This window comes from Streptomyces sp. NPDC026515 (assembly GCF_055567595.1).
Map to the genome: position 1 here is coordinate 1 of NZ_JBVHQD010000034.1, position 57,671 is coordinate 57,671.

General features: G+C 69.1%; 44 protein-coding genes and 7 pseudogenes (1 of these 51 running past the window's edge). 24 read left to right on the top strand and 27 right to left on the bottom strand.

Annotated elements, in window-relative coordinates; genetic code table 11:
• Nucleotides 1-92: 92 nt before the first annotated feature.
• On the bottom strand, nt 93-542 hold the full coding sequence (locus ACZ4O3_RS41190) for a hypothetical protein (protein WP_467727469.1): 450 nt from the start codon (nt 540-542) through the stop codon (nt 93-95).
• Between the two features lie 172 nt (nt 543-714).
• Here ACZ4O3_RS41190 and ACZ4O3_RS41195 point away from each other — a divergent pair.
• Nucleotides 715-2,220: pseudogene (locus ACZ4O3_RS41195) on the top strand (ISL3 family transposase).
• A 69-nt stretch (nt 2,221-2,289) separates the two neighbouring features.
• Here ACZ4O3_RS41195 and ACZ4O3_RS41200 read toward each other — a convergent pair.
• A pseudogene (locus ACZ4O3_RS41200) lies at nt 2,290-2,508 on the bottom strand (transposase); the annotation flags it as partial.
• 173 nt (nt 2,509-2,681) lie between these two features.
• On the bottom strand, nt 2,682-3,308 hold the full coding sequence (locus ACZ4O3_RS41205) for a DinB family protein (RefSeq protein WP_467727471.1): 627 nt from the start codon (nt 3,306-3,308) through the stop codon (nt 2,682-2,684).
• Between the two features lie 244 nt (nt 3,309-3,552).
• Here ACZ4O3_RS41205 and ACZ4O3_RS41210 point away from each other — a divergent pair.
• The 3 genes from ACZ4O3_RS41210 to ACZ4O3_RS41220 all read left to right on the top strand — a co-directional run bounded on the left by ACZ4O3_RS41210 (nt 3,553) and on the right by ACZ4O3_RS41220 (nt 7,918).
• Nucleotides 3,553-4,376 (top strand): IS5 family transposase gene (locus ACZ4O3_RS41210; RefSeq protein WP_467727553.1). Its coding sequence is split into 2 segments (ribosomal slippage): nt 3,553-3,913 and nt 3,913-4,376, totalling 825 coding nucleotides; the frame shifts between segments, so codons are not numbered across the junction.
• A gap of 427 nt (nt 4,377-4,803) precedes the next feature.
• The gene (locus ACZ4O3_RS41215; protein ID WP_467727473.1) at nt 4,804-5,148 is read left to right on the top strand and encodes a hypothetical protein; all 345 of its coding nucleotides are present in this window, start codon (nt 4,804-4,806) and stop codon (nt 5,146-5,148) included.
• Between the two features lie 130 nt (nt 5,149-5,278).
• Nucleotides 5,279-7,918 (top strand): beta propeller repeat protein, encoded by a 2,640-nt coding sequence (locus ACZ4O3_RS41220; protein WP_467727474.1) that lies wholly within the window; start codon nt 5,279-5,281, stop codon nt 7,916-7,918.
• A 42-nt stretch (nt 7,919-7,960) separates the two neighbouring features.
• Here the strand turns inward: ACZ4O3_RS41220 and ACZ4O3_RS41225 are convergent, their stop codons facing one another.
• The 7 genes and pseudogenes from ACZ4O3_RS41225 to ACZ4O3_RS41255 form a co-directional block, all read right to left on the bottom strand.
• A complete protein-coding gene (locus ACZ4O3_RS41225) occupies nt 7,961-8,233 on the bottom strand; it encodes an acetyl-CoA synthetase (protein ID WP_467727476.1) in 273 nt (90 codons plus the stop codon).
• A 989-nt stretch (nt 8,234-9,222) separates the two neighbouring features.
• A complete protein-coding gene (locus tag ACZ4O3_RS41230) occupies nt 9,223-10,962 on the bottom strand; it encodes an amylo-alpha-1,6-glucosidase (RefSeq protein ID WP_467727478.1) in 1,740 nt (579 codons plus the stop codon).
• 77 nt (nt 10,963-11,039) lie between these two features.
• Entirely contained in the window at nt 11,040-11,864 is an 825-nt protein-coding gene (locus ACZ4O3_RS41235; protein WP_467727479.1) for a carbohydrate ABC transporter permease, read from the bottom strand.
• On the bottom strand, nt 11,861-12,847 hold the full coding sequence (locus ACZ4O3_RS41240) for a carbohydrate ABC transporter permease (RefSeq protein WP_467727481.1): 987 nt from the start codon (nt 12,845-12,847) through the stop codon (nt 11,861-11,863). Before ACZ4O3_RS41240 ends, ACZ4O3_RS41235 begins: the two co-directional genes overlap by 4 nt.
• 7 nt (nt 12,848-12,854) lie before the next feature.
• Entirely contained in the window at nt 12,855-14,096 is a 1,242-nt protein-coding gene (locus ACZ4O3_RS41245) for a sugar ABC transporter substrate-binding protein (RefSeq protein ID WP_467727483.1), read from the bottom strand.
• A gap of 141 nt (nt 14,097-14,237) precedes the next feature.
• Complete coding sequence (locus ACZ4O3_RS41250; RefSeq protein WP_467727555.1) at nt 14,238-15,260, bottom strand: LacI family DNA-binding transcriptional regulator; 1,023 nt, start codon at nt 15,258-15,260, stop codon at nt 14,238-14,240.
• 442 nt (nt 15,261-15,702) lie between these two features.
• A pseudogene (locus ACZ4O3_RS41255) lies at nt 15,703-15,944 on the bottom strand (hypothetical protein); the annotation flags it as partial.
• 11 nt (nt 15,945-15,955) lie between these two features.
• Between ACZ4O3_RS41255 and ACZ4O3_RS41260 the strand changes: the two are divergent.
• The 13 genes and pseudogenes from ACZ4O3_RS41260 to ACZ4O3_RS41320 form a co-directional block, all read left to right on the top strand.
• Nucleotides 15,956-16,561: pseudogene (locus ACZ4O3_RS41260) on the top strand (5-methyltetrahydropteroyltriglutamate--homocysteine S-methyltransferase); the annotation flags it as partial.
• Between the two features lie 344 nt (nt 16,562-16,905).
• Nucleotides 16,906-17,970 carry a sugar ABC transporter substrate-binding protein gene (locus tag ACZ4O3_RS41265; RefSeq protein WP_467727484.1) on the top strand — a complete coding sequence of 355 codons (1,065 nt, stop codon included), beginning with the start codon at nt 16,906-16,908 and terminating at the stop codon, nt 17,968-17,970.
• Nucleotides 17,971-18,017: 47 nt separating this feature from the next.
• On the top strand, nt 18,018-19,583 hold the full coding sequence (locus tag ACZ4O3_RS41270) for a sugar ABC transporter ATP-binding protein (RefSeq protein ID WP_467727486.1): 1,566 nt from the start codon (nt 18,018-18,020) through the stop codon (nt 19,581-19,583).
• Between the two features lie 4 nt (nt 19,584-19,587).
• Entirely contained in the window at nt 19,588-20,628 is a 1,041-nt protein-coding gene (locus tag ACZ4O3_RS41275; RefSeq protein ID WP_467727556.1) for an ABC transporter permease, read from the top strand.
• Nucleotides 20,629-20,719: 91 nt separating this feature from the next.
• A complete protein-coding gene (locus ACZ4O3_RS41280; RefSeq protein WP_467727487.1) occupies nt 20,720-22,045 on the top strand; it encodes an L-fuconate dehydratase in 1,326 nt (441 codons plus the stop codon).
• Nucleotides 22,038-22,934: an amidohydrolase family protein gene (locus ACZ4O3_RS41285; protein WP_467727489.1), complete on the top strand. Its 897-nt coding sequence runs from the start codon at nt 22,038-22,040 to the stop codon at nt 22,932-22,934. The genes ACZ4O3_RS41280 and ACZ4O3_RS41285 overlap by 8 nt, the downstream gene beginning before the upstream one ends.
• A gap of 12 nt (nt 22,935-22,946) precedes the next feature.
• On the top strand, nt 22,947-23,384 hold the full coding sequence (locus ACZ4O3_RS41290; RefSeq protein ID WP_467727491.1) for an RbsD/FucU domain-containing protein: 438 nt from the start codon (nt 22,947-22,949) through the stop codon (nt 23,382-23,384).
• Nucleotides 23,381-24,424: a zinc-dependent alcohol dehydrogenase gene (locus ACZ4O3_RS41295; RefSeq protein WP_467727493.1), complete on the top strand. Its 1,044-nt coding sequence runs from the start codon at nt 23,381-23,383 to the stop codon at nt 24,422-24,424. The genes ACZ4O3_RS41290 and ACZ4O3_RS41295 overlap by 4 nt, the downstream gene beginning before the upstream one ends.
• On the top strand, nt 24,421-25,182 hold the full coding sequence (locus ACZ4O3_RS41300) for an SDR family oxidoreductase (RefSeq protein WP_467727495.1): 762 nt from the start codon (nt 24,421-24,423) through the stop codon (nt 25,180-25,182). The genes ACZ4O3_RS41295 and ACZ4O3_RS41300 overlap by 4 nt, the downstream gene beginning before the upstream one ends.
• Nucleotides 25,179-25,796 carry a bifunctional 4-hydroxy-2-oxoglutarate aldolase/2-dehydro-3-deoxy-phosphogluconate aldolase gene (locus tag ACZ4O3_RS41305; RefSeq protein ID WP_467727496.1) on the top strand — a complete coding sequence of 206 codons (618 nt, stop codon included), beginning with the start codon at nt 25,179-25,181 and terminating at the stop codon, nt 25,794-25,796. The genes ACZ4O3_RS41300 and ACZ4O3_RS41305 overlap by 4 nt, the downstream gene beginning before the upstream one ends.
• Nucleotides 25,793-26,830, top strand: a complete 1,038-nt coding sequence (locus ACZ4O3_RS41310; RefSeq protein WP_467727498.1) for a PfkB family carbohydrate kinase — start codon at nt 25,793-25,795, stop codon at nt 26,828-26,830. Before ACZ4O3_RS41305 ends, ACZ4O3_RS41310 begins: the two co-directional genes overlap by 4 nt.
• 22 nt (nt 26,831-26,852) lie before the next feature.
• Nucleotides 26,853-27,872, top strand: a complete 1,020-nt coding sequence (locus ACZ4O3_RS41315; protein WP_467727500.1) for an aldo/keto reductase — start codon at nt 26,853-26,855, stop codon at nt 27,870-27,872.
• 2 nt (nt 27,873-27,874) lie between these two features.
• Nucleotides 27,875-28,582 carry a FadR/GntR family transcriptional regulator gene (locus ACZ4O3_RS41320; protein ID WP_467727502.1) on the top strand — a complete coding sequence of 236 codons (708 nt, stop codon included), beginning with the start codon at nt 27,875-27,877 and terminating at the stop codon, nt 28,580-28,582.
• Nucleotides 28,583-28,690: 108 nt separating this feature from the next.
• On the opposite strand, the pseudogene ACZ4O3_RS41325 reads toward ACZ4O3_RS41320, so the two are convergent.
• Nucleotides 28,691-30,899: pseudogene (locus tag ACZ4O3_RS41325) on the bottom strand (alpha-L-fucosidase).
• Between the two features lie 370 nt (nt 30,900-31,269).
• Between ACZ4O3_RS41325 and ACZ4O3_RS41330 the strand changes: the two are divergent.
• The 3 genes from ACZ4O3_RS41330 to ACZ4O3_RS41340 all read left to right on the top strand — a co-directional run bounded on the left by ACZ4O3_RS41330 (nt 31,270) and on the right by ACZ4O3_RS41340 (nt 34,376).
• Nucleotides 31,270-31,971 carry a FadR/GntR family transcriptional regulator gene (locus ACZ4O3_RS41330; protein ID WP_467727504.1) on the top strand — a complete coding sequence of 234 codons (702 nt, stop codon included), beginning with the start codon at nt 31,270-31,272 and terminating at the stop codon, nt 31,969-31,971.
• 358 nt (nt 31,972-32,329) lie between these two features.
• Nucleotides 32,330-33,301 carry a Gfo/Idh/MocA family protein gene (locus tag ACZ4O3_RS41335; protein WP_467727506.1) on the top strand — a complete coding sequence of 324 codons (972 nt, stop codon included), beginning with the start codon at nt 32,330-32,332 and terminating at the stop codon, nt 33,299-33,301.
• A 646-nt stretch (nt 33,302-33,947) separates the two neighbouring features.
• On the top strand, nt 33,948-34,376 hold the full coding sequence (locus ACZ4O3_RS41340) for a hypothetical protein (protein ID WP_467727508.1): 429 nt from the start codon (nt 33,948-33,950) through the stop codon (nt 34,374-34,376).
• Here ACZ4O3_RS41340 and ACZ4O3_RS41345 read toward each other — a convergent pair.
• The 11 genes from ACZ4O3_RS41345 to ACZ4O3_RS41395 all read right to left on the bottom strand — a co-directional run bounded on the left by ACZ4O3_RS41345 (nt 34,366) and on the right by ACZ4O3_RS41395 (nt 50,686).
• Nucleotides 34,366-35,037, bottom strand: coding sequence for a CE1 family esterase (locus ACZ4O3_RS41345; RefSeq protein ID WP_467727509.1), 672 nt, complete (start codon nt 35,035-35,037; stop codon nt 34,366-34,368). The genes ACZ4O3_RS41340 and ACZ4O3_RS41345 overlap by 11 nt on opposite strands.
• A 120-nt stretch (nt 35,038-35,157) precedes the next feature.
• A complete protein-coding gene (locus tag ACZ4O3_RS41350; protein WP_467727511.1) occupies nt 35,158-37,140 on the bottom strand; it encodes an alpha-L-fucosidase in 1,983 nt (660 codons plus the stop codon).
• A 53-nt stretch (nt 37,141-37,193) separates the two neighbouring features.
• Nucleotides 37,194-39,599 (bottom strand): ricin-type beta-trefoil lectin domain protein, encoded by a 2,406-nt coding sequence (locus tag ACZ4O3_RS41355; RefSeq protein WP_467727512.1) that lies wholly within the window; start codon nt 39,597-39,599, stop codon nt 37,194-37,196.
• A gap of 47 nt (nt 39,600-39,646) precedes the next feature.
• Nucleotides 39,647-41,479, bottom strand: a complete 1,833-nt coding sequence (locus ACZ4O3_RS41360) for an RICIN domain-containing protein (protein WP_467727514.1) — start codon at nt 41,477-41,479, stop codon at nt 39,647-39,649.
• Nucleotides 41,480-41,548: 69 nt separating this feature from the next.
• Nucleotides 41,549-43,018 (bottom strand): arabinofuranosidase catalytic domain-containing protein, encoded by a 1,470-nt coding sequence (locus ACZ4O3_RS41365; protein ID WP_467727516.1) that lies wholly within the window; start codon nt 43,016-43,018, stop codon nt 41,549-41,551.
• Nucleotides 43,019-43,155: 137 nt separating this feature from the next.
• Nucleotides 43,156-44,808, bottom strand: a complete 1,653-nt coding sequence (locus tag ACZ4O3_RS41370; RefSeq protein WP_467727518.1) for a glycoside hydrolase family 27 protein — start codon at nt 44,806-44,808, stop codon at nt 43,156-43,158.
• Between the two features lie 43 nt (nt 44,809-44,851).
• Entirely contained in the window at nt 44,852-46,279 is a 1,428-nt protein-coding gene (locus ACZ4O3_RS41375) for an arabinofuranosidase catalytic domain-containing protein (protein ID WP_467727520.1), read from the bottom strand.
• 390 nt (nt 46,280-46,669) lie between these two features.
• Nucleotides 46,670-46,801 carry a hypothetical protein gene (locus ACZ4O3_RS41380; protein WP_467727522.1) on the bottom strand — a complete coding sequence of 44 codons (132 nt, stop codon included), beginning with the start codon at nt 46,799-46,801 and terminating at the stop codon, nt 46,670-46,672.
• 59 nt (nt 46,802-46,860) lie between these two features.
• Entirely contained in the window at nt 46,861-47,568 is a 708-nt protein-coding gene (locus tag ACZ4O3_RS41385; protein WP_467727523.1) for an RICIN domain-containing protein, read from the bottom strand.
• Nucleotides 47,569-47,660: 92 nt separating this feature from the next.
• Entirely contained in the window at nt 47,661-49,061 is a 1,401-nt protein-coding gene (locus tag ACZ4O3_RS41390; RefSeq protein ID WP_467727524.1) for an arabinofuranosidase catalytic domain-containing protein, read from the bottom strand.
• 1,388 nt (nt 49,062-50,449) lie between these two features.
• On the bottom strand, nt 50,450-50,686 hold the full coding sequence (locus tag ACZ4O3_RS41395; RefSeq protein ID WP_467727526.1) for an integrase core domain-containing protein: 237 nt from the start codon (nt 50,684-50,686) through the stop codon (nt 50,450-50,452).
• Between the two features lie 115 nt (nt 50,687-50,801).
• On the opposite strand from ACZ4O3_RS41395, the pseudogene ACZ4O3_RS41400 reads away from it, so the two are divergent.
• Nucleotides 50,802-50,965: pseudogene (locus tag ACZ4O3_RS41400) on the top strand (IS110 family transposase); the annotation flags it as partial.
• A gap of 61 nt (nt 50,966-51,026) precedes the next feature.
• Here the strand turns inward: ACZ4O3_RS41400 and ACZ4O3_RS41405 are convergent.
• The gene (locus ACZ4O3_RS41405; protein WP_467727528.1) at nt 51,027-51,476 is read right to left on the bottom strand and encodes a hypothetical protein; all 450 of its coding nucleotides are present in this window, start codon (nt 51,474-51,476) and stop codon (nt 51,027-51,029) included.
• A gap of 1,513 nt (nt 51,477-52,989) precedes the next feature.
• Nucleotides 52,990-53,721 (bottom strand): SDR family oxidoreductase, encoded by a 732-nt coding sequence (locus ACZ4O3_RS41410; protein WP_467727529.1) that lies wholly within the window; start codon nt 53,719-53,721, stop codon nt 52,990-52,992.
• Nucleotides 53,722-53,805: 84 nt separating this feature from the next.
• Between ACZ4O3_RS41410 and ACZ4O3_RS41415 the strand changes: the two genes are divergently transcribed.
• The gene (locus ACZ4O3_RS41415) at nt 53,806-54,423 is read left to right on the top strand and encodes a TetR/AcrR family transcriptional regulator (RefSeq protein ID WP_467727531.1); all 618 of its coding nucleotides are present in this window, start codon (nt 53,806-53,808) and stop codon (nt 54,421-54,423) included.
• Nucleotides 54,424-54,442: 19 nt separating this feature from the next.
• Nucleotides 54,443-54,697: an ATP-binding protein gene (locus ACZ4O3_RS41420; protein WP_467727532.1), complete on the top strand. Its 255-nt coding sequence runs from the start codon at nt 54,443-54,445 to the stop codon at nt 54,695-54,697.
• A gap of 172 nt (nt 54,698-54,869) precedes the next feature.
• Here the strand turns inward: ACZ4O3_RS41420 and ACZ4O3_RS41425 are convergent, their stop codons facing one another.
• The gene (locus ACZ4O3_RS41425; protein WP_467727533.1) at nt 54,870-55,358 is read right to left on the bottom strand and encodes a MarR family winged helix-turn-helix transcriptional regulator; all 489 of its coding nucleotides are present in this window, start codon (nt 55,356-55,358) and stop codon (nt 54,870-54,872) included.
• Nucleotides 55,359-55,444: 86 nt separating this feature from the next.
• Between ACZ4O3_RS41425 and ACZ4O3_RS41430 the strand changes: the two genes are divergently transcribed.
• Nucleotides 55,445-56,032 carry an NADPH-dependent FMN reductase gene (locus tag ACZ4O3_RS41430; RefSeq protein ID WP_467727535.1) on the top strand — a complete coding sequence of 196 codons (588 nt, stop codon included), beginning with the start codon at nt 55,445-55,447 and terminating at the stop codon, nt 56,030-56,032.
• Nucleotides 56,033-56,734: 702 nt separating this feature from the next.
• Here the strand turns inward: ACZ4O3_RS41430 and ACZ4O3_RS41435 are convergent.
• Both ACZ4O3_RS41435 and ACZ4O3_RS41440 read right to left on the bottom strand, forming a co-directional pair.
• Nucleotides 56,735-57,133 (bottom strand): annotated as a pseudogene (locus tag ACZ4O3_RS41435) (phosphotransferase-like protein); the annotation flags it as partial.
• Nucleotides 57,134-57,474: 341 nt separating this feature from the next.
• A protein-coding gene (locus tag ACZ4O3_RS41440; protein ID WP_467727537.1) for a CGNR zinc finger domain-containing protein crosses the window boundary here: on the bottom strand, nt 57,475-57,671 show its 3' end. It continues 340 nt past the right edge of the window; only the last 197 of its 537 coding nucleotides appear in the window; its start codon lies beyond the right edge, outside the window; the stop codon is at nt 57,475-57,477.

Sequence of the window (57,671 nt, forward strand, 5' to 3'; positions counted from 1 at the left end):
CAGCAGCCTCGGCTACCGCAGTCCCGCCGAATACGAGACCGCACTCGCAGCCTGACCACCACACCGATGGTGTCCGTCAAAGCGGAACAAGCTCAGAAGGGCCTGATCTCTGGCTCGGTCGCGGTCTGTTCCGAGAGGTTCTGTGCGTCGTCCAGGTCCGACCAGGCGATGAAGCCGGGCTCGCTGTCTGCCAGAAATCCCTCGACGACCGGACCGAGGTCGTCGGAAGCCACATAGGTACGGCTGAACGGCAACGCATCCGGGGGCACAGAACCGGTCGAGCACCGGAGCTGTCCTGCCTGCCTGTCGTGCCACACGTAGAACGTCGCCACCCCGGAGAAGCCCAGATCGCGAATGCGTTCCTGGATGGCAGCAGCAGTCCGCTTGAAGGCAGCCACCACCTCGGCAACGGACAACGAACTCCTGTCCTCGTCAGCCGCACCCAGCGACCAGGAGTTCGTCTCCCACTCCATCCGCCGGTCAAGGGGTTCCAGCACCAGAGGCTCGTCCGCCACCTCAGCAATCCACGTCAACAGCACCACAGCAGTATCCCTGCACAGCTCGGCTCGCGAACCGCCAAAAGAAACGATGCCTACCCAATGCCGTTGCGTTAGGGACTGTCAAACGAGCGGCTCTGGCCCGTAGTCGGTGGTGACGTCGAGTAGCTGCCGTTGATCATGATCTTGTGGTGGATATCAACTCCCTTATGGGACGGTGTTTTCGGGGCTGTCAGTGCTGGTCGTCGAGGACGTGGCGGACGGTGGTGACGCGGTGGTGGTCTCGGCCCGGACCCGGACGTGGCGGTGCCGTGTCCGGTGTGCGGGACGCCGACGGCGAAGGTGCACGGTTATCACCGCCGAACGGTGAGGGACGTGCCGGTCGACGGCCGCCAGGTCGTCGTCCACCTGCGCGTACGGCGGCTGGCCTGTCCGGTCCTGGGCTGTCGGCGGCAGACCTTCCGCGAGCAGATTCCCGGACTGCTGGAGCGCCATCAGCGCCGTACGGTGTGTCTTGCCGGGCAGATATCCCAGGTGGCGCGGGAGTTATGCGGCCGGGCGGCCGCACGCCTGGCCGGCTTGTTGGCCGTGCCCGTTTCCGGGAGTACCGCGCTGCGCCATCGGCGGCGCCTGCCGCTGCCGGAGCAGGCGGTCCCGCGGGTGATCGGCGTGGACGATTTCGCCCTGCGCCGCCGCCACCGCTACGCCACGATCATCACGGATGCCGAGACCGGCCGGCGCGTCGCGGTCCTGCCCGACCGCGAGGCGGCCACTCTGGAGTCCTGGCTGCGCGAACATCCTGGTGTCGAGGTCATGTGCCGGGACGGCTCGGCCACCTATGCCGAGGCCGTCCGCCGCGCCCTGCCCGACGCGGTGCAGGTCAGCGACCGATGGCACCTCTGGCGAAATCTCTGCGACAAAGTCCAGCTCGAGGCTCGCGCCCACGTCGGATGCTGGGCCACCATCAACCCGCCCCGCCCCGGCGGAGTACGCGAGCAGACCACCCGCGAACGCTGGAACAAGATCCACGATCTCCTCGGCCAAGGCGTCGGCCTGCTCGACTGCTCCCGCCGCCTCAACCTGGCCCTGAACACCGTCAAACGCTACGCCCGCATGCTCGAACCCCAGGCCCTGCGCATCGCCCCCGCCTACCGGCCTACCCTCGTCGACCCCTACCGCGAGCACCTGCGTCGACGCCGCGCCGAGGATCCCGCGTCCCGGTCACCCACCTCCTCCAAGAGATCCGGGGGAGTTGGGCTACACCGGCAGCGCCAACCTGCTGGTCCGCTACCTCAACCAGGGCCGCGCCGAAGGTGACCGCCCCGTCACCACCCCACGCCACGCCAGCCGTCGCCTGCTCACCGACCCCGAAAACCTGTACCCGAAAGAAACGACCCTGCTGGAGAAGATCGCCGAGGCCTGCCCGGAGATGACCACACTCGCCGATCTCATACGCGGCTTCGCCACCCTGCTGAAACCGGCCGAGGGCAACGACGTGAAACTCACCGAGTGGATCACGACCGCCCGGGCCATCGACCTGCCTCACCTGCACAGCTTCACCAACGGTCGCGAAATCGACCGGTCCGCCGTGAACGCCGGCCTCACCTTGCCCTACCACAACGGCCGCACCGAAGGCGTCAACACCCGCACCAAGAGGATCATGAGACAGATGCACGGACGCGCCGGCTTCGACCTCCTCCGCCACCGCATCCTCCTGCCCTAACTGCTACTCGACGTCACCACCGACTACGGGGCAGAGCCAAACGAGCGGTGTAACTGGGGTAGTTGAGGGTTACTGTCGGGCGGCTGAGAGACGGCCCTCGAAGGTGATGTCGAAGACGTTCAGTGCGGTCTTCCAGCGCATGGTCCAGCGGGCCTGGCCCTTGCCGGTGGGATCGAGGGACATGATCGCCATGTAGACGCATTTGAGGGCGGCCTGCTCGTTGGGGAAGTGTCCACGGGCCTTGACCGCTCGGCGGATGCGGGCGTTCACCGACTCGATCGCGTTTGTCGGCGTACGCGTCCTGGTCCCCAGATGGGTACTGACGAACGTGCTCAGTTCGCCGGACGCCACAGTAGTCAGGGCAACCGGTGACCCACGACGTCATCGATCTGGACGAGCACCACCGGATCGACGATCTGCCTCCGCACCCCGGCCGCCGGACAAGGTCGCCTACCGCCAAATCAGACGCCTTCGCGCAGGTACAGGTCGCGCAACAGGCCGATCTCGCCCCCGTGATGTGTGACCTCTTTCAGAGCGTGCAGCGCGAGTTTCAGATAGGTCTCATCAGCCCAACCGCCTGGGCCCATGCCTATCGGCGCAAGGAGGCGCTTGTCGCCGAGGGCTGCGATACGGGAGATGAAGTGCTCCCAGTCCTCGGCCAGCGCCTGGACGCCCTCTTTCGCGGTGCCCGGCCACTCGTGGCGGTCGCCGAGCTCGGGAACGTCCTCGAAGAAGTGGGTCACATAGCCGCGCAGGCAGAGGCTGCCGATGTGCCAGATGCGCCAGGCGATCGTCGTGAAGGGGTCCGGTGCCTCCGGACGCGATTCCGGAAACAGCGTGGCGACGCGGAAGACACCGTCATCACCGGGGCTGATGCTGATACAGTCGCGGACCGGCTCCCAGTGGTACTCAGCGTCGGTCAGATCCTCCAGGCGGTCGAACAGCCGGTACCGTACGTTTTCGAAGATCGCGAGAATGTCGCGCGTGATGGGGTCGGCCACAATCACGTCAGCCATGTCAGCTCCAGGGCACGGTGGTTCCGGGGTGGTCGGGATGATCAGGATGGGCGGGTCGGTCGGCTCGGTCAACCGCCGCCTCCTCGGTCTTGCCCCCATGAGGCCACGATCCCCCACCGCTCGACCGCAAGGGAGTCCGCGTCAAGGCCTCCTGTCCCAGTTGACTGGGGGCAGGGCGGGGGTCTGACCTGCGGTGCCTACGGTCGAGCGGGACAGAGTGGGTGGTCGGTGTCCCGTTCAACGGTAGGCACCGCCCTTAGAATTCCTAACAAAGTGGCCTTGGAATGTGGGGAGTTACGGGGCTGTTGACTGGTACATCAGGAAGGGTCAGCAGCCGCCGTGGATCGTTCCGGATGAGCTGTGGGCGCGGATCGAGCCGTTACTGCCGGTCGTGCCGCGCCGACCGGATCACCCGGGCCGCAAACGTCTGGATGACCGAAAGGTGCTGTCCGGCATCCTGTTCGTGCTCTCCACAGGTGTCCCGTGGGAGTTCCTGCCCCAGGAGCTGGGCTTCGGTTCGGGGATGACATGCTGGCGGCGCCTGCGTGACTGGAACGACGCCGAAGTCTGGCAGCGTCTGCACGAGTCGCTGCCGGCCGAGCTCAACGCCGCCGGCGCCCTGGACTGGTCCCGGGCGGTGATGGACGGCTCCCACGTCCGGGCCCTGAAAGGCGGCCCAAAACCGGACCGAGCCCGGTCGACCGTGCCCGAACAGGCTCCAAACACCATCTCATCAAAGCGCACGGCATTCCGCTGGCCGTGTCACTGACCGGCGGCAATCGCAACGACGTCACCCAGCTCATCCCTCTGATCGAGGCCGTCCCGCCGGTGCGCGGGCGACGCGGGCACCCCCGCCGACGGCCGGACACCATCTACGCCGACCGCGGTGACGACCACGACAAGTACCGCAAGCAGGTCCGGGCTGTCGGAATCACCCCGCTCATCGCACGGCGCGGCACCGAACACGGATCAGAGCTGGGCGTGCACCGGTGGGCGGTCGAGCAGCGCTTCGCGCTGCTGCACCGGTTCCGCCGGTTACGCATCCGCTGGGAGATCCGCGACGACATCCACGAAGCCTTCCTCAGCCTGGCCTGCGGAATCATCCACTGGCGCCGACTCAAGAACCTCGCACTTTGTTGAGGAGTTCTTAAGCCCGCGACTTCCGGCGCATCACACCAGCGGGCTGCGTGCAGCAGCCGGCCGTCGCCCCCAGCGCTCGTCGACGCACGCCAGGGCGCCGAGTGGCACAAGGCTTGATCAGGCGGCATCTGCCAGGCAGTTCTCCCGGCCGACGTGCCGCAGTCCGGAGGAACTCCCGCTCCTTCGCGAGATTACTGCTCTGCCCACGCCGTGATGCAGCAGGTGGGCGGATTGCGTCGGCTGACCTCGTAGGCGTAGCAGGGACCACGACGGTCCGCGCGCCCGCTGATCGGCCTGGCCCTGTGCGAGGCGCTCGATCATCGTCCGCGCCCGCTGTTCTGGGTTGCGGTGATCCCAGCCGACGCCTCGACCGCCCGGGTCGCCGCCGTCCGCGACCCCCGCTCCCCCCGGAGCCCTCTCCGACCGGGTGCCCCGCCCGCTCATCCTCGCCGCCGCACTCCTCTTCTTCGCCATCGGATACCTCGGCCCCGCTCTGGTCGACGCTCCCTGGGCGGTGTTCGTGGTGCTGACGCTGTACGGCGGCTTCAACGCCTGCACCGACGGCCTGGGCAAGGCATGGATCTCCAACCTAGTACCCGACCGCCAACAGGGCACCGCCCAGGGCCTCTACCAGGGCGCCACCGGCTCGGCGATCCTCCTCGCCGGCGCGTGGGCGGGGCTCGCCTGGAGAAGCGGCGGCCAGGTCCCGCCGCTGATCTCCGGCAGCACCTCGCCGGCCCTCGCCGCCCTTTCGCTCCAGACCTTCAGATGAGCCGCCGACTCCTGACAGCGGCTTCGTGACAGGTTACGTTCAAAGACTTCTCCAAACGTCGGCCGTTCCCGCCCGCGCGTGATCAGGTCTCCCACGACGGCAGTGCGACCACCCGTTTTCGGAGGATCTGATGTCGGAACCAACCCATAGAAGACGATGGCTCACAATCTGTGCCATCACCGCGTCCGCCGGCCTCATCGCGATACCCGCGAGCGGCGCGTCCGGCGGCAACGGCAGCCCCTTCGGGGTTCGCGCGCTCAAGCAACTGGCCGCGGAACGCGCGCAGTCGGTGGGGGCCCTGAGCCCGAAGGTGAAGGCGGAGGACGGCGACGACGGCAACGAGGCCGATGAGATAGCCGAGGGCGCGGACCAGTACGCCGAGGCCCGCACCTCGCCCGGCATCGTCGCGCCGGGCGCGTACGGCGCCGCCTGGAGCAGCTTGTCCGCCCTTCCCAGAACCGGCGGGAGTTGGCGTAACGTCACCAACCTTCCGTACGACTCCGACGACTCCCGCTACCGCGACATCGACTCCAACTCCAGCGGCGGCTCGGGCAATGTCACCGGCCGGATGGCCGCGATGGCCGCCGACGACGACGGATACGTGTACGCGGGCAGCGCGGGCGGTGGCGTCTGGCGGTCCAAGCGCGGCGGCGGGCACTGGAAACCCATCAGCGACAAGCTGCCCTCACAGTCCACCGGAGCGCTCGCCCTCGATCCCGGAGGCCGGCTGTGGCTGGGTACCGGCGAGGCCAACACCAACGCGGACGCGTACCTCGGCAGCGGCGTCTACGTCCTGTCCGACCCGCACCACGGCACCTTCTCCTCCCGCAGCCGGGTCGGCGGCGATCAGCTGGAGTCCACCACCATCCGCCAGCTGCGGTTCGGCGGCGGCAAGGTGTGGGCGGCGACGAGTGAGGGCGTGTGGAGCCACTCCACCAAGACCCTGAAGGGTGCCTGGAAGCTGGAGTACGCGCCCAACCCCGAGTATCTGCCGGGCGGTTCGAAGGCGGCCGACGACAGCGCCGCGTACAAGAACATCACCAACGACATCGCCATCGACCCCAAGGATCCCTCGAAGGTGATCCTCGCAGTCGGCTGGCGCAGCGGCGACGACTACAACGGCTTCTTCGCCAAGGACTCCAAGGGCACCTGGACACGGATCACCAGCGGCTTCGGCGACCTGCCGACCGACGCGGACAACGTCGGCACGGTCACCTTCGCCCGCTCCGCCGACGGCTCGCGCTACTACGCCATCGACCAGTCACCCGAGCAGCTGGCATCCAACCCGGACAGCGGCCTGGAAGGCATCTACAGCGCCGCCTCCCCGTTCGGGCCCTGGACGAAGGTCGCCGACTACAAGCAACTGGCCGCCGACAACTCGGCACTGACGACCGCCGGTTACATGCCGGGCGTGCAGGCTTGGTACAATCAGTTCCTCACCGTCGACCCGGCGAACCCCAAGCACGTGTACGCGGGCCTGGAGGAGGTCTACGAGTCCAAGGACGGCGGCAGCACCTGGTCGACCGTCGGTCCGTACTGGAACTTCACCTTTCCCTGCTGGAGCATCGACCCGGCCGAGCAGACCGGCGACTGCAACCAGACCACCCACTCCGACCAGCACGGTGTCGCCATCGGCCGCTACCACGGCAAGAGCTTCGTGTACGTCGGTAACGACGGCGGCGCCTACAAGCGCCCCGTCAACGGCTCCCAGGACGCCTCCGGCCACGCCACCGACTGGACCTCCCTCAACGACGGCACCATCGACACCCTCCAGTACTACTCGGTCGGCATCGGCAACGACCTGGACCACGGCGGCGTCTCCGTCACCGGCGGTCTGCAGGACAACGGCCAGTCCGTGCTGCGCAGCAGCGACACCGTGATGGGCTCCAACTTCGGCGGCGACGGCGGCGACACACTCACCGATCCCACCAACGGCTGCAACATCGCCGAGGAATACGTCTACCTCGCCGTCCAGATCACGCAGAACTGTGCGGTCAACAACGGCAGTTGGATTACCGACGCGAGCAAGGCCACCTCGTACAACGTCGCCCCGGCCGACAACGCCACCAGCGAGGCCCGCTTCATCGCCCCGCTCGCCACCGATGCCAAGGACAGCAACACCTGGATTGCCGGCGGCCGGCACGTGTGGGTGCAGACCCATGGTTACGCCATTCGCAGCGGCTCGGAGTGGAAGAGCGCCTACGACCTCGGTGCCGGACGTACCGCGACCGCCGTCGCCGCCTCGGGCGGCAAGGTCTACGCAGCCTGGTGCGGCCCCTGCAACGACCAGGGCTTCGCCCGCGGCATCTCCGTCGGCAACGCGGACGGCACCGGCTGGCACGACATCAGCCTGCCGGCCACCGGCACCGTACCCAACCGCTACCTCAGCGGCTTCGCCGTCGACCCGAAGGACTCCGACCACGTCTTCCTCGCGGTCAACGGCTTCTCCCGGCACTGGACCGAGGGCCCCGGCGCCGGCGTCGGCCACGTCTTCGAGTCCACCGACGGAGGCACCACCTGGAAGGACATCTCCGCCAACCTCCCTGACGTGCCGACCAACTCGGCGATCGTCACCCCGAACGGCGGCCTCGCCGTCGCCACCGACCTCGGCGTGGTCTACCGCGCCCCGGGCCACACCAAGTGGCAGCGCATCGGCTCACTCCCGGCCGTCGCCGTGCTCCAGCTGAAGCTGAGCCCCGACGGCACGACCCTGTACGCGGCCAGCCACGGCCGCGGCATCTACTCCGTCAAGGTGCGCGACTGCGACTGAGCGCAGCAGCAGCGGACGGAGCGGTGATCCCGGCTTTCGGGGTCACCGCTCCGTCGTGTACGGCACCACACTCACGTCGAGCGTGAAGGCGACCTTCGCCGCGCCCGCCACATCCGGAGCCTTGGCCAGCGCGGTGACCTTGGCCGTGCCGCCCCGGGTGCCTGCGCAACGCAGCGAGGAGTGGGCGTTCCCCTTCCCGTCCAGCTGCCATCCGGACGCCACGACGAACACCGGCGCAGAGCTCTGGACGGCCGTCCACCGCCTGTCGTCCGTCCGGGGCTTGAGGACGAGGGACACCACGATCCCGGGCCGCACACACAACCGCTGTTCGGGCGCGTCACCGGGAGAGACCGTGACCTGTGCATGTCCGGCGGCGCAACCCGGGGACGCGGAGGCCGTCCCGGGAGGGGGGGAGGGTTGTTTCGAAGGGGGCGACGGCGCCTTCGTCGAGGCCGTTGGGGACGGCGAGGGCGGGGATCCGGGTGTGCCGGAGCTGCTCTCCGAGGGCGTGGGGGTGACCGGACGGGCGGAAGGGCGAGACGACCGTGTCGAGTCCGCTTCCGAGCCGCCGCCGTTCCCGCAGGCAGTCACGAGACAGGAGAGGGCGACCAGGGCGGCTCCGAGCCAGGGCCAGGGTCCTCGACCGTGTCCGCAGTCCTCCCTCATCATGACCACTCCCTCACGTGACCGGACACCACTGCGACGTCCTGGACCATAGTTCGGTTCCGGGGAGGAGGGGCTCAGCGGATGCCCAGGTCGAATGAGACGACGATCCCACTGGTGACGGTGACGGCCACCGGCTGGGCGACCGGCATGACGGCACCGGCGAAGGCCGGCGGGGCGGACGGTGTAAGTGGCCCGGCGCCAGCGCGGTACGGCAGCGGCTGTCGGCGCCGCGGGTGGTCTTCCTGACTGTACGTTCACGGATCGCCGGGTGGTGACGGTCAGTCGGGCGCTCAGGGGCCGGCCGGGCAGGGGCTGTACTCGCGGACAGTCCGGCAGCCGTCGTCGACCATGGTGCGGCCCTCGATCCCGGATTCGGAGGCGCCGCAAGTGGTCCTGCGGGAGCGAACCGTCCGGCGTCATACCGTAGATCATGCCGGGGCGTGCGAGCCGGGGCGCCGCCGGCGGTGGCGAAGTCGACGGTGACGCTGGTGTCCGCGGCCCCGGAGGGGGCCCCGACTCGGCGGAGCCGGGCGGCGGGGCGAGCACCAGGGTCGAGGCCAGCGGCCAGGCGGACGGCGCCGGACGCGGCCGCCCGACCAGGTCCCGTCCGGAGCCGGGGGTGTGTGGCAGGCGGCCGGTCAGCGGCCGTCCCGGCGTGCGTGTGCCTCCGCGAGGAGGAGGTAGCTGCTGGCGGTCCAGGTGTAGGCGCGGTCGCGCAGGCCCGTTCCGGTGACGGCGTCGAAGTTCTCGGCGAAGCCGTGGGTCTCGCACAGGGCGCGGAACCGGGCGCTGACATCGTCGGCCAGCCGGTGGTGTCCGGCGCGACGCAGGCCGTCCTCGACTAGGACGGTGGCGGGGGCCCAGATCGGGCCGCGCCAGTAGCCGTCGGCGAGGTAGTGCGGCGAGGTGGTCAGTTCAGTGGCCAGCCCATACGGGGTGAGGTGGGCCTTGATGCGGTCGGCCAGCACACTGCTGATCTCGTCGGGCAGGTGCTCGCCCAGCGCGATGGGCATCAGGTCGAGGAGGCTGGCGCTGGTCCAGGTGTCCCCACTGGCGACCCCCCGGGTGACGAACCGCTCTCCGGTCCAGAGCTCGTCGAGCAGTGCGGTCTGTGTCTTCTCGGCTGCGGCCGTCCAACGGCGTGCCACGTCCTCCTTGCCCAGTTCCTCGGCCAACTGAGCGAGTTCGTGCAGTTGGAGCACGAGAAAGGCGGCCAGGTCGGCGGTGACGACCACGCGCTCGGGGTCGAAGGGGGTGGCGTTGTCCCAGCCGCTGTCGTTGCCGTGCTGGTAGTGGGCCAGTTCGGCGCCGGGGGTCCGTCGCGCGGTGAGCCAGAAGGCGGTCCAGCGCTCCAACCGGTCATACACCTGGGTCAGTTGCTCCTGGTCGGGAGGTGTCGGCAGGAAGCGGCGGAGGTGGCCGAAGGCCCAGCCGTGGATGGGCGGCTTGACGAAGTTGTACAGAACCTCGGAGTGGGTGACCGAGTCGGGCAGAGCGCCGCCGGCGTCCTGGTGGTCGAAGGGCAGGGCGAACTGGTCCAGGGCGAGTTCGGGACAACCACGGGCCAGAGCGAGGGCGTTGAAGCAGTGGTCCCAGCTCCAGACCTTGTCCATCCAGTGCTTGGACATCAGCACGGCGGGCCGGGTGACCAGGCCCGCCGGCCGTACGGTCGCCGACCAGACGACGTAGGCGGCGAGTTCGGCCGCCGGAGTGGCGGCCGAACGCCAGGGTGCCACCGCGTCCACGAAGTCCGCGAACGCACGCCGCGCGGACTCCACGACGTCGTCGAAGGTCCCCGAGGACACGTACGGCGGGCGCGCGGTGTCGAGTTCGTCGATCGCGATCTCCCAGGTCCCGTCCGCGTCCACGGTCACGGCGACACCGCGGTCGGCGCTGCCCAGGGCCTGCGCTCCGGCCACCTCGGCCAGGGTGCCGGACAGCAAGGTGACGCGGTAGCGGCGCCCGGTCTCGTACGACGTGAACACGTGCCCGTCCGCCGCCGGGTCGTGGAAGAAGTACGTTCCGCTGAACGGTGTCAGGGCCTTGGCGGCGGCGAAGACGCCGATGCCCAGGCCGCTGCCCCGCAGGCGTACGATTTCCGGCGACTCGTACGCTAGGTCGACGCGCCCGCCCTCGCCGATCCAGCTGAGCAGGCACGGTGTCGCCTCGACGCGAGCCTCGGCGCACTCGCCCTCAGCCGTGGTGTTCAGCGGGACCAGGCGCAGGACTCCGTGCATGCCGTTCTGGTGCGACACGAGGTGGAGGTCCTCGGTGTGTGTCTTCTCCGCCACCACCGGTGAGATGTCGAACCAGGATCCGTAGGTGCTGAACGGGATGTCGTGGACGGAGAAGGCCGGGCCGGACGAGGCGGCGGTCATGGTGGCGTGACTCGTTTCTGGAGCAGGGGGCAGTAGCGGACTGGCGACTGGCCGGTCGTGCCGGCGGGTTGAGCGGTTCAGTCCTTGACGGCGCCGGCGGTCACCCCGGCGGCGACGTACCGCTGGGCGAGGACGAGGATCACCGCGGCCGGAAGAGACGCCACCACGGCGGTGGCCATGATCGCGTTCCACTGCTGGTTGTTGTTGCCGATGTAGTGGTAGATGCCGAGGGTGATCGGCTCATGGGCGCCGCCGTTGACCAGGGTGCTGGCGAAGACGAAGTCGGACCAGGACCACAGGAAAGCGAACAGGGACACCGTGACGACGGCGTTGCGGCTCATCGGCAGCACGACGGACCAGAAGGTGCGCAGGGCCTTGGCTCCGTCCACCTGCGCGGCCTGGAGAAGTTCGCCGGGGATGCCGGACATGAACGCGGTGAAGATCAGCACCGCGAAGGGGACGGCCAGGGTCGAGTCGGCGACGATCAGGCCGGGGACCGTCTGGAGCAGGCCGAGCTGGAGGTAGATGGCGTAGAAGCCCATCGCCATGATGATGCCGGGGATCATCTGGGCGGCCAGCAGGACGAAGCCGAGGATGCCGCCGCCGCGCGGACGCAGCTTGGCCAGCGCGTAACCGGCGGGCGCGGACAGGGCGACGGACAGGACGACGGTGCCCAGACCGATGACGAGGCTGGTGCCGAGGTAGGGCAACTGGTCGTCGAGGACCGTGCGGTAGCCGGCCAGGGTGCCGTGCAGCGGCAGCAGGTCCGGGGGACTCTTGCGCATGTCCTGGTCACGGGTGAGGGAGACGTTGACCATCCAGTAGACCGGGAAGAGCATGATCCCGGTCAGCACGACGCCGATCGTGGTCCTGACCCAGGTACGCCTGCGTATGCGGCTCATGACAGCGCCTGCCTTCTCTGTACGCGGACGTAGACCAGGCCGAAGACCAGGGCGGCGACCACGAGCAGGTTGCCGACGGCTGCGCCCGGGCCGAAGGCCGGCAGGAGGTCGCCGAAGCCGAGCTGGTACGACCAGGTGGCGAAGGTGGTGGAGGAGTCCGCCGGGCCGCCCTTGGTCATGATCCAGATGATGTCGAAGACCTTGAGCGTGTAGACCAGCCCCAGGAGCAGGGTGATCGCGGACACCGGGCGCAGCAGCGGGAAGGTGATGGACCAGAACCGGCGCCAGGCTCCCGCCCCGTCGAGGGCGGCGGCCTCGTACAGGCCGGCGGGGATGGACTGGAGGCCGCTGTAGAGGACGACCAGGTTGAACGGGACGCCGATCCAGATGTTCGCGATGATCACCGAGATCAGCGACCAGGAGGGGGAGGTCAGCCAGTTCACCGGCCCGATGCCGATGGCGTGCAGGACGGCGTTGACGACGCCCGACTCGCTGTTGAGCATCCACGACCAGGTGGAGGCCGACACGATCAGCGGCAGCAGCCACGGTACGAGGAACAGGGCGCGCAGGGTCCCCGACAGCCGGAAGTTCTGGTTGAAGAAAACGGCGAGGACGAGCCCGATGGCGTACTGGAAAACCAGGCACACGGCGGTGAAGACCGCGGTGTGCAGCAGGGCTGGGGCGAAGGTCGGATCGTCGAAGACCTTACGGTAGTTCGCCAGGCCCGCGAACGGCGCGTCGCCCTGGACGAACGAGCGGACGGTGTAGTCGCGCAGACTCAGGTCGAGGTTGCGGTAGAGCGGATAGGCGTAGAAGAGGGCGAGATAGAGGGTCACCGGGGCAAGGAATCCCCAGGCGGCCCACTGGGAGGAGGTGGGCCGGGGGCGTGTCCCGCTGCGGGCTCGGGGCAGGGTGGCGGCGGGTGCCGCCCCGTTCCGGACGCGCTCGGACCGGTGGTCCGGCGGATGTGTCGTCTGCTTCATCGGTTCGTCACTTGGCCCCGGCCTGCGCCGACGCCAGCGCGTCCTTGGGCGACGTGGACCCGCTGAGGGCGGACTGGACGGCCTTCCACATCTGCTCGGAGATCTTGGGGTACTTGGTGCCCAGGTCGTCACTGGTGCGGCCCCTGGCCGCCTTGACCGCCTCGACCCACGGCTTCAGCTCGGCGTTCGCGGCCACCTGCTTGTCCTGGACCTCGCCGGTCGGGGCCACGTAGGACAGGGTGGTGTCGGTGGTGTAGAGGTTGGCGGTGCTGGTCAGGCAGGTGGCCAGCTTCTGTGAGGTGGCGTAGCGGACGGTGTCCTTCTGGACCGGGATGGTCACGAACTCGCCGCCGGTCGGGGCTGCGGCGTTACCTCCGTTCACGCCGGGGATGGGCAGTACGCCGTAGTCGAAGCCGGCCTTCTTGGCGTTGGCGAGCTGCCAGGTGCCGTTCTCGCTGAACGCGTAGTCGCCGCTGGCGAACTCTTGCCAGCTGGTGGTCTGGGTGTTGTTGAGGACCGAGTTGGGGGCGTAGCCCTGCTTCAGCCAGCCCTTCCACAGCGAGAGCGCCGACACGGCCTGGACGGAGTCGAGTTCGGTCAGCTTCGCGCCCGATCCCCAGAACCACGGCAGGAACTGGAAGCTGCCCTCCTCCGTGCCGATCGCCGAGAAGGTGATGCCCTTCTTGCCGGCCTTCTTGACCTTGGCCAGCGCCGCCGTCAGCGTGTTCCAGTCCTTGATCGCGGCGATGTCCACGCCGGCCTCCTTCAGCACGTCCTTGTTGTAGTAGAGGGCCAGGGTGTTGGCGCCGATCGGCGTGCCGTAGGTCTTGCCGCCGGACTGACCGGCCGCGAGCAGGTTGGGGTCGATCTCAGAGGTGTCCAGCTCGTTCTCGTCGGTCGTGGTGAGCACGCCCGCCTCGGCCAGCGTCGACACCACCGGGTTGTCGACGATGAGAATGTCCGGCGAGTTGCCCTGCTGCGCAGCCAGCAGCGTCTTGTTGCCCAGGTCGCTGGTGTCGAAGCCGGTCCGCTTGATCTCCACTCCGGCCTTGGTGCCGCACTGGTCAAGCAGCTTCGCCCAGTCCGAGGTCTTGTCGAACTGCGGGTACGGGTCCCAGATGGTGTACGCACCGCTGTCGGCGCTGTTCCTGTCGCTGCTGCCCGAGCCGGAGGAGCAGGCGGTGGCGGTCACGGCCACGGCGGCGACGGCCGCGGCGGTCAGACGGCGCTGTCTGGAGGTGCTGTTCATTGTGACGGTTCCTTTGTTCTGGGCATGCCGGTGACGAGGCACGGGGCGGCGAGGAATGGCGGGTACGGCGAACGGCACTGTCGGGCCGTTCGGGCGTGCGTGAGGTGAAGGGAATCGAGGAGCGGAGCTACGCGGGTACGGTCAGAGCGCGGTACCGGTCCCTGCGGGCCCGGTGCTGGCCCGCAGGGAGATCGGCGGGGCGAGGAGGTGGTGCCGCGGCGACGCGTCGGGATGGTCGAGGCGCTCCACCAGCAGGTCGACGGCGCGCCGACCCATTTCCTCCGCCGGTACGTCGGCGGCGGTGAGCTGCGGGGTCACCGTCTCCGCCCACCGGCCGGCCACGACTCCGGTAACGGAGAAATCGCGCGGCACATGACGGCCCGCCTCGGTGAGCCCCCGGTAAAGCCCGCCCAGCGCGGCCTCGTTCAGCGTGACCAGACCGGTGGTGGCCGGCTCGTCGTGCAGGATCTTTTCCAGGCAGGCCTGGCCGGATGCGGCGTCGTCCCCGCAGCTGTACGTCCGCACGGTCAGACCGCGCTCGGCCGCGGCCTTGGTGAAGCCGTCCAGGCCGCGGTGCGCGGACTCGTACCCGGCCCGCAACAGCTGTTCGGGCCGGTTCACGAAGGCGACCCTGCGGTGGCCGAGGTCCGCCAGGTGGTGCACGCACGCCGCGGTCAGCGCGGTGTGGTCCAGCCCCACCCACCAGCCGCCCTCCGGGTGGGCGGTACGGCCGATGGCGACCGAGGGAAAGCCCAGTTCCGCCAGGTGGTCGACCCGGTCGTCCGCCAGCCTGATCTCCATCAGGATCGCACCGTCGACCCGTCGCTCCCCCAGCAGCCGTTGGAAAGAACGGTCGCTGTCCACACCGCTCGGCGACAGAAGTACGTCGTAGTCGTAGGCCGCCGCGGCCTCCACCACACTGCCGATGAAATCCAGCTGCATCCCGGTGTAGTGGTTGCCCGCCGGCGGGAAGACCAACCCGATCGTGTTGGTGCGGCCGTTGGCAAGGGCCCGGGCGCTCGCGTTCGGGCGGTAGCCCAACTCGTCGATGACCTGCTGGATCTTCCGGCGCGTGTCGTCCGAGACCGGGCGCTTGCCGCTGAGCGCGTACGAAACGGTGCTCCGCGAGACACCGGCCTGCCGGGCGATCTCACCGATGTTCACGCTGGCTCCTGGCCCGAACCGGTTCGACTTCTCGGTGGAGAGAGTACTCATCGGCTCATGAGAGTGGGTGGTGGACGTGACGCGGATCCGATCGTCGAACCGGTTCGCGTGAAGTGAAGGTAGGAACAGCGGCATCGACTGTCAACGCCCCCGACGAGACTTTCATATCTGGTAGAAGGTTCGGTTCTCTTTCCAGTCGGGGGATCGATGGCCAGGATTCCGCAGTGCCAGCTTCCCCGAACCGGTTCGATGACGTGATCCTTCCGGCGACCGCAGGGCGTTCCGCTCCTCCGTGGGAACCGAGCGGCCCACCCTCCCGCCGGCCGGACGACTTCTCCTGCTGCGGCGGGCTCTCGATCGAACCGGCTCGACATTTCGTCCGGCGGAAAGTGACGGTCCGGCAGTTGTTCCATCGGTTCGCGAGGCGCGGCTGCCGCTGCGGGACGACGTCGGGGCAGGGAGCGATGACGGGACCACCGGCTATCCGGGGGCGGCGATGCCCTCGGTGGCGTCGGGGTCGTTGACGAGGCCGGACCAGACCGGGCCGGCGCCTGCGGTGCGGGCGGCGGCGGCGGCGGAAGGCTGGACGACGATCACGTTGGCGTGTTCGCACACGTCGAGGCAGTCCGAGCCGCGAGCGGGTACCACCTCGGCCAGGCGCGCGTGCCGTCGGTCGGGATGCACGCCGAAAAGACATCTCCTGCCAGGAGGAGGCGGGGCTCGGCACCCTCGTGCCTGGCGAGGCCGAACGCGACGACGTGGACCAGTACTTCGCCGAGCAGTTGACGGGATACCTCGCGACGCAGCACGACTGGGTGCACTCCTACGGCAGCCACTGCGTCCGTCCGCCGATCCTGGTCCGCGACATCTGCCGCCCTGAGCCGATGACCGTGCGCTGGACGACGTGTGCCCAGTCGCTCACATCGGGCCCGGTCAACGGCGTGCTCACCGGACCGGTCACCGTGCTCGCCTGGTTCTTTCGTCCGCGGCAACCAGTCCCTCGGCGACACCGCCCGCAAGGTCGGCCTTGCCCCGCGCGACGAGATGGGCGACCCAGAAGCCTCCGGGATCTTGAGTGATCCAGGTCGACGGGCCCGCGCCGTGCGTGACGCTCGCGCTGCGGGCCACCGATCGACCGGCCTACTGGGCATGGGCCACCAGGGCGTTCCGGCTCAACCAGCGGAGTTGGGTCGCACACCCAGATCCACACCCACATGTGCCACGCCCAGTTCGGCGACCTCGTCCGGGCCATCGACAACCTCGACGCCGACGTCATCAGCCTTGATGCGGCCCGCTCGCACAGGTGACGCCCCGACGGGCACCCACCGGTCAGCCCGGGGCGCGCGGACGCGCTCTGATCGGCTTACTGCCGCACACCCTGGCGCGCACCGGCGCGGCCGCCGACCGGTGCGGGCGCAACAGACATCCCATCACAGGTTCATCATATTGATGGGATGGATCTGTCATCGACATCCCATGATACGGCCCTCGATTCGACGTTCTAGTGGATTCTCCGGCGCCTTCACCCCGCCTCTAGACAACCCAGTTAGGCCCGGCCTATAAACATCCCATCTCTCAGCCAGCGACACCCAACCGTCGCATCGGCGTAACAACCCCGCTCCGGGACCAGCGCGAGGAAGTACCCATGAGACTCAGAACCGCACTCAGCTCCACCGCGTCCGTCGCCTGTGCGCTGACGCTGCTCAGCGCGTGCAGCAGCGGCTCCGGCACCTCCGCCTCGTCGAGCGACAAGCCGCTCGTGGGCGTGGACTACCCTCGGTCGGACACCGACTTCTGGAACTCGTACATCAAGTACACGCCCGACTTCGCGAAGCAGCTCGGCCTGTCCCTCAAGACCACGAACTCCCAGAACGACGTCGCCAAGCTCACCGCCGACGCGCAGACGTTCATCAGCCAGGGCGTCAAGGGCATCGCGATGGCGCCGCAGGACACCGCCGCGATCGCGCCGACCCTGGCCCAGCTGGAGGCGAAGAAGATACCCGTCGTCACCGTCGACACCCGTCCCGACAGTGGCAGGGTGTTCATGGTGGTGCGGGCCGACAACCGCGCCTACGGCGAGAAGGCCTGCCAGTTCCTCGGCACGAAGCTCGGCGGCAAGGGCAAAGTCGTCATGTTGGAGGGCGGCCTCGACTCGATCAACGGCCGTGACCGCACCGAGGCGTTCAACGACTGCATGAGGAAGAGCTACCCCGGCATCAAGGTGCTCGGCGAGGCCACGAACTGGGACGGCGCGGTCGCCGCGCAGAAGCTGCAGACGGACCTGACCGCCAACCCGGATGTCAAGGGCGTCTACATGGAGTCCAGCTTCGCCCTGTCCGGCACGCTGCAGGTACTCAAGCAAAAGGGCCTGCTGGTAGATCCGAAGGACGGGAAGCACGTCTTCATCGTGTCCAACGACGGCATCCCCGAGGAGCTCAAGGACATCGCCGCCGGCAAGATCGACGCCACCGTCTCCCAGCCCGCCGACCTCTACGCCAAGTACGCCCTGTACTACCTCAAGGCCGCGATCGACGGGAAGACGTTCAAGCCGGGCAAGACCGACCACGACAGCACGATCATCCAGGTCCGTGACGGTCTGCTGGAGGACCAGCTCGCTGCTCCCCTGGTCACCGTCGACGGCGGCACTTACGGCGGCGTCCCCAGCGTCAAGAGCGACGACACGTCGCTCTGGGGCAACCACCTCGGCTGACCTGCCTTTTCAGGGTCCCAACGGCTATCGAGAGCAAGGCGGTTGAGATGAGCGACGGGGAGCGTCCTGTCACCCCCGCGCCCGCCCCGGCGGACGACGGGCGGGCCCCCGCGGCCCCGCCCGTCGTCGAGGCGACGGGCATAGTCAAACGATTCGGTCCGACGGTCGCCCTGAACGGCGCACGGATCACCATCAGGTCCGGCGAGACCCACGCACTCGTCGGCCGCAACGGGGCCGGGAAGTCGACCCTCGTGTCCGTCCTGACGGGCCTGCACGCCCCCGACGAGGGGACGGTCACCTTCGGCGGCGACCCCGCACCACGGCTCAGCGACCGCGACGCCTGGCGCCGACGCGCTGCCTGCGTCTACCAGAAGTCGACGATCATCCCCACGCTGACCGTCGCCGAGAACCTCTTCCTGAACCGGCACCACCACGGCCCCCACCGGCTCATCAGCTGGACCGGCGTACGCCGCCGGGCCGAGGAGCTGCTGTCGGCCTGGTCGGTGGACGTCGACCCGCAGTCCCCGGCCGGCGACCTCAGCGTCGAGCAGCGCCAGTTCGTCGAGATCGCCCGGGCGCTGTCCTTCGGGGCCCGGTTCATCATCCTCGACGAACCCACCGCGCAGCTCGACGCGGCGGCGATCAACCGGCTCTTCGACCGTATCCGCGACCTGCAACGCCAGGGCGTGACCTTCCTGTTCATCAGTCATCACCTGCAGGAGGTCTACGAGATCTGCGACATGGTGACGGTGTTCCGCGACGCGGCGCACATCGTGACCGCGCCGGTCGCGGAACTGCCCCGCACCGAGCTGGTCGCCGCCATGACTGGTGAGACCGCGGCCGACCGTCGCCAGGAGCGCGTCGGCAGCCTGGACGAGAGCACCGCGCCCGCGCTGTCCGTGCGCGGCCTGGGCAGCGACGACACCTACACCGACGTCACCTTCCAGGTGGGCGCCGGGGAGATCGTCGGCCTCGCGGGCGCCGCCGCCAGCGGACGTACGGAGGTCGCCGAGACCGTCGTAGGACTGCGCGCCGCGGCGACCGGGGACCTGGAGATCGCCGGGCGCCGGCCCCGGCCGGGCAGCGTGCCCGACGCCCTCGCGGCCGGCGCCGGGTTCGTTCCGCAGGACCGGCACCACCAGGGTTTCGTGCCCGACATGTCGATCGCCGACAACGCGACCCTGTCCGTACCGAAGCGGCTCGGGAAGAACGGCTTCCTCAGCCGCGGACGGCGCGACCGGCTGGCCGAGGGCATGATCGCGAACCTGGCCATCAAGACCTCCGGACCGCGGCTGCCCGTCTCCGCCCTGTCCGGCGGCAACCAGCAGAAGGTCGTCATGGCGCGCGCACTGGCCGACGACCCCCGCCTTCTGGTCCTCATCAACCCGACCGCCGGCGTGGACGTGCGCTCCAAGGAGTTCCTCCTCGGCAAGGTCGAGGAGACCGCCGAGTCCGGCACCGGAGTGCTCATCGCCTCCGACGAACTCGACGACCTGCGCATGTGCGACCGGATCCTGGTGATGTTCCAGGGCCGCATCACGACCGAGATACCACGCGGCTGGCACGACCACGACCTCGTGGCCGCGATGGAAGGAGTGGATCTGCATGCCTGAAGTAATCCCTGAAACCGTCCTCGCGGACGCCGCCGCCCAGGCCGTCGAACCCAAGCAGAAGCGCACCGCGCTGATCGGCGGCCGCATCCCCCTCGCCCGGCTGCGCGACCTGGCGCTTGTCCCGGCGATCGTCGTCATCGCGATCGTCGGCCAGATCGTCAACCCGGTCTTCCTACAGGCCGACAACCTCATCAACGTCCTGCAGACCATGTCCGAGATGGCCCTGCTGGTCCTCGCCCAGACGATGATCCTGATCGTCAAGAAGATGGACCTGTCCCTGGAATCCACCATGGGCCTGGCGCCGGGCGTCGCGGCCTGGCTGGTCGTCCCGGCCGGCGCCGGGCACGGACTCGGCCTGCTCCCCGGCGCCTGGTCCATCCCCATCACCCTCGCCGGGGGCGCGCTCGTCGGCGTCGTCAACGCGCTGCTGATCATCCGCTTCGGCCTCAACGGCTTCATCGTCACGCTCGGTATGCTGATCGTGCTGCGCGGCATCCTCACCGGCATCTCCGGCGGGCAGACCTTCTTCCAGCTGCCGCAGTCGATGCTCTATCCCGGCACCGCCGAATGGTTCGGCATGCCCGCCTCCATCTGGATCTGCCTGGCCCTGTTCGCCATCGCGATCGTGGTGCTCGGCTGGACCAGCTTCGGCCGCTCCCTGTACGCCATCGGCGGCAACGTCGACGCCGCGAAAGCGGCCGGCATCCGCACCGACCGGGTCCTGTGGATCGTCATCGTCACCGGCAGCGTGCTCGCCGCCCTCGCCGGACTCATGCTCTCCGGACGCCTCGCCTCGGTCGCCTCCGCGCAGGGCAACGGCTACATCTTCACCGTCTTCGCCGCCGCCGTCATCGGAGGCATCAGCCTCAACGGCGGCAAGGGCACCATGTTCGGCGCGTTCTGCGGCATCCTGCTGCTCTTCATGATCCAGAACGTGCTCACGCTGGCCGGTGTCCCCGCCCAGTGGATCGGCGCCCTCAACGGCCTGATCATCCTGGTCGCCCTCGCCATCTCCCGCATCACAGGCGGCAAGGTCCAGGAGTGACCCGGGCGGCCCACCGGCCGCCCTGCCTCCGCCGCGTTCACGACTCGTCGCAGGGGACCCATCTCCTCTGCCCCTGACAGGAGTTGCCGCCATGTCCTCCCCCCTGCCCCCGTCAGCCCGCATCATCGCCCTGGACGTCCTGGACGTGCGGTTCCCGACCTCCGAACACCTCGACGGCTCGGACGCCATGAACCCCGAGCCCGACTACTCCGCCGCCTACGTGGTCCTGCGCACCGACGCGGGCGACGGGCTGGAGGGCCACGCCCTGGCCTTCACCACCGGACGCGGCAACGACGCCCAGGCCGCCGCCATCGCCACCCTCGCCCCACACGTGGTCGGCCTGTCCGTGGAACAGGTCTGCTCCGACCTCGGCGCCTTCTCCCGCTCCCTGGTCCACGACCCCCAACTGCGCTGGCTGGGGCCGGAGAAGGGCGCCATCCACATGGCGACCGGAGCGGTCGTCAACGCCGCCTGGGACCTCGCCGCCAAGCGGGCGGGCAAGCCGGTGTGGCGCCTCCTGGCCGAGATGTCGCCGCAGGAGCTGGTCGCCCAGGTCGACTTCCGCTGGCTGTCCGACGCCCTCACACCCGAGCAGGCGCTCGAGATCCTGCGCCGGGCCGAGCCCGGCCGTGAGCGCCGCATCAGCCACCTCCTCGGTGAGGGCTACCCCGCCTACACCACCACCCCCGGCTGGCTCGGCTACTCCGACGAGAAGCTGGCCCGGCTGTCCCACGAGGCCGTCGCGGCAGGCTTCACGCAGATCAAGCTGAAGGTGGGCGCCGACCTGCAGGACGACATACGGCGCCTGCGTACGGCCCGCGAGACCGTCGGCCCGGACATCCGGATCGCCGTCGACGCCAACCAGAGATGGGACGTCCAGCCCGCCATCGACTGGATGCGGGCCCTGGCGCCCTACCACCCCTACTGGATCGAGGAGCCCACCTCCCCCGACGACATCCTCGGCCACGCCACCGTCCGCAAGGCACTCAGCCCCATCAAGGTCGCCACCGGCGAACACATCGCCAATCGCGTCGTGTTCAAGCAGCTGCTGCAGGCCGGCGCGGTCGACATCGTGCAGATCGACTCCGCCCGCGTCGGCGGCGTCAACGAGAACATCGCCATCCTGCTGCTGGCCGCGAAGTTCGGCGTGCCCGTCTGCCCGCACGCCGGCGGCGTCGGCCTGTGCGAGATGGTGCAGCACCTGTCGATGTTCGACTACGTCGCCGTCTCCGGCACCACCGAGGACCGGGTCATCGAGTACGTCGACCACCTGCACGAGCACTTCGTCGACCCGGTCCGCATCGTCGGCGGCCACTACCTCGCCCCGACGCTTCCCGGACTGAGCGCGCAGATGCACCCCGCCTCCCTCAAGGAGTACAGCTATCCCGACGGCCCGGTCTGGTCCGCCCGTGTCTGAACAGCTACGCCTGGTCGACGCCCACCACCACGTGTGGGACCTGGACCACCGGCCCCAGGCCTGGCTCGACGAACCCGGCCACGAGCCGATCCGCCGCAACCACGGCATCGAGGACCTGCGACGGGCCGCCGACCGGCCCCTGGCGGGACACCGGCTGACGAGCACGGTGGTCGTCCAGTGCGTCACCTCCGTCGAGGAGACGGCGGAACTGCTCGACCTCGCCGCCCAGACCCCCATGGTCGGCACGGTGGTCGGCTGGGCGGACCTGACCTCCCCCGCGATCGGCGACGTACTCGACGAACTGCGCTCCAGGCCCGGGGGCGGGTATCTGCGGGCCCTGCGCCACCTGGTGCAGAGCGAGTCCGACCCGCAGTGGCTGCAGCAGCCGTCCGTCGAGCGGGGCCTGCGCGCCGTACAGGACCGCGGCCTCGGCTACGACGTCCTCATCCGCAGCCACCAGTTCGACCAGGCGATCCGCCTCGCCCAGCGCATCCCGGGCCTCCCGCTCGTGCTGGACCACGCGGGCAAACCACCCATCGGTCAGCCCACGTTCCCCGACTGGGCGCGCAAGCTGCGCGTGCTGGCAGGCCACCCCCAGGTGCGGTGCAAGGTCTCCGGACTGATCTCCGAGGCCGAGCAGGACACGTGGACGCTCGACGACATCCGCCCGGTCTGGGACACCCTGCTGAGCGCCTTCGGCCCCGAGCGGCTGATGTTCGGCTCCGACTGGCCCGTCTGCGTCCTCGGCGGAGGCTGGGCCCGCTGGGCCGCCACCGTCGAACAACTGCTGAACGGCTGCTCCCCGCACGAGAGGCAGGCGGTGCTCTGCGACACGGCGACCGCCTTCTACCAGCTGTCCGACCACGCGAACGACACGTACGACAAGTAAGGAGAGGACTGCGTGCTGCTGACCGAACTGCTGCACCCCGGCATCCTCGAAGCACTCGCCGGAGCCGGGCACGGCGCCCGTGTCCTGCTCGCCGACGGCCACTATCCCGCCAGTACCGCCGCCGGTGAACGAGCCAGAACCGTCCACCTCAATCTGGCACCCGGCACCCTCGACGTCACCACCGTGCTGGACGTGCTGCTGCGCGCCCTGCCCGTGGAGTCGGCACAGGTGATGGTGCCGCCCGAGGGAGAGCCGGAGCCCGCGGCCATCACCGAGTACCGCTCCCGACTGGCACCGGTGCCCGTCGACCCACTCGGCCGCTGCGCGTTCTACGACGCCGCCCGCTCCCCCGACCTGGCCCTCGCCGTCGTCACCGGCGACACCCGTACCTACGCCAACCTGCTGCTGACCATCGGCGTCCGCGCGGAAGGGACCCTGACCCCACGATGACTCTCGCCGTCCGATACACCTCGGCCCGCACCCTGGACACCGCCCCCGCCACCGTCTCCGAGCCCGGCCCCGGCGAGGTGGAACTCGCCCCCGCCTACGTCGGCATCTGCGGAACCGACCTGCACATCTTCCACGGCGACATGGACGCCCGGGTCGCCGCACCCGCCGTGCTCGGACACGAGATGGCCGGCCGGATCGTCCGCGTCGGCCCCGGCGTCGAGGGCTGGCAGCCCGGCGACGCGGTGACCGTGATGCCCCTGCGCTGGGACGGGACCTGCCCCGCCTGCAAGGCCGGCCACGAGCACATCTGCCAGCACCTCGACTTCCTCGGCATCGACTCCCCCGGCGCCATGCAGCAGCGCTGGACCGTGCCCGCCTCCACCCTCGTCCGCCTGCCCGCCACCCTGCCCCTGGACCAGGCCGCCCTCGTAGAACCAACCGCGGTGGCGGTGCACGACGTGGGCCGGGCGGCGGTGAAGGACGGGGAGAAGGTCGTCGTGGTCGGCGGCGGCCCTGTCGGCATCCTCATCGCCCTGGTCGCGCGCGCCGCCGGCGCCGAGGTGCGCGTAGTCGAACTCAACGCCCACCGCAGGCTGCTCGCCGAGGAGTTGGGCCTGCGCGCGTGGGACCCGGCCGCCACCGACGTCACCAAACTCGTCCAGCAGTGGACGGCCGAGGCGGGAGCGGACGTCGCCTTCGAGGTCTCCGGCGCGGCGGGCGGCGTGGACACCGCCGTCGACGTCCTCGGCGTGCGCGGCCGGTTGTGCCTGGTCGCCATCCACCCACGGCCCCGCGAGATCAACCTGCACCACTTCTTCTGGCGCGAACTCACCCTCGTCGGTGCCCGGTTGTACGACCGCGGCGACTTCGAGCGGGCCGTCGCCCTGGTCGCCGACGGCACGATCCCCGCCCAGCGCCTGATCACCAAGATCACGCCGCTGACCGAAGCACCGGCCGCCTTCGAGGCGCTGGAGAGCGGCGGAGACGTGATGAAGATCCTCGTGGACTGCACCGACGACACCCAGGGAGCGGCCGTATGAGCGCCTTCGACCTCACCGGAAAGCTCGCCGTCGTCACCGGCGCCCGCCGCGGCATCGGCCGGGCGATGGCCCGCGCGCTCGCCCAGGCCGGCGCCGACGTGATCGGCGTCAGCGCCCACCTGGAGGAGTCCGGCAGCCAGGTGGAGAAGGACGTCCTGGCCGCCGGGCGCACCTTCGAGGCGATCCGCACCGACTTCGCCGACCCCGCCGCCGTACGCGCCCTGGGCGACGACCTCGCCGGGCGCGAGCGCCCTGTGGACATCCTCATCAACAACGCGGGCACCATCCGCCGCACCCCTGCCGTCCAACACAGCGACGCGGACTGGGAGTTGGTCCTGCAGGTCAATCTCACCGCGCAGTTCGCGCTCACCCGGGCCGTGGGCGCCACCATGGTGGCCCGCGGACACGGCAAGGTCGTCTTCACCGCCTCCCTGCTCAGCTACCAGGGCGGCATCACCGTCCCCGGCTACACCGCCGCCAAGCACGGCATCGCCGGACTCACCAAGGCACTGGCCAACGAATGGGCGCCGCACGGCGTCAACGTCAACGCCATCGCCCCCGGCTACATCGCCACGGATAACACCCAAGCCCTCCAGGACGACCCGGCCCGCAGCAAGGCCATCCTGGAGCGCATCCCCGCGGGACGCTGGGGCACCGCCGACGACCTCGCCGGCGCCACCGTCTTCCTCGCCTCCCCCGCCTCCGACTACATCCACGGCACCACCCTGCCCGTCGACGGCGGATGGCTGGGCCGATGACCGCCGACCTGGCGTCCGTACTCGCGGGGTCGCGTCTCCTGCCCGTGCTCACCGTGCCGTCCGTCGCGAGTGCCGGCCCCCTGGCCGACGCACTCGCGGCGGGCGGCGTCCGCTGCGCGGAGGTCACCTTCCGCACGCCGGACGCCGAGCGGGTCGTGAAGGCGATGGCGGCGCACGGCGCTCTGACCGTCGGCGCCGGCACCGTGCTCACCGCCGAGCAGGCGGAACGGGCCGTGGCGGCAGGGGCCCGCTTTCTCGTCTCGCCCGGCTGCGACGACGACGTCATCGACAAGGCACGCGAGTTGGGAGTTCCGATCGCGCCGGGCGTGGCGACGGCGACCGAGTTGATGCGCGCGTTGAACGCGGGCCTCGACACCGTCAAGCTGTTCCCCGCCGAACCACTCGGCGGCACCGGCATGCTCCGCGCACTCGCGGCACCCTTCCCGCAGGCGCGCTTCGTCCCGACCGGCGGCATCGGCCCCGACCAGCTGACCCATCCGTCGGTCCTCGCCGTGGGCGGAAGCTGGATCGCCACCCCCGGCCACCTCGAGCGCGGCGAGTACGACGAGATCCGGCGGCTGACCGCCGAGGCATGGGAAAGGACGGCACCGTGACCGACGTGATCGCCCTGGGCGAGGTCATGCTGCGCTTCGACCCCGGCGAGGGCAGGATCCGCACCGCCCGCACCTTCCAGGTCTGGGAGGGCGGCGGCGAGTACAACGTCGTACGCGGACTGCGCCGCTGCTTCGGCCTGCGCAGCGCCGTCGTCACCGCCCTCGCCGACAACGCGGTCGGCCGACTCGTGGAGGACCTGATTCTCCAAGGCGGCGTCGACACCTCGCACATCCGCTGGGTCGCGGCGGACGGCATGGGGCGCACGGCCCGCAACGGCCTGAACTTCGTCGAGCGCGGATTCGGCATCCGCGGCGCGCTGGGAGTGAGCGACCGCGCGAACACCGCCGTCTCCCAGCTGCGCAAGGGGGACATCGACTGGGACGCGGTGTTCTCGGCCAGCGCGCGCTGGTTCCACACCGGCGGCGTCTTCGCCGGACTGTCCGACACCACCGCCGACGTCGCCGACGAGGCCCTGGCGACCGCCCGCCGCCACGGTGTCACCGTCTCCTACGACCCCAACTACCGGCCCAGCCTCTGGGACGGCCGGGGCGGGGCGGACCGGGCTCGCGAGACCGACCTGCGCCTGGCCCGGCACGCTGACGTCGTCGTGGGTGCGCTCGGACTCGCGGGCCCGCGCCCGGGCTCCGTACGGCTGACCGACGACGAGGTACCCGACGCACTCACCGCGGTCGCGTCCCAGTTGCCGCAGGCGACGGTGCTGGCGACGACCCTGCGCAAGGTGCCCTCGGCCGGGGTCAACGACTGGACCTCGCTGGGCCGGTCACCCGAGACCGGGCTGGTCAGCGGCCCCCGCATGCCCGGCCTGCACGTCCTGGACCGCATCGGCTCCGGCGACGGCTTCGCCGCGGGCCTCGTCTACGCCCTGCTCACCGGCGCAGGCCTGGAACGCGCCCTCGCCTACGGCACCGCTCACGGCGCCCTCACCATGACCACGCCCGGTGATGTCTCCATGGCCACCCTCGCCGAGGTCGAGGCGCTCCTCACGGGCGCCACGGCACACGTCCGACGCTGAACGACCCTCCCAGGAGCACCCCTTGCGCCGCCGTACGATCCCCAACACCGCCGTCCAGGTCACCGAGCTCGGCTTCGGCGCCTCCGTCCTCGGCAATCTCTACCGCACCACCACCGCCGGGGACGCGGCAGCGGCCCTCGACACAGCCTGGGACGCGGGCATCCGCTACTTCGACACCGCCCCGCACTACGGCCTGGGCCTGTCCGAACGCCGCCTGGGTGCCGCCCTGCGCACCCGCGCCCGTGACCAGTACGTCGTCTCCTCCAAGGCCGGACGCCTCCTCGTCACCAACGAGAACCCCCGCGGTGTCGACACCGAAGGCTTCGTCGTCCGCGACGACCTGCGCCGCCAGTGGGACTTCAGCCGCGACGGCATCCTGCGCTCCCTCGACGACACCCTCGCCCGCACCGGCCTGGACCGCCTCGACATCGTCTACCTCCACGACCCCGACGACCACTGGCAACAGGCCTCCTGTGAAGCCATGGCCGCCCTCGCCGAGCTGCGCGACCAAGACGTCATCGGCGCGATCGGCGCCGGCATGAACCAGTCGGCCATGCTCGCCCGCTTCCTGCGCGAGACCGCCGCCGACGTGGTCATGCTGGCCGGCCGCTACACCCTGCTCGACCAGTCGGCCCTGGACGACGTCCTGCCCGCCGCTCAGGAACACGGCAAGGGCGTAGTCGCCGCCGGCGTCTTCAACTCCGGCCTGCTCTCGCGAGACCGGCCCACCGAAGGCATGAAGTACGACTATCAGGCCGCCCCGCCCGAACTCGTCGACCGTGCCCGTGCCATCGCCGAGGTCTGCGAGGCCCACGGCACCACCCTGCCTGCTGCCGCCATCGCCTTCCCCCTCACCCACCCCAGCGTCATCAACGTCACCCTCGGCATGCGCGACCCCGAACAGGTCCGGCGCAACGTGCGACTGCACCAGCGGCGGATCCCCCAGGACCTCTGGCACGATCTGCGTGACCGGGGAATCCTCCGCCCCGACACACCCCTCGCGGACGGCGCGGGCGTTCCGGCGCCCGGCGAGAGGATCTGACCGTGTCCCTCACCGACAGGGCCATCACCCAGATCCGCGAACTCATCGCGTCCGGTGCTCTGCCTCCGGGCACGAAGCTGCCCCCGGAGCCCGAGCTGGCCGCCCAGCTCGGGCTCTCCCGCAACCTCGCGCGCGAGGCGGTCAAGGCGCTGGCCGTGGCGCGCGTGCTGGAGATCCGACGGGGCGACGGCACGTATGTCACCAGCCTGCAGCCGAGCCTGCTTCTGGAGGGCGTCGGTGGCGCGGTGGAACTGCTCCAGGGCGACCCCGGTGCCGTACTGGACATCATGGAGGTGCGGCGGCTGCTCGAGCCCGCCGCCACCGCGCTGGCCGTCGCCCGGCTGTCGGACGACGGACTGGCCGAGGTGAAGCGGCATCTGGACGCCATGCGCTCGGCGCGCGACGACGTGGAGCGGCTCAACGCGCATGATGTGGCGTTCCACCGCGCCATCGTGGACATCACCGGCAATGAAACACTGATCACCCTGCTGGAGGGCATCTCGGGCCGCACCTTGCGCGCCCGGATCTGGCGCGGTCTGGTGGACACCCGCGCGGCGTCCCGTACCCTCACGGAGCACGAGGCGATCTACGCGGCCCTGGCAGCACGTGACGCCGTTCTGAGCCACGCCGCGGCACTGGTGCACGTCAACAGCACCGAGCAGTGGCTGCGGGAACACCTGGAGTCCACGGAGTTCCTGCCCGTGCCGTGATCCCAGGCATGAGACGGGAGCGCCCGCACCGCCGCCACAGCGAGCGAGTGGATGCCCGGACGGTTCTCCGCCCGGGCATCCACTCGGTTCACCGGTTTCTCCGCCCTGTCACTGGGCGGTGAAGGTCCCCAGGAGGTTGGTGCTGTTGCCGTAGGTCCACTGCTTGGTGACAAAGCCGGAGGCCACGCTCCCACCGCCGTCCGGGACCAGTCGGGTGGCCCGGTTGGCGATGGTGCGCATGCCTTCGCCGCGGCGGGTGACCGTCCACTGCTTGGTTGTTGTTGCCGTTCCAGGCCGCCTGCCGGGCCGTGGAGCCGTCGGACGTGGCACCCCAGTTGTCGGCGGCCATGCCATGATCCGGTTGATCAGCTCGTAGTAGCCGCCGCCGACCTCCACGAGCTGCCACTGGAGGTTGGAGCTGCCGTCCCACGTGTACTGCTTCAGGCTGGACCCCGAGGCGAGGTTCCCGCCGCGGGCCAGGGCCAGACCGTCGGTGACGTTGGTGATGCGGAAGTAGGCGGACGGATCGAGCTGCACCGTCAGGGAGGTGATCTGGTCGTTCTGGCCGGTGACCCTGAGGCCGGGGTTGTCGGCGGTGAAGGTCCAGGACGTGCCGGTGAAGTAGTCGCCGCTGTAGTCGACGATCTGAATCCCGGCCGCCGGCCTCACAGAGCAGACGCTCCGGGCGTTTCGCCCGGTCAGCGCCAGGTGGTCCGCCGTGTAGTTGCCCCGGTCGAGCACCGCGTGGTTCGCGGAGTAGTTGACATCCTGGTAGACGACGGCGCCGGCCGCAGGGCGATCGGACCGGAGAAGCTGAGCTTGAGGACAGAGGTGCCCGCGCTGAACGGCGCCGAGGAGGGCAGCGTCACCGTCAGCCCGGAGGAGTCCCGCGTCGGTGCGGCCAGGTTGATACAGGTACCGGCCGTCGAGTCGAGCAGCTTCACCGAAGTGAGCGACGACAGACTGATGCGGTCCGAACTCAAAATCCTGATCCTCAATGAACTGCCGGGCCAGCCCAGGACCGTGGCGTACAACGCGGTGCCCGCCTTGTTGCGGGTGCAGCGGATGTCCTGCGCGGTGCCGACGAGTGGGACGAAGAACGCGCCGCCGCCCATCCGAGTCGGGCCCTCGCCATATTCCGTCCAGGCCCGCGTCACGTACATCGGCTCCCCGAAGCGCTTCAGGTAGTCGCCGATGCCGAGCAGAAGGTCCTTCTGCTCCTGACGGATCGAGCCATCGGCCATCGGCGCGATGTTCAGCAGCATGTTGCCGTTCTTGCTGACCCGGCCGATCAGGGAGTGCAGCATCTGCTGGATGCTGTAGTAACCGATGTCCTGGATGTAGCACCAACTGAGCTGGAGATGCTGTCGTCGGTCAGCCAGTACGGCGCGGTCAGGTCTGCCGGGCCGCCGCGCTCGCAGTCGAAGACCTCGCCGTGGCCGTTGAACCCGTCCTTGTAGGTGGCAACGACCTCTTTGCCCCAGGAGTCGGCCTGGTCGTAGTAGTACGACAGGAAGTTCAGGCGCTGCGTCTCGTCGACGGCGTCCAGCTTGAAGTCCTGCCAGAGAATGTCCGGCCGGGCGCGGTCGACGACCTCCCTGAGCTTGTCGTACCAGAGCTGGTTCTCCGCGGTGGCGCCCAGATGCCCGCAGAGCTTCTTCAGACTGGGGTCGGTCTGGGCGGGCACGTGGTCATAGAAGCCGTTGAAGTGGTAGGCGTGGTACATCGCCACCAGCAGCTTCAGGTTCTTGGCGCGGATCGCCGTGGTGAACAGGTTCAGCAGGTCGAGCTTGGGGCCCTTGGCGACCGAGTTCCACTCGTTGACCTCGGAGTCCCACATGGAGTACCCGTCGTGGTACTCCGCGACCGGTCCCGCGTACTCGGCTCCGGCGTCGACGAACAGCTGGGCCCACTCGTCGGAGCCGAAGTCCCCTCCGGCGGACTTGAGTCTGGGCGCGAACTGGTTGAGGCGGCCCGCCTTGTCGTTCGCTCCGTTGATGAAGTCGTGGAACGGCCATACAGAGGGGTCGCCGTAGGTCGCGACGCGATGCAGTTGGCATGGCTCCCGCTGATGTACATATTGCGGGGACACCACTCGCTGTCGTAGGCGGGGACACTGAAGGCGCCCCAGTGGAAGTAGATGCCGAACTTGGCGTCCTGGAACCACTCCGGGGCGGGCGGGTGCTGGTTCACCGGACTCCATGCGGGTGTGTAGGTGCTGGGGCCGCCTGGGCGGATCCGACGCCGAACATCCCCCCGCGGCGGTCACGCAGCCGGCGCCGCCCAGGAACTGACGTCTCTTGATCGAACTGGGCATGGGGCATCCCTGTGACGGACGGAGGCAGAGAGGCGAGATCGGCGCGACGGACACCACCCGCTGCGTCGGCTGTCACGGAAGAAGGTCCGCCATGTGTCCTCGCCATGCCAACGGGCATGCAGGATGAAAAAGCCTCCCCTCTGCCGTTTTTTATCGGTGTGCATATTTTTTGATTATTTATTAATCGGCAAGCATAGAATGTCCCCGGGGTGGGAGCTGCGACACCGCCAGCCCGTCGCGCCCCGTGTGGCGGAGGCACACGCCCACGGCGGACCCTCCACGGCCCCGGTATCATCGGCGCCACACCTGACGCACCGCCCCGGTCACCCGCGCACCGGACCGCGCGCCGCGCTCACGGAAGGAGGTCACGTTGTCCCTGACAGACAGGGCCATCGGGCAGATCCGTGAGCTCATCCGCTCCGGTGCACTGCCGCCGGGCGCAAAGCTGCCCCCGGAGCCGGAACTCGCCGCGCAGCTGGGCCTCTCCCGCAACCTCGCCCGCGAGGCGGTCAAGGCACTGGCCGTGGCCCGGGTACTTGAGGTACGGCGCGGCGACGGCACGTACGTGACCAGCCTCCAGCCCAGCCTGCTGCTGGAGGGACTCGGCGGTGCGGTGGAGCTCCTCCAGAGCGACACGGGCGCCCTGCTGGATCTCATGGAGGTCCGGCGGTTGCTCGAGCCGCTCGCCACCGGACTGGCCGCCGCAAGGATCACCGACGACCAACTGGCGGAGGTCAAGGGCCACTTGGACGCGATGCGGGAGGCGAGCGACGACGTGGAGCGGCTCAACTTCCATGACGCGGCCTTCCACCGCTCGGTCGTGGCGGCCACCGGCAACGAGAGCCTGCTCACCCTGCTCGAGGGCATCTCGGGTCGTACCCTGCGCGCCCGGATCTGGCGGGGCCAGTTGGACGACCAGTCCGCCGGACGGACCCTCGCCGAACACGAGGCGATCTACTACGCCCTCCGCACCCGCGACGCCGCAGTGAGCCAGGCCGCGGCCCTGCTACACGTCAGCAACACCGAGCACTGGCTGCGGGAGCACCTGCGATCAAACGCCGATCCGACATAGCAAATGGTAGGACGCTTCAGAAGCCGTATCTCAACCGAACGTGATCCCTTGATTTCCGCTGGTCAGGCAGGGTTTCGCCCGGGGTGAGGGGAGCTGTCGACGTCTTGCGTCCGCTTAGGATGCCGTCGGGGTCGTAGCGCTTCCACGGTTCAGCGACGCTGGTGCCGGTCGTCCCGGAGTAGGAACGGGCGAACGTCTCTTGGTTCGGGTTGCTCTGGAAGCTCGTGTACGCGGCGCCGGTGTGAGGGCCGATGGCGGCCCCTCCGGACGACAGAACTCGCCGTTCGTCCGGAGGGAACGCCGAAGCGGCGACAAGGGTCTGGTGGTCGCGATGGGCGAGGCGGTGGCGGACGGAGTCATGTCGTTGACCGCGCCGACCAGCCGGCGCATCTGCACCAGAACCGGCTCAGGTCCGCCGGATGCCGCGACCCGCCGCGAGTCCGCAGAGGCGGCTGTGCGGGAGTTCGGCGTCGAGGCGGCCTACGACAACCACGCCGAGCTGCTGGCCCACCCGGGGATCGACATCGTCGTGGTGGCGGTCAAGGTCCCCCACCACCGGGAGCTCATCTCCGCGGCGATCGACGCCGGCAAGACCGTCTACAGCGAATGGCCGCCGGCTCTGAACCTCGCGGAGGCAACCGAGCTCACCCAGCGCGCCGATGCCGCTGGGGTGCGCACCGCCATCGGCCTGCAGGGGCGCTTCCACCCCGAACTGCGCTACGCGCGCGACCTGATCCAGGACGGCAGGATCGGCCGGGTCATCGGCACCTCCCTCGTCGCCTCCGGCATGGTCTGGAACGGGCAGACCACCAAGGCCCACACCTCCTGGTACGACGAGTCCCAGGGCGCCACCCCCCTGTCCGGCGCCGCCCTGCACGCCATCGACGCACTCAACGTCACTCTCGGGGAATTCGACCACCTGTCGGCCAACCTCGTACACGGCCGCACAGAGGTGACCGTCACCGACGACGGCAACACCGTGTTCCCCGTCACCGCCCCCGACCAGATCTCAGTCATCGGCACTCTGAAGAACGGCGCCGCGGCCTCGGTCTTCTACCGCGGCGGCGCCTCCCGCGGAGACAACTTCCGCTGGGAGATCAACGGCACCGACGGCGACATCGTCCTGACTGCCCCCTGGGGCAACATCCAGGTCACCGACCTCACCCTCGAGGCCGGCTTCGACGACGACGCCACGGTGTCCAAGCTCGCGGTGCCCCCCCGAGTACTTTGCCGGTATCCCCGAGGGCCTCGTCGGCCCCGCCAGGAACGTCGCCGCGCTCTACACCCACCTGGAACGAGCCCTACGCGAAGGCACTCACACGGCCCCTGACTTCACCTACGCCCACTCGCGCCACGTACTGATGGAAGCCATTGACAACGCCTCCCGGCAGCAGATCGCACAAACCCTCGGCTGACCCGGCGCGGTACGCAATTTTCCTCCCTTGTGGTAGGGACGCCTGCGGGAAAACTTTAACGAACGCTCGCTATCGTATCGGTGCCGGCTTGCCCCCTCACGAGGCTGACTCAAGAGTCCGACCGGGTTCGCCGCCGGCGCCGATTCCCCACTCTTCGGATGCCGCACGCCCCGAAAGCCGGCTGCTTGCAGGCGGGGACATGCCAACCTGAGAGCTAACAAGGAATTACCACTTATCAGTTCATTGACGGAGGAGGTCGGTGTCGGCAGCGTTGACAACATTGCCGACGTCCCGGACTTCCTCAGTCGCCAATCCCCGACTCGAAACACCGACAGGTCCCTTGCCGGGGCCGAAACGAGAGGTGTCAACCGGCTGTCTCCGACCGACGTCGAGAGCCATTTGAATGACCACGACGGAGAAGACACGTATGCACAGCACCACGTCCAACGGCATGCCCGTCGGCCCGATCGAGGCCATCCCCAAGGCCGTGCCGGTCGCAGCGGCGGCCGCGCTGTGCCCCTGTTGCGGAAGCACGCCACTCCCGGCGACAGGGACCACGTCGTGCCGTCAGAGGTCGTCCGTGCGCCGTCCGACGCAGGAGTCTTCCGCCTGCTGACACCGAAGCGGTACGGCGGCCAGGAGGCGAATCTGCGTACCCTGACCGACGTGTCGGAGGCACTCGACGACGCCGACGGCTCGGCGGCCTGGGTCGGAATGATCATCTCCGTGACGAACCGGCCGGCGAGCCTGTTTCCGGATCAGGCGCAGGAAGAGGTGTTCGGAGCCGACCCTGATGCGCGGGTGACCGGCATGGCGGCTCCGACGGGTATGGGGGAGCCGGTGCCGGGAGGCTGGCGGATCAAACCAACGAGTGAGCCACATGGTCTGACGCGGCGACCGGACAGGGGTACGCGCCCCGGTCGGCCGCGACTCCATCCAGGTGTCACACAGGTCCCGTCCCGACTGGAAGGGCAGCACGTTATTCCCTGAGGCCGTGCAGTCCCATGTAGGCGATGGGCTGGTTGCCGCCGTTGCAGCCGCTGAGGTTCGCGCCGGAGTAGACCGCGACGGCGCGGAAGACGGTCGCCCGGGAGAAGGCGAGGGCGTAGGACATGGCACCGCCTAAGCCCTCGGAGAACAACTGGGTGGTGTCGACACACGGGCCTGCTTCGATCTGGCTGACCATGGCGTCGACGAAAGCCAGGTCCTGACCACCGGAGTTGGCCCAGCCGCTGCCGGTGCCCTGCGGGGCGACGAAGATCGTGCCGTTGTCCGCGGTGTCCGCGAGGCGCCGAAGGCCGTAGTAGGACCAGTTGTATCCGTCCGTTCCGCCCGAGTCGACGTCGCCCGCCGTGCCGCCGCGCCAGTGGAAGCCGAAGATCAGCCGGTAGGGGTGGCTGCTGTCGTAGCCGGCCGGGCCCCGAAGGGTGTAACTGCGTGTCTGGCCGCCTCTCTGGATCGTGTGGGTACCGCTCGTCAGCGTGGGGGCCTTGCCGCAGCCGGCGGTGGCCGAGGCGGCGGCTGTGGCCGACCTGAGGCTCCCAGGCCGTTGCCGATCGACGTGCCGGCAGCTGACAGGACGAGGAGTATCGCGGCCGCGAGAGGCAGTAAGTACCTGCCGGGAATCAACTTGCCGGTTCTGAGTCTTCACACCGCAGGTCAGCGGGACATACCTGCGTGTTGTTCTTCTGTAGGCCCTTAAGAGTGGTGTGCGTTTCATGCGCGCTCCTTCTTCCGTGGTCGAGGGAGGGGCTTGGGTCACGGGGGCGGTTCACACGCCGGTGATGGTCCATTCGTTGTTGGTGCTGGAGTTCGGTGTCCACATCACCGTGGCCGAGCCCACCGTGGTGCTGCCGCTGCCGTCGAGGGCGGTGCCGGTGCCGCGGTTGATGATCTGGTAGCGGTTGTCGCCGAGGCTGTTCAGCGACCACTGCTGGTTGCTGCCGCCGTTCCACGCCTCCTGGCGGGCGGGAGCGCCGTTGGCGGAGTTGCCCCAACTGTCGGCGGCCATGCCGTTGGCGCGGTTCATGATGCGGCAGTAACCGTTTCCGAGGTCGACGAGCTGCCATTGCAGGTTGGCGCTTCCGTCGTAGTTCCACTGCTTGAGGTTGGAGCCGGAGGCGACGTAGCCACCGCTGTCGAGCACCAGTCCGCTGGTCACGTTGGCGATCTTCACCCAGGTCGTGGAGCCGCCCGGTGCGCCCAGGACGGGGATCTCACCGGAGAAGGTGAGCTTGACCGTGTACGCCAGGGCGTTGAACGGCGGGTTCGTCGAGGGCATGGCCAGGTGCAGGCCGGAGGCGTCCTGGGCCGGTGCGGGCAGGTTGACGTAGGTGCCGGCGGCGTTGTCCAGCAGTTGAGCTCCGGTCAGGCCGCTGAGGTTGATCTGGTTGGAGTTCAGCGTGGTGATGGTCATGGTCGTGCCCTGCCAGCCCAGCGTGGTGGCGTAGAGGACCTTGTTGTCCTGACTGCGGGTGAAGCGCACGTCCTGCGGTTTGCCTGCCACCGGTCCGCTGAAGGAGCCGCCGCCCATCTTGGTGGGACCCTCGCCGTAACTGGACCAGGAGCGGGTGCCGTAGACCGCCTCTCCGAAGCGGCCGAGCCAGTCCCCCATCCCGAGCAGGATCGACTGCTGTGCGGAGGGGATGGTGCCGTCGGCCATCGGGGCGATGTTCAGAAGCATGGTGCCGCCCTTGCTGACCCGGTCGATCAGCGAGTGCAGCAGCGCCTGCGTCGTGTAGTAGCCGATGGCCGCCGTGTAGCACCAGCTGGAGGAGGAGATGCTGTCGTCGGTCAGCCAGTAGGGGGTGAGCAGGTCTGCCGGGCCGCCGCGCTCGAAGTCGTAGACCTCGCCCTTGTTGTCGAGCCCGTCCTTGTAGGTCGCGACCACGTCCTTGTTCCAGGCGACCGCCTGGTTGTAGTAGTGCGCGAGGAACTGCAGCCGGTAGGGCTCCTGCACCAGGTTCAGGTCGAAGTCCTGCCAGAGCAGGTCGGGCTGGTAACCGTCGATGACCTCGACCAGCTTGTCGTACCAGAGCTTGTTCTCCGCCGCCGAGCCCTGCTGTCCGTAGAGGATCCGCAGGGCCGGGTCGGGCTGGGACGGCACGTGGTCGTAGTAGCCGTTGAAGTGGTAGGCGTGGTGGAGGGAGGCCATGAACTTCAAGCCCTGGGCGCGAATGGCCCGGGCGTGCAGTCCGACGAGGTCGAGTCCGGGTCCGTGCTGAACGGAGTTCCACGGGTTGGCGCGGCTGTTCCACATGGAGAAGCCGTCGTGGTGCTCGGCGACCGGGCCGGCGAATCGGGCGCCGGCGGACTTGAACAGCCTGGCCCACGCGTCCGGGTCCCAGCTGCCGCCCTGCGAGGCCAGTTTGGGGGCGAACTGCACGAAGTTGCCCGCTTTGTCGCGGGCGCCGTCGATGAAGTTGTGGAACGGCCACTCCGAGGGGTCGCCATACGTGGCGACGTGGTGCTGGTTCTCGTTCGAGCCGCCGACGTACATGTTGCGGGGATACCACTCGTTGCCGAACGCGGGAACGCTGAAGGCGCCCCAGTGGTAGTAGATGCCGAACTTGGCGTCCTTGAACCAGGCCGGGGACGGGGGGTGCTGGTCCACGGAGGGCCAGCTCGCGGTGTAGCCGGCGGGGCCGTCGGTCGCGGCGGCCTGGGGGGCGAACCTCAGCAGGCCGAAGGCCGTGGCGGCGCCGGTCGCCGCGAGCAGGTGGCGCCGGCTGATCGGGCGGAAGGATGAAGTCATGTGGGTTTCCTTCAGGGTGCGTTGGAGGGGTGGACGATCTCGGCCGGCACCGGTCACTCGCGCGTCCACGTCTGATTGCCCGCGCCGGTGCACGTCCACAGCTCCAGGAGGGTGCCGTTGGCCGTTCCCGCGCCGGTGGCATCCAGGCACAGGCCGGACTGGGCGCCGGTGATCGTGCCGTCGGCGTTGAGCGTCCACTTCTGGTTGCTGCCGCCGGTGCAGCTGGAGATGTCGACCGTGGTGCCGGGGCTGGTGGCGCTGCCCGCCGCGTCCAGGCAGGCGTTGCCATAGACCCGCAGCTCACCGGCCGGTGTGCTGGTCCACTGCTGGTTGCCGCCGCCGTTGCAGTCCCACAGCTCCACCTGGGTTCCGGAGGTCTGCGACTGGTTGGGCACGTCCACGCACCGGCCGGAGGCGGCCCCGACGATCGGGCCGGTCGTGCCGCCTCCGCCGCCGCTGCCGGGGGTGAGGGACAGGTTGTCGAACTGTGCCGTCTCGCCCTGGCTGGTCGCGTAGCCGACCTGTCCGCCGGCCCAGGTGCGGTCGTTTGCGGAACCGACCGTGGAACCGTCGATGACGGCGCTGATGCTGGTCCCGGAGAAGGTGAGCGCGAGAGAGTGCCACCGGTTGGTGCCCAGCGCCGTGGTCGTTCCGTGGGCGAGGGTGGAGGCGGTGCCGTCGGTGTCGGAGTTCAGGATTGACCAGGCCCCGGTGTCGCTCACCCGCAGGTGGTAGGCGTCGAGCCCGCCGGTGCTGCTGTAGTCCTGGCCGTTCGCGCGGCCGATCAGCTCGGCGTATCCCGGCTGTTCGAGCATCACGTCGGAGGAGACGCTGTAGTTGCTCCACCCCACGTCGCCGAGCAGGGCGTGCGGATCGGACAGCGCGTCCCAGGTGATCGGTTTCTGGGGACTCATCTGGCGCACGCACCTGCCGCCGCGGCCGCCGCCGCAGGCCGTCACCTCGAAGGCGCCCTGCCAGTCCATGAGGTACTTCGCCTCGGTGCCGGTGGCGTAGCTGTCGAAGGTGTCGCCGTACGGCAGGCCCATGGCGCCCTGGGCGGGGCCGGTGGCGGTGCCCTTGCCCTGCCCGGTCGTGGTGGTCAGGGTGTAGACGCGATGGGGCTGCACGGTCAGGCTGAAGCCTCCGCCGGTGGGGGTGACCTCGGCGGTGTGCACGAAGTAGTCGGCCGGGTTGGAGGAGTTGACGTCGGTCGACCAGATGTGGACGGTTCCGCTGGACAGACCTCCGGCGACGTTGAAGTTCAGGGTCTGGGCGCTGCCGGCGTCCATCGTCTCGATGACGGCGGAGTAGTCGGAGTTGTCGGTGGACTTCAGCGAGACGTAACTGCCGTTGGTCCGGCTGCCGCCGATGTAGCCGCTGGAGGAGTCGAGGTATTTCCAGCCCGGGGCGGTGAACTGGCTGGTGTGCGCCATGACCCAGGTGTTCTTGCCGATCGCGTAGTGGCCGGACCACGGCTGTGAGGCCAGGGCGAGGCCCATGGTGGGGTACGGCAGGTTCGGCGTGATCGCCGCGACCACCGGCCAGTTGAGATACGCGGTCATCCGACCGTCGATGTATCCGCGGTTGATGCCGCGGGCCATGGCGGGGGCTCCCCCGCTGTAGTCGTCCGAGCCGTTCTCGCTGGCCCACAGGGGCTTGCCGGACGAAGTGGCGGCCGTCGGCACCGAGCAGTTTGACTGGGAGGAGCGGTAACCGCACGGGTAGTGCGTGCCGATGACGCTCACCGCGGCGGCGAACGCAGGGTCGGAGTCGACGTCGTTGGCCACGGACCAGTCGGAGTCGGCCGCGACGATCTTCACGCTGCCGTAGCCGTGGGAATCGAGCGCGCTGCGCAGTTGCTCGTACCAGGAGACGTTGTAGCCTCGCTCGTTCCATCCGCCGAGGTAGTCGATGGCCAGGCCGTGTTGTCTGGCGCACCCCAGCCAAGAGACCAGGTAGTTGACCATGTCGGTGGACCAGAAGTTCCCGCCGCCGATCCAGCCCGGCGCACCCCAGGCGAGCCCGTAGAGCTTCATGTCCGGGTTACGGGCCTTGGCCTGCTCCATGAGCCACCATTCGTAGCCCCGGTCGCAGTTCAGGTCGGAGCGGGTGTGCTGGTGGCTCGGCTCGGCGCCGGAGGTGGAGTTGGTGTCCCCGCCGATCTCGGCCTTGAGGATCTGCAGGGAGGCCCCGTAGCCGGGCTTGAACAGGTAGTCGAGGATCTGGCCGCGCTGGGGCTCGGGGTAGTCGATCAGGAGTCTGCTGTTGCCGCCGCCCCCGCTGATCGCGCCGACGCCGTCGAAGGTCCGTCCTCCGGACGCCCCGTTGATGGTGATCGAGGTGGCGGCATGGGCCGGCACGGCGACGGTGCCGACAAGGCCGCCGACGGCCAGGAGGAGGCCCGTGAGCACGGCTGTCGAGGCGCGCAGGCGCTGCAGCAGCCGTCTGAATGCTGACACGGTGGGGTTCCTTTCGCAGGTCGGTGGGATCCGCGTCGGGCGCGGTATCAGCGGACGACGAAGTCCTGGTTGGTGCCCGGCGCGTTCTTGCACTGCCACTGGTCCAGTTGCTGTCCCGCGGTACTGCCGGCGCCGTAGACGTCCAGGCACAGGCCGCTGTTGCGGTTCTGGAAGGCGTAGGAGCCGTCGGACTGGCGCACGGGCAGCCAGAGGGCGTCGGCGGCGGTGCCGGGGGCCTGCTGGACGATGTCCGGGGTGCCCGCCGTCGTGGAATCTCCGGCGACCGTTACGTCCTGGCCGGAGTGCTGGGCGCGCAGTTCGCCGTAGCCGCCCGAGGCCGGCACGAACTGGAACTGCTGGTTGCCCTGACCGTTGCAGGTCCACTGGTCGACCACGGCGCCCGCGGCGGTGGAGTCGCCGTACACGTCCAGGCACAGGTTGTCGTTGGCGACGACCAGTTGATGGTAGCCGTCCGGGTAGCCCGTGCCGCCGGAGGAGGCCGGGGTCAGGTAGACGGCGAACGCGTCATGCGTGGCCTGGAAGGTGAACGGCACGGTGAGCGAGCCGCCGGAGGCGCTCACGTTCTGGTCGTACACGGTCTGCGGCGCGCCCAGCGGCGCCTGGTCCGGGATGCGGTGCACGGTGACGTGGACGCTGCCCCCGTTCGTCAGCCAGGGCACGGAGGACAGCCCGTCGAAGGTCACGGACGCGGCGCCGGTGTACCCGTTGGAGTCGCCGACGAGCGCCACGGCGCGTTTACCGGCGGAGTCCTCGGCGGCTGCGATGGCCGTGGAGCCGACCTGCCCGGAGGTGCCGACGAGGGTGCCCGTCATGTCGGCGTAGTCCCGAAGCGCCCACCAGTTGCCGGTCGGCAGCCAGGTGCCACCGCTCTGGGTGAGCACTCCCGTCAGGTTCGGGGTGGTGCAGCACACCCAGTTGCCGCGCATGGCATTGGTGTACCCGGACTGCGCGAACCGGGCCAGGTACCAGGCCGTCACTCCGGCGCTCTGGCGGTCGGCAGGCTGGTACTCGTTCGAGGACAGCGGCAGCGGGCCGATGCCCGCCGCGCTGAGGGAGCCGCGCAGGGCCTGGGCCACGGTGACCGGGTCGTCCACGTCGCCCTCGTTGTGGTTGGTGATCATGTCCGGCACGGTCCCGGCCGCTTTTACGTGTGCGAGCCAGGTCTGCCACTCCCCCGCGTTGCGCTGCGGGGTGAAGGCGAGGGACGGCCCAACGATCTGCGCCCCGGGGGCGATGCGCCGGATCTCCCGGTAGGCGGTGTCCCACATCTGGAAGTACTGCGCGCTGTTGACCCCCCGGGTCCAGAACACCGAGATGTCCGGCTCGTTCCAGATGTCGTAGGAGAACGTGAGCCCCGACGCCTGCAGGGCCCCCACAGTGGAGTCGATGAAGCTGATCCAGTTCGAGCAGTCGCCGTTGTCACACGGATACCTGGTGTTCGATGGCTGGCCGCCGTTGGCACCGTAGATGTCGCTGACCAGCACCTGGTACTGGGCATGGTAAGGGGGCTGCGTGAGGCGCCGGGCCTGCGCGGTGATCGAGTCGAGGTCGGCCCGGGTCGCCGACCCGTACTGGTAGCCGTCCCTGATCCAGCCCCCCGAGAACCATCCGCCGCCACGGAACGCGTTGATCCCCAGCGGCCGGAGGAACTGGTCGACCGGCTGGGTGCCGTCCTGACTGATGCCGTAGAGGTACCCCTCCCCCACGCCGGTCGACGGACCCCGGGCCGAGGCCAGGTCGACGCTCAGCGACGTGCCCGAGGCGGCCTGGCTCGGGGGCGTCGTCAGCAGCGCCAGCACGAGTGCCAGGACGATGCCGGTCACCACGGCCGGAAGGCCGGGTCTCGCTGTCATCCTCATCTGATCCTCCTGGGTCGGGGCGGCGGCGGGATGCCCCCGCCCCGGAGTCGGGCGCGGTCGCTCAACGATTCAGCTCAGCGTCCATCTCTGGTTGGACTGGCCGTTGCAGCTCCACAGCTGTACGGCGGTTCCGTTGACGGTGGCGGCGCCCGACACGTCCAGGCACAGCCCGGACTGGGCACTGGTGACGGTGCCGTTGGCGTTGAGCGTCCACTGCTGGTTGGTCTGGCCGTTGCAGGTCCAGGTGATGGCCTTCGTGCCGGGGCTGGCGCCCTGCCCGGAGGCGTCCAGGCACAGGCGGCTGCCTCCCAGGGAGACGGTCAGCTCGCCGGAGGCGCTCTGCGACCAGGTCTGGTTCGCCGCGCCGGAGCAGTCCCGGATCTGCGTCTGCGTGCCTGGCGTCGTGGAGCCGCCCGGTACCTCCAGGCACTTGGCGGCGCCCACCGCGTGTAGCGCACCGGTGGTGCCGCCCGCGCCACCCGACGTCCCGTAGCCGGCGGCGGTGATGGCGGCCTGGACGGCGTTCTCGGTGGCGTCGGAGGGATAGCCCGCCGTCATCGCGCCTTCGAAGAACTCGCCCTGTCCCGAGGGGCTGTTGTCGCCACCGGTGCCGAGCAGGACGGAGCTGTCGACCTTCATCGGTGAGTAGCCGTTGGGCAGTGCGCCGGAGAAGGTGGTGGTCAGTCCACCGCTCGCACCATCGCCGTACTTGAGGGTGAAGTTGCTGGTGCCGTTGTTCTTCAGCCACGCGCTGACGAAGGGGTGGTGCACGCCCTGGTTGTTCGGGTCCTTGTTGGAGCCGGTGTTGGTGTGGAACATGCCGTTCTCCAGGTCGGCCTCGACCCACGGGCCGCTGCCGGTGCAGCCGCCGAACCAGCAGGCGTTGCCCCAGTAGATGGCGTTCATGGTGGCGTTACCGGTGTCGGTGTGGGAGTTCTCGCCGCTGCCGTAGTCGAAGCAGCACCACTGGTCGGTGAAGTTCGACGAGGTGACCATGTAGATGCCTTCGGGCTGGGAGCCGGTGGCGACGCCGTTCGCGTGGTCGATGCGGTAACCGACACCGGGGGTGACCTTGACGCCGAAGACCTGGTGGCCGCCCGCGGCCACCGGCAGGGCCATGGCGTCGGCTCCCACGTCCGATCCGTTGGGGCCGGGCCCTTTCCAGTAGCCGCCCCAGGAGATCGGCAGGTCGTTGTGTCGGGTGGTCTGGTCGTAGATCTTCGTGATCGTGCACGACGTGCCCGCGCAGAACGAGACCTGGGAGGCGGCGTCGGCGTACCCTCCCGCGCCGAGCACCCTGATGTCGCGGTAGCTGTGGTCGGAGGACCGCTGGATCTGGTACAGCGGCCCGTCGTACGCCGCGAAGAGCGCCCTGGTCGTGGAGTGGGCCGTCACGCACGGCGTTCCGCCGGCGGCATAGATGTCGCACGGGAGCGACGCGGCGGCCGCGGGGCCGGGGGCCGACCCGTGGACAGCGACGCTCGTGCCGGTCCGCGGCGACGTGGCGAACGCCGGTGTGCCCAACGCGGCCAGGGCCATCGCCAGGGCGATCAGGAACGCGGCCGGTAATCGCCTTCGCCGGCGCTCGGCTGTTGATCCGGGCAAGGAGTCCTCCTCCGTGGGGGTGCCGCCGCACGGCGGCACCGAAGCAGCAGTGCCGAGGGGCAGGGGGGGAGTCAGCCCAGCGTCCACCGCTGACCGCTGCTCCCGTTGCAGGTCCACAGCTCCGCGAGGGTTCCGTCCGCGGTGGCCCCGCCGGTGACGTCCAGGCACAGGCCGGACTGGACGCCGGTGATCGTGCCGTCGGAGTTCAGCGTCCACTGCTGGTTTCGCTGACCGTTGCACGGCCAGATCTCCACCTTCGTGCCCGGCGTGGTCTGGTTGTCGTAGGCGTCCAGACACGTCTGGGCGTTGCCGGAGTAGACGGTGAGCTGGCCGGATGCGGTGTGTGTCCAGCTCTGGTTGGCGCCGCCATTGCAGCTCCAGATCTCCACCTGGGTACCGGCGGTCGTGGTGGAGTCGGGTACGTCCAGGCACTTGCCCGCGCCGACCGCGTGCAGTTCCCCTGTCACGCCGGTGCCTTCGCCGCTGCTGGTGCCGCCCGCGACCCGGTACATGACCGTGCCATGCGCCGGTACCGAGGCACTCATGGTGCCGGCGGTGCTCGACGAGCCGCCCGACCACAGGTCGGTGAGGGTGTAAGCCGACGCCCCGGTCTTCCCGATCGCGGCCGCGGTGGTGGTGATCGTCGCCGTGGAGCCCGTCTCGTTGAACAGCGCAACCGAAACGTCTCCGCCGGCGAGCGGCTTGGCCAGCACGTCCAGGCCCCCGGCGGACGACACCATGGTGCCCTGCTTGCCGAGGGAATCCTGGTCGACCGCGATCACCCGGGAGTTGGTCAACGTGGACAAGGTGGCGGTGCTGGCCTGGGGGATGTTGGTGCCGGCGATGAGCGGCGCGGCCATCTCCGCCCAGAGGCTGAACTCGCTGCGGTTCTCGGTGGCCGTCATCGAGCCGTTGCCGACCTCCAGCATGTCCGGGTCGTTCCAGTGGCCGGGTCCGGCGTAGGAGGCCAGTCCGACGTTGCTGTGGAAGATCGACAGCATGCTTGAGAAGTTCGGGCTGATGTCCCCCGTGGTGCGCCAGCTGTTGCCCACGTCCGCGCCCCAGGTCCACACGTTCTCCTGGCCCCAGTTGCACAGGCTGAACACGATCGGCCGGCCGGTGGACGTCAGGGCGTCACGCATCGCGGTGTACCGGGTCCGTGCCGGCGCGCCGGTGTTATTGCAGTTGTCGTACTTCAGGTAGTCCACGCCCCACGACGCGAACGACTGCGCGTCCGTGCTCTCGTGGCCAAGGCTGCCCGGGTATCCCGCACAGGTGGCGGTGCCCGCGTCCTCGTAGATCCCCAGCTTCAGGCCCAATGAGTGCACGTAGTCCGCGGTGCCCTTGATGCCGTCGGGGAATTTCACCGGGTCCGGCACCAGGTGGCCGCCGGAGTCCCGGCTGTGGGTCATCCAGCAGTCGTCGATGTTGACGTACGAATAACCCGCCGCCTGCATGCCGTTGGTGTGCATCGCCTGGGCGGTGGTCTTGATCAGCGACTCGGAGACGTTGCAGCCGTACGCGTTCCAGTCGTTGAAGCCCATCTGCGGAGTCAGGGCGAGTCCGTTGCCGAGGGCGGCGGCGGGTTGTGCCGCACCGAGAGCGAGCAGGGGCGTGGCCACTGCGAGCAGCAAGGCCGAGAAGGTGAGCGCCAGGGTTCTGCGCAGGGACAGCCGTGGGGGCAGCAGCTGAAGGCGTCCGGCCCCCACCGTGGTCTTGGGCATAAGTCATCGACTCCTGGACCGAGTTGGGAAAACCGACGGCCGATCAGCGATAGCCGGCGGCGGTGACGTTCGCCTGCACCGCGTTGTCGCTCGCGTCGGAGGGATAGCCTGCGACGATGGCTCCCTCGTAGAAGGTGCCGGCGCTCAGGTTGGCGCCGCCGCCGGGCTTGCAGCAGTCGCCGCCGCTGCCCAGGACGATGGCCCCTTGTTTCTTCATGGGGCTGTATCCGCCGGGCAGCGCGCCGTCCCACAGGGTGGTCAGACTCCCCGACTGGGCGTTGCCGCCCTTGAGAGCGAACCTGGACGAGCCGTTGTTCTTCAGCATCGCCGTGACGAACCTGCCGGCGAACGCCCGCTGGTCGGGGTTCCAGGACTGGCTGCCGCCGGGGTACAGCCCCCATTCGAGGTCGGCCTGCACCCAGGGGCCGCTTCCCGAACAGCCGCCGAACCAGCACTCGGTACCGAAGTTGATCGCGTCCATCGCCCCGGCGGCGTCGGCCTTCCTGCTCGTCTCGCTGTTGCCGTAGTCGAAGCAGCAGCCGCCGTTGACGTGGGTACCGCTGGTCACCATGTACGCCCCCTCGGGTGATGCACCGGTCGGCACGCCCGTAAGGTGGCCGTCCCGCCAGTAGCTGTTCCCCGGGTTGATGTACAGCGAGTACGCCTTGGTGCCCCCGGCGGTAAGCGACTCGGACGTCGCCTTCGCGGGGCTGCTCTGACTCGATCCCGGGACCTGGGACGAGCCCTGGTACCAAAGGTCGTTGCCGTGTCCGGACTGGTCGCGGACGACCGTGATCACGCAACTGGTGGCCGCGCAGAAGGCGTCCTGGGCCGCGGCATCGGCGAAGCCGCCGGGCGCCAGCACGCCGATGTCCCGGGTCGCGCTGTCCGAGGCGCGCCTGACCTGGTACAGAGGGCCGTTGTACGAGCGGTAGAGGGCGCGCACCGTGCTGTGCGCGGCGACGCACGGGGTACCGCCCTCGGCGTAGATGTCGCACGGGCCGGACCCGTCGGGCGGGGGTGTGGCTGTCGGCGTGGTCCACTTCTGGTTGCTCTGGCCGTTGCAGGTCCACAGGATGACCGCGGTGCCGTTGGCCGTGCCCGCCCCGCTGACGTCCAGGCAGAAACCGGACGCGGCACCGATGAGGGACCCATCGGAGTTCTGTCGCCACACCTGGGTCGCCCGCCCGTCGCACGAGCGGATGACCACGGGGCTTCCGAGGGCGGTCCGGCTGTCGTAGGGGTCCACGCAGCGGGCGCCGTTCATCGTCCTCAGTTCACCCGTCGAGGTCACTTCGAACGCCTGGTTGGTCTGGCCGTTGCAGTCCCAGATGTCCAACGTCGTGCCCGGCGTGGAGACGTTTCCCCTGACGTCCAGGCACCGGCCCGACGCCGAACTCACCACGGGTGCCGCCGATGCCGGCGCGGACCAGGTCGGCCCGGTCGCCAGCAGCATGGCCAGCAGTCCCATCACGCATACGGCGGCGGCCGCCGGTAAGTGCGACGCACGAGCGATGGGACGACGGGGCGGAGCGGATGAAGGCTGCATTCTGTGTCCTCGCATGGGCGGGGGAAGGGGACGGAGAGTGCCGTGCCTGTCCGAGAGAGTTCGGAAGGGGTGTCGACCGCTCCTGCCAGCGTGCCCGAGAGCACTCCCAGGGAACACTCATACATCCCATGTTGCATAGTGATCCCACAGGCCCAACGCAGTGTCAATAGGTAGCTCTTGGCGATTCACCACTTGATACATCCCATGTCTAGCCCATGATGAGACCGTCTGAGGGCATGCCGAGACCTGTGCCCGGCGACCGCCGTCGTACCGGGCACGGGTGTTCGCTCTCAGGGCCCTACCCCGCGCCGATCACCTCACCGGAGATTCCAGTACTGACGGGCGGGCTCCGCCCCGGTGGCAGCGGCGGGCGCCGCGGGGTGCGGCGCCGATGGCGAGCGCGGCCGTCAGCGCGGCGCCCAGGGATACCGGGTACTTCTTCATGAGCGTTCCTCACTGGCGCGGGACAGTGGGTGGGGTGAACGAGTACACGAATCAATCTGTCAGCGGGGGGTGAAGTCCTGGTTGGTGCCGGCTGTGTTCTTGCAGGGCCATTGGTCCAACTGCCGGCCGGGGCTGCTGCCGCCGCCGTAGACGTCCAGGCACAGGCCGCTGTTCTGGTTACGGAACGAGCACGAGCCGTCGGACTGCCGCACCGGCGACCACAGACCGCCGGCCGCTCCGCCCGGTGCCTGCTGCACGATGTCGGGCGTACCGGCGGCCGTCGAACCACCGGACACCACGACCACCAGCCCGGAGTTCCGCGCCTGCAGCTGCCCGTAACCGCCAGTGGCCGGCACGAACCGGAACTGCTGGTTGGTCTGCCCGTTGCGGGTCCACTGGTCGATCGCCGCGCCGGAGGTGCCGTGCACGTCCGGGCACAGGCTGTCGCTGCCGATCACCAACTGGTGGTAGCCGGCGGGGAATCCGTCCGTGCCGCCGGTGGACTGGACTCCTGCCTCCTGGATGACCTGCCGGGCACCCTGCGGCCAGTTGGTGCCGCCGGGTCGGCGATTCCCGTCTGGCGCTGTGCCGGCTCCGCGTACGCCACCCCGCCGCTGGCCGGGTTGCCGACCAGTAGGGCGAGCAGAGCTGTGGGAACGGCCCACAGGCCGCAAAGGTCTCTGGCTCTGGACATGGTCATCCTCCGTCGGTGCGCGTGTCGCCCTGTGGTGCGAGGCATTGCGGCGTTTCTTCGCCGTGCAAGTCACCTGCTTGACGCGCCCATCGGGGTGGCCGGTGTCCGCCTCTGGTGACGCGTGGCACGCGGCCGGCGGTGGGCCGGCGCACCGGAGCCCTCAGGTCAGTTGAGGGTCCATTGCTGGTTGGATCGGCCGTTGCACGGCCAGAGTTCAGCCAGGACGCCGTTGGCCGTGGAAGCGCCGGTGACGTCGAGGCACAGCCCGGACTGGACACCGGTGACGGTGCCGTCCGAGTTCACCTGCCACTGCTGGTTGGTACCGCCGTTGCACGGCCAGGTCACCACCTTGGTACCGGCGGACGTCTGGTTGTTGTACGCGTCCAGGCACATCTGGCTGCTGCCGCTGTAGACGGTCAGCTGGCCCGAGGACGTGTGGGTCCACGTCTGGTTGGCGCCGCCGCTGCAGTCCCAGATCTGCAGTTGTGCACCAGCCGTGGTGGAGGAGTTCGGCACGTCCAGGCACTTGCCCGCGCCCACCGCGTGCAGCGCGCCGGTCCTCGTCCCGTCCCCTGCGGAGTTGCCGTACCCAGCCGCGGTGATGTTGGCCTGGACAGCGTTCTCCGTGGCGTCCGATGGGTAGCCGGAGGTCATCACGCCCTCGTAGAAGGTGCCTTGGGCGCCCTTGCTGTTGTCGCCGCCGGTGCCCAGGATGATGGCGCCCTGCTTGCGCATCGGGTTGTAACCCGAGACGTTGGGGCGCACTCCGTCGTAGAAGGTGGACAGGCCCCCGGACTGCGCGTTGCCGCCACGGATCGCCCAGTGGTTCGGGCCGCCCTTGATGATGGCGGTCGTGTAGCGGTAGTTGATGGCCGGGTCGTTGGCGTTGTAATGCTGGTTCACCCCGGAGAAGAGGCCGTTCTCCAGGTCGGCCATGATCCACGGACCGTTGCCCGGACCGTAGCCCCACACCTTGATGTTGCCGAAGTAGATGGCCTCCATCGTGCCGCTGCCGTCGTCGTTGCTGTCCGTCTCGGCGTTGCCGTAGTCGAAGCAGCAGCCGCCGTTGTAGTGCGTGCCGTCGAAGATCGCGTACATGCCCTCGGCGTTGTCCCCGGTGGCGATGCCGTTCGTGTGGTTGTTCCGGTAGCCCGTGCCGGGCGCCACGAACACGCCGTAGGCCTTGTGACCGCCCACCGTGGTGGGCGCGGCGGTCGCGTTCGCGAGGTTGTCGGGGCCGCCCGCGGCACCGCCGCCGGGTGCCTGGGTGAGGTTGTTGTTGCGGCCGGACTGGTCGTAGATGACAGTGATCAGGCAGGACACCCCCGAGCAGAACGAGTCCTGGGCGGCGGCGTCGGCGTACCCGCCCACGCTCAGGACCCCGATGTCGCGGGTGGAGTTGTCCGAGGCACGCCGGACCTGGTAGAGCGGCCCGTTGTACGAGGCGTACAGCGCGCGCGTGGTGCTGTGCGCCGCCACACAGGGCGTGCCGCCCGCCGCGTAGATGTCGCAGGGCCCGGACGTGGCGGCCCGGGCGGTACCGGCCGTGGCCGTGGCGCCGGCCATAGCGCCGGCGACGAGCGCGGCTGCGGCCGCCGTCCGGGCGAACGTCTTCCACCCGGAAGGGGCCGGGCCCGCCGACGGAGGGAGATGTGTCCGAGGCAACGCGTTCCTGGGCCCGCCCCGGCGGCCTACCGCCGCGAGTAACCGCTCGACGCCTTCGCGCCTGGACAGCAGGCGGCGTCTTGTACGCGTGGTTCCCATCTGGACTCCCTACCGTGCCGGTGCAACCCGGTCGGGTTGCGGTGGTGGTGGTGACACATGCCGAAGCGCCTGAACGTGCCGTTGTGCAGTGGGATTGCCGAGAGATATCGGGGGAGACGGTGTTACCGGTCCCACAGGGCTGTCAAGGGTGGGGAGACCCTTCCTGCGGACCTTGGTGCGGAATCGATTCGACCGCTGATCGCCGCGGTTCGCAAGCTCTTGGGAAGCACGAAAAATTGCGATGGGACGGCTCGCGACTGCGGCCCGACCCAGTGCCGCGACGGCGCTGCGGGCCGCGCGGGTATGGCCGACGGACCTCCCGATGACCCTCCACCACACCGCTGAACAGGCATGTCTTCGAATGGACCCAGATCACGAAGCGCCGCCGCGAACGCCACACGCCGAAGCGGACGTCCCTGAAGGAGTGTTGGCACCGTTTGCGCATCGCGCTACGCGACCGGCCCGCGCAATGTCTGTCGTGAAATCACGTCGAGCGCTTGCGTCGAATCGGTTCGCCCTGACCTCGGAGCGTCGCGAGACGCGAAACGGGACCGCAGTCCCTGTCCGATCAGGACGAAACCGTACTTCCTGCCGCTGTCCGAAACCGTACGCCTTCTCCGTCATCGCTTGACGGGCCGCCAGAGACCTCGACGGTCGCCCCATACGGCGCTCGACCGACAATGGCGGGCCCTGCCTCATCAGCGAGTCCGCGGGCCCTTCGCCCGGCCGGCACCGGACGACCGTCAGACCGGTTCGCGGACGAACGCCGACGCATCCGTCCGCGGATCGCCTTGGAGCTGTAGCCCTTGCCGTCGATGACGTGAGACGGCCTGGTCCGCGGCCGGCCCGGGCCGATGCTGGGTACCCGGATCGCCTCCATCACCATGGTCGACTGCACGCAGTGGTGGCGCTACGGGTGTAGCGCCAGGAGCCCCGAGAGTCAGGCCGTCGTACACCTGGACGCGCTTTGACTGCGGCATGACGGAGTTCCTGCGCAGGGCGCTGAGCGCGGACAGCCGGGCCGAGGCCGTGAACGATTCTGCTCTGTGGGGCGCGGGCTTGCCCCAGGCTGTCAAGTTGCTGGTCTGCCTCATCTGGCGAGCCGGCGGTAGCAGATGAGGGCCCAGGCAATGCTGGTGAAGGCCAGGAAGTGATCCTGAAGTTCCCCACGCGAACTGGACAGCGGGTGTTTACGCTGCCGGGATGAGGTTCTGCCTGAGCAAGGATCTCGTTTCGAGCGGGGTGGCGTACCCGTAATCGGGGTGCCGACGGGGCCGGCTGCGGTTGTACTCGACCTCGACGTAGCGGAAAACGTCGGCCCGAACGGTCGCGCGGGTCTCCCACATGGTCGTCCCGATCTCCGCTCTCAGGATGGCGAACCAGCTTTCCGCCGCAGCATTATCGTAACAAGAGCCGACGCGCCCCATCGAGTGCCTCTGCGCAACTTGCGTATTTCGCGGCGGAATTCGTCACCGGTGCACTCAGGTGCCGCAGGTGGCAGTGCAGCAACAGGACCTGAACCAGGGCCTTGGTGCCTTCCCCCTGCAACCCTCGCCCGGGGCCAACGCCCACTACAGGCGCCGGCGCGAGCACGGAGACCGGCACGACGCCGCTCAGCGCCACCTACTCAACCGCTTCCTCGGACAACTCCATCACAGTCCGAGACTCGACGGCACTTCGACGAACAACCCGCCCCCGCACCGCTGGCTCTGTCTCCGGAAGCAACAGTCACCCAAAGACAATCTTGGCTGCCGTCGGCCCCGCAGCTCACCCGCCTGCCGTGTCTGCCCCTGTTGCCCTGCTCAGCAGGGCGGCAAGACGCACGGCGGTCTTCTCTCCGGCTCGCTGCCTGACCAGGCCCTCTTTGGCTGCGGCACGCAACCAGACCTCCGAGCTGTCCTCATCGGCCTTCAGCACCCGAGCTGTCACCACCACAGGATTCAGACCACCAGCACCACCGCCGGCAACAACACGGATTGTCTCCTCATTCTCGTCAGAGCCAACTGGCCCGGTTTCGAGTGCTCGACCCGCCCTCCCGAGCACAACGGAGACGCGCTTCACCACATCATCGAACGGCAGGGGGACAAGCAGGTCAATCTCATGGACGTTCTTCCTCATCAGCTTTGCCACAATCCGAACCAAACCACCGCTTCCCACACTCACCGCGCCAAGAGCGACGCGCTCTTCAGCCAAAATCTGGTCCTCGCTCTGCTCCACGCGCCCCACCCTCGTTACTGGGTCGCCCTATCGGGCCACCACATGCTGTGCCGCTCGGCAGACCATGGTGACGCATGCCGCTCAAAGAGTCGCCTCCATGCTCCTCACTCCGATGAGAGAAGGCGACTTGACCTCTTAGTCCCCTGAGATGTCTAGTGCAGCCCCTGCCGTCACACCGCCGGCGCCGTCGGCGGAACCGGGCCGATGACCGGACCGGCGCGCGCGGCCCCGCCGACGCGCGAGCAGGACCCCCGACCGCCCGGTTCCCCACAGGGCTCCCCGCGTCCCGCCCTCGCCCGCGTCGAACCGCACATGCCCGACTTCCACCATGGCACAACAGCACGACGAACATGACTGACGGCAGGCGGGCCGGCTCGGTCCCCCGCCGTGAGCGCGTTCTCAAAGCCCTGGACACAATGCGAAGCGACGCCGGCATCACCGTTCCGCTCTCGCACGCGCCGCGCGAGTAGACCGCACTTTCCTCTACAGACATCGCGACCTCCTCCAACGCATCCACGCGGCCGCGGCCGCCTCTCCACAGGAAGGACGGAACGCAGCTGTCAGCCGCGCCTCCCCGCAGGCCGACCTGGCCAACGCGCTGGAACGGAACAAACGCCTTGCCACGCGAGTCCGGCAGTTGGAGAAGCGCCTCTCTCGGGCCCTCGGCGAGGCTGCCCGGACCGAGTGATGCCTGTCCCGTGGCACCCGATCGGATTCAGGACGCCGAAGTCCTCCACCAAGACCACAGCGCCGACGGCCCAGTACCCGTAATGGCCGAGCAAGGGGGCGAGGTGGGCCGGCGGGCCCGGCAGTGCGGCGCCATACCTGCGCCCGTACGCCGCGCCCCCGAGCCAGCGCGCCGCCCAGCAGGACGGGTCGAGGGTGAGGGCACTCCCGCGCCCGGTGTTCTCGGCGTGTGCGGTGCCCCCATGCGCGAGGGCGACGGCGTGGACGAAGGCGAGTCCCAGGCCGGAGCCCTCGCCGGTGCGGCTGGCCTCGGCGGGCGGGCGGGGGGGCTGGCCGGCGGTCGCGGCAGGCAGGGCCGGCGCGCCCACAGCAGCGGCGGTCACACGGCGGGCGGTCACCGAAACGGACACGAGGTCCCCATTCGGAGCTGACGCCCTTGGATCTGCGCCACGAAGTCGCAGGCCGACGGGGTGCGTGGTGCTTGTCGGCCCGATCGGCCGCACACCCACACCCTGCCCTCCCTCGAACCTGAGCAGTACGGAACACGAAGCATGTAACGAATCATGGATATTTAAGTGAGTCACGCACGTAACACCCACGCATGCGATGAACATGATGATTTGATGGCTTACCACCCGCCGACTCCGCGCCAGCGGCGGCGCGACACCTCACCCCGCCGGGCAGCGGCACCCCAAGCCGAAGGCCCGGTCCGCAAGAGTGCGTAACAGCGGCCGCAGTCCGAACGGGTGAAGCAGTTGAGGGGCGTGGAGGCGGCCAGACATGACGGCGGCCCGCGATGAGTTCGCCCAGCGAGGCCGGCGAGGCGTCAGTTCTGTGCCGTGGGGCGGACGACGATGTCGCCGACGTCGACGTTCGACGGCTGCTCGATCGCGAAGGCGACAGCGCGGGCGATGTCGTCGGGGGAGAGGGAGAAGTCGACCGCCGTGGCCTGCGACTTGACGGTGGGGCTGGTGACCGAGTCGGCGAACTCCGTCGCGACATAGCCGGGCGAGACCATGGTGACTCGCAGCTCGGGCCCGGCTTCCTGGCGCAGTCCCTCGGAGACGGTGCGGACTGCGTTCTTCGTCGCCGCGTAGACAGCCTGGTTCGGCACGATGCGCAGCCCGGCGGTCGAGACGACGTTGACGAACTGCCCCCTGCCCTGCTTGCGGAACACGGGGAGCGCTGCCGCGATCCCGTGCAGCACGCCGCGGAAGTTGACGTCGATCATCTGGTCCCAGTCCTCGACGCGCAGCTCGTCGAACGGCGAGATGGGGCCGATCCCGGCGTTGCTGACAAGGACGTCGAGTGCGCCATAGCGCCCGCAGGCGTGTGCCACCAGGTCCGCGAGGTCTCCGCGGCGACGCACGTCCGTCGTCGCCCAGGCGGCCGTGCCGCCGTCGGCCTCGATGCGGGCGGCGAGCGCTTCCAGCCGGTCGCTCCGACGCCCTCCGAGGACGAGCTTCGCGCCGCGCGACGCGAGGAGCAGCGCGCTCGCCTCGCCGATCCCGCTGCCCGCGCCCGTGATGGCCACCACCTTGCCGTCGATCCCAGTCATGCGTGTCCTCCAGTGCTAGAAGTAAGAGGGCTATCACATCTAAAGTAAGTGGTCTCTTACTTATGGTCAAGGAAGGTGGACCGAGTGACTGACGCCGCAGTTGGGGCAGGGAGTGAGCGCCCTGGCCGGGGGCAGCTCCGCTCGGCCCTGATCAACGAAAGCTTCGTGCTGCTCTCCGAGACGGGGATGGCCGGCTTCTCCGTCGCCGAACTCGCCCGCAGACTCGGGGTGAGCACGGCCGCCCCGTACCGCCACTTCCCCAACCGTGACGCGCTGCTCGCCGTCGTCGCGGCACAGGCCGCCGAGGAGCTCACCCGGTCCATGGAGGCCGCCGCGCAGGCGGCCGGCCCCGACCCGGTCGACCAGCTCGCGGCCACCGCGGGGGCATACGTGCGCCATGTGTCCGACCGCGGCGCCGGCCTCGATGTGATCTTCGCCCGGGAGCTGAGGCCGCTGCGCGACCCCGACTTGGCCCGGGCCGGCCGGGACCTGATGGCGCTGCTGCTCGACCTCGCCCGGCAGGCGGGCCACGCCGACCCTTCCCAAGCACTGCTCCTACTCGAACAGCTCTTCGTCCTGGCCCACGGCTACGTCACCCTGGACACTGAGGAGTTCCTGACCCGCTCCCGCCTCTCCCCCGAGGATGTCGCCACACGCGCTACGCGCGCGGCGACGGCGCTGCTGCGCGGCAACGTGACGTGAGCGTCAGCCGGGAGCTCGGGTGATCACCACGCCGGTTCCCCCCGAACGCCTGCGGAAGAGGCCGACCACACCGTCGACCACCACCGAACGCGAGGAAGGACGCGCGATCGCCATTGCTTCGAATGTCCCGTGCTCGGAGTGGAAGCAGACGTTCGCCGATCCCCGGCTCTGCGCGGCGATCGTGGACCGGGTGACCTTCAACGCGCACATCGTCAAGACCGGCACCGACAGCTTCCGCTTCAAGAAGACCCAAGAGAAGCACGGCAAGTCCTGAAGGGCTGCCTGAGCCCTGCATGACGAGTTGCGCGGGGCTTCAGTCTCGCCGCACCAGCCAGTCGGCGTCCCGCGAGAATGCAGAGTCATCCCCTACAGCCTTCGTACCAGGAGCTGTCTGACAACGCCCGGGTCGTATCGGCAACGCCTGTCCAGGGGCCGTGCGGCAGGTTCTAGGACGCGCCGTCGCCGGCGGTCTCGCCGCGACGCGGCTCGATGCGGTCGACTACTTGCTCGCTCCATGCCCGGATGACCGCCGCCTGCTCGGGAGTAAGTGAGTCGAAGAAGTGCCGGCGGATGTTGTCGGCATGCACGAGGATGGCGCTCTGGGCGGCGCAGCGTCCCTCGGCGGTCAGTCCGATCCCCGCGCGGCGGCCATCGGCCCCGTACTGGGTGCGCTTGACGAAGCCTCGATTTTCCATGCGTGTCAGCTGGTGTGAGACGCGGCTCTTGTCCCAGTCGAGGGACTCGGAGAGTTCGCCGACGCGCATCTCGGGGCCGGTAGCCCTCCACAGCGTCACGAGCACGCTGAACTCGGCTTTCGAGATTCCGCTGTCGCGCTGCAGACCCCGCTCCAGCTCCCTGGCGAGCAGGCGCTGTGCGCGCATCCAGGTGTCCCAGAACTCCCACTCCTCGGGTTCCAGTGATCGCGTCTCCATCATCTCGCTAGGATACCGCGACCAGCAGAGTTGTCACTTCAACTCCCTCCGATCTAGAGTTGACGTATCAACTCTCTGGAAGGGAGACCATGCCACTCCGCATCGCACTCGTCCTCGGAAGCACCCGCCCCGGACGCCGCGGCGACCAGATCGCCGCCTGGGCGCTGGAGGCCGCCCGCGCTCACGGCGGCGCCGACTACGAACTCATCGACCTCGCCGACCACGACCTCGGCAACCTCGACGAGCCCGGCAACCCGAACCTCCAGCAGTACCAGCACGACCACACCCGCACCTGGGGCGCACTCATCGACAGCTTCGACGGCTACGTATTCCTCGTCCCCGAGTACAACCGCTCCTACCCCGGAGCCCTGAAGAACGCCCTGGACTACGTCTACCGGGAGTGGAACGACAAGGCCGCCGGGATCATCAGCTACGGCGGCTGGGTCGCCGGGGCCCGCGCCGCCGAGGCACTGCGGCTCGTCCTCGCCGAACTCCAGGTGGCCGCGGTGCGGGCCCAGCCCACCATCTCGACACACGCCTCGTTCCGCACCGGCACCTTCGTCCCCCAGGAGGGCCTCGACACCGCCGTGGGCGGCATGCTCGACCAGGTGATCGCCTGGTCCGGCGCCCTGCGCGGGGTCCGTGAGGCCAAGACGCAGACGGCCACGGCTGCATGAGGCCCGATTCGTGGCCGATCACGATTCGTGGCCGATCATGCGAGCGGACGTGGAGAGCTGACGGGCGCCGCAACGCATCCGCCTGACCATCACCATCAACGCCGACCCGCCCTGAGACCCGAGGCCGACCCCTGTACGGGGCGCCGGCCTCGGCCCGGTCAGGCACGAGCCGTTCTACGCCGGTCGCGCGCGCCCATGCTCCCCCGCCTCGTCGCTCCCTCCCCACGGCCGGGGAACCCACTCGTTCGGGGTGGGGCCAAAACGACTTGCCGGAGCGAGGTTGACGCACCGCACCCCACGCGACCCGCCGGGGGCCAACGAGTGGGACCAACTTCAGTGCCGGAGTGGGGCTGGCCGCCTCCTGTACCGCAGCGGCTGAACCCGCGAGCCATGCGGACATCACTCATGCCCGTAGGTCAGGGCTGATCGGGCTCCTGACCGACGCCCCCCGGTGGAGATCCCTGCGGGCGCCGGCTACCAGAGTCTGAGTGCCCAGACCCGTGGACACGTGTTTCCCCATCACGCCGCAAGTTCAAGAAGAATGCCCCGGACTGGTACGAGGAGATCCATGAGCAGCGGCACAATGCCCACTCTTCGCGCCGGGGCAATCGATGAACGTGCGTGAACGCCGCGCCGGTTCACGCCCCTCGACGTGCCAACGCCAACCCTGCGCGAGCTCCCTAGTTCAGGTCATCCATGACGCGCCACCAGGCCCGACGGGCGGCCTCCTCGCGCCTGCTCGCGGCGGGCGAGTTCGTCCTGCGGGCAGTGGATATCGATGAAAAGGACGCCCTCAGGTCGCAGCACCGTTAGACAGTCGAGCAGTCGCCGTGGCTCGCTCAGCACATGGTCGACCACGATGTCATCGCCCGCCTCGGCCATGGTTGCGGTCCAGCGCTGGAAGTCCATCCGGGTGCGCCGAAGCGCGGCGTCGACCTCCTCCGCTCCGAGCCCGCGCTTTCTGCGCATCGCGTTGAAGGCATCGACCGCCAGATGGAAGAAGACGCCGCCGTCCAGGATGTCCAGAAGAAGCTCCCACGCCACGCTCGACTCGCCCGAGCTGGACGCGCCGTTGAGGAAGGTGAGCCGACCAGGTGTCATATCCGGATGCTCACATGACGCTGCCCCGGACCGCGTTCAGGGGATCTGAAGCGGATCTCGGCGGTTGGCAGGGCTCAAGGCATGCCCTGGCCAACGTCAACTACCGGCAAGGATGCCGCGGTCTCGAAAACTCCAATCCGCTGTGACGTCGGTCCGGCGATAGTGGGGACGTCATTGAGCCGTTCCAGCAAACCGCGACCAACCCCCGCCAGCCCCGGCCGAGTTGGTCCACCACTCCGCCAACTGAGATCCCCGACGGACCCGGAACGGCTCAGCCCGGGCACGTCCACGGGGGCCGGTACCTGGCCGGCCCGCGAACGGGCGATGGCACTCCTGCCCGCTCAGTTCTCCTTCGAGCGGGCGTAGTGACGGGAAACCTTGGCCCGGTTGCCACAGGAGGCCATCGAGCACCAGCGGCGGGTGCCATTGCGCGACGTGTCGAAGAAGTGCAGCACGCACGACTCGTGGGCGCAGGCCCGGATCCGGTCCGGTGCCGCGCTGAGCAGGCGCAGGTAGTCGCGGGCGGCGAGCCATGCCG

Coding starts and splice junctions, on each gene's coding strand:
- ACZ4O3_RS41230 (WP_467727478.1), bottom strand. CDS start 10,962: ATGACCGCCGCCTCGTCCGGCCCGGCCTTCTCCGTCCACGACATCCCG.
- ACZ4O3_RS41280 (WP_467727487.1), top strand. CDS start 20,720: ATGTCCTCCCCCCTGCCCCCGTCAGCCCGCATCATCGCCCTGGACGTC.
- ACZ4O3_RS41295 (WP_467727493.1), top strand. CDS start 23,381: ATGACTCTCGCCGTCCGATACACCTCGGCCCGCACCCTGGACACCGCC.
- ACZ4O3_RS41375 (WP_467727520.1), bottom strand. CDS start 46,279: ATGGGACTGCTGGCCATGCTGCTGGCGACCGGGCCGACCTGGTCCGCG.
- ACZ4O3_RS41270 (WP_467727486.1), top strand. CDS start 18,018: ATGAGCGACGGGGAGCGTCCTGTCACCCCCGCGCCCGCCCCGGCGGAC.
- ACZ4O3_RS41430 (WP_467727535.1), top strand. CDS start 55,445: ATGCCACTCCGCATCGCACTCGTCCTCGGAAGCACCCGCCCCGGACGC.
- ACZ4O3_RS41360 (WP_467727514.1), bottom strand. CDS start 41,479: ATGAGGATGACAGCGAGACCCGGCCTTCCGGCCGTGGTGACCGGCATC.
- ACZ4O3_RS41335 (WP_467727506.1), top strand. CDS start 32,330: ATGTCGTTGACCGCGCCGACCAGCCGGCGCATCTGCACCAGAACCGGC.
- ACZ4O3_RS41365 (WP_467727516.1), bottom strand. CDS start 43,018: ATGGCCCTGGCCGCGTTGGGCACACCGGCGTTCGCCACGTCGCCGCGG.
- ACZ4O3_RS41390 (WP_467727524.1), bottom strand. CDS start 49,061: ATGGCCGGCGCCACGGCCACGGCCGGTACCGCCCGGGCCGCCACGTCC.
- ACZ4O3_RS41380 (WP_467727522.1), bottom strand. CDS start 46,801: ATGAAGAAGTACCCGGTATCCCTGGGCGCCGCGCTGACGGCCGCGCTC.
- ACZ4O3_RS41265 (WP_467727484.1), top strand. CDS start 16,906: ATGAGACTCAGAACCGCACTCAGCTCCACCGCGTCCGTCGCCTGTGCG.
- ACZ4O3_RS41350 (WP_467727511.1), bottom strand. CDS start 37,140: ATGACTTCATCCTTCCGCCCGATCAGCCGGCGCCACCTGCTCGCGGCG.
- ACZ4O3_RS41245 (WP_467727483.1), bottom strand. CDS start 14,096: ATGAACAGCACCTCCAGACAGCGCCGTCTGACCGCCGCGGCCGTCGCC.
- ACZ4O3_RS41395 (WP_467727526.1), bottom strand. CDS start 50,686: ATGGGGCGCGTCGGCTCTTGTTACGATAATGCTGCGGCGGAAAGCTGG.
- ACZ4O3_RS41220 (WP_467727474.1), top strand. CDS start 5,279: ATGTCGGAACCAACCCATAGAAGACGATGGCTCACAATCTGTGCCATC.
- ACZ4O3_RS41235 (WP_467727479.1), bottom strand. CDS start 11,864: ATGAGCCGCATACGCAGGCGTACCTGGGTCAGGACCACGATCGGCGTC.
- ACZ4O3_RS41305 (WP_467727496.1), top strand. CDS start 25,179: ATGACCGCCGACCTGGCGTCCGTACTCGCGGGGTCGCGTCTCCTGCCC.
- ACZ4O3_RS41425 (WP_467727533.1), bottom strand. CDS start 55,358: ATGATGGAGACGCGATCACTGGAACCCGAGGAGTGGGAGTTCTGGGAC.
- ACZ4O3_RS41410 (WP_467727529.1), bottom strand. CDS start 53,721: ATGACTGGGATCGACGGCAAGGTGGTGGCCATCACGGGCGCGGGCAGC.
- ACZ4O3_RS41240 (WP_467727481.1), bottom strand. CDS start 12,847: ATGAAGCAGACGACACATCCGCCGGACCACCGGTCCGAGCGCGTCCGG.
- ACZ4O3_RS41370 (WP_467727518.1), bottom strand. CDS start 44,808: ATGCCCAAGACCACGGTGGGGGCCGGACGCCTTCAGCTGCTGCCCCCA.
- ACZ4O3_RS41300 (WP_467727495.1), top strand. CDS start 24,421: ATGAGCGCCTTCGACCTCACCGGAAAGCTCGCCGTCGTCACCGGCGCC.